Raw genomic sequence first — 56,937 nt, 5'->3', positions numbered from 1 at the left:
CCAGGCAAAGGCGTACTGGGTATTGGACAGCGGATCCTGACGATTCTCGTTGAGATCGTAGAGACGCGGCTGCGGCTGGCCGTCGTTGAGCTGGAAGAGGAAAAAGCCAACCTCATCCAGATCCTGCTGATGCTTGGGCTGACTATGCTGTTCGCGGCGTTTGGCCTGATGAGCCTGATGGTACTTATCATCTGGGCCATTGACCCTCAATACCGACTGAACGCCATGATTGCCACCACCGTAGTGCTGTTGCTGTTAGCGCTGATTGGCGGGATATGGACGCTGCGTAAAGCGCGTAAAACAACGCTGCTACGCCATACGCGCAATGAACTCGCGAACGACAGGCGGGCTCTGGAGGATGACGCATAATGAGCAGTAAAGTCGAACGTCAACAACGTAAGGCGCAACTGCTTGGACAGATCCAGCAGCAACGGCTGGATCTGTCTGCTACTCGCCGCGACTGGCTGGAAGCCACCGAGGTCTACGATCGTGGCTGGAAGACGCTGTTGAACCTGCGCGGCTGGGTGTTAGTCGGGAGCAGTATTATGGCGGTTCGCACCATCCGTAACCCAAATCTGCTGGTCCGCTGGGCCAAACGCGGCTTTAGCGTCTGGAGCATCTGGCGTCTGGTGAAATCAACCATCAGACAGCAGCAACTGCGCGGCTAATCCCTTCCCTACCCCCAACCTCAAAATTTTTGAAAAATACTGACAGTTTTCCTTGCTAACAATTCTCATTAGCCACGTTTATTATTCTCTTCATCGACAGCAACGACGCGCTCAGCAGCGTCGTTGCACAAAAAAACACAATAAGCCGCCTGAGTGGTTTCCTGGAGAGTATGATGAAGAAATTAGAAGATGTTGGTGTACTGGTAGCGCGCATTCTGATGCCAATCCTGTTTATTACCGCAGGTTGGGGAAAAATCACCGGATATGCAGGTACCCAACAGTACATGGAAGCCATGGGCGTCCCTGGATTTATGCTGCCGCTGGTGATTCTGCTTGAGTTTGGCGGCGGTCTGGCAATTTTGTTCGGTTTCCTGACCCGTACTACCGCGCTGTTCACCGCAGGCTTCACGCTGCTGACGGCATTCCTCTTCCACAGTAACTTTGCGGAAGGTGTGAACTCTCTGATGTTTATGAAAAACCTGACCATCGCAGGCGGCTTCCTGCTGCTGGCTATCACCGGTCCGGGCGCATTCAGTATTGACCGCGTACTGAATAAAAAGTGGTAAGCAAACTATACTGAACACATCAAAAAGCGAGGAGATATCTCCTCGCTTTTGCTATCTGAGGAGACGAAAATCATGGGACAACTGATTGACGGCATCTGGCATGACACCTGGTACGATACCAAATCAACCGGTGGGAAATTTCAACGTTCTGCATCGGCTTTCCGTAACTGGCTCACCGAAGATGGCACGCCTGGCCAGACCGGTGAAGGTGGCTTTGCTGCCGAAAAAGACCGTTATCATCTGTACGTTTCTCTGGCCTGTCCGTGGGCGCATCGCACACTGATTTTGCGTAAACTTAAAGGGCTGGAACCGTTTATTTCCGTTTCCGTTGTGCATCCGCTAATGCTGGAAAACGGCTGGACCTTTGACGACAACTTCCCAGCGGCAACCGGCGATACCCTGTATCAGCACGAATTTCTTTATCAGCTCTATTTACACGCCGATCCGCACTACAGCGGCCGGGTGACCGTTCCGGTACTGTGGGACAAAAAAAACCACACTATTGTCAGCAACGAATCTGCAGAAATCATCCGCATGTTTAACACTGCGTTTGATGCGCTGGGTGCGAAAGCCGGGGATTACTATCCACCTGCCCTGCAAAGCAAAATCGACGAGCTGAACGGCTGGATTTATGACAACGTCAATAACGGCGTGTATAAAGCGGGATTTGCCACCAGCCAGGAAGCCTACGACGATGCCGTGGAAAAAGTCTTTCAATCTCTGGCACGACTGGAGCAGATCCTGGGTCAGCATCGCTTCCTGACCGGTGACCAGCTAACTGAGGCCGATATTCGCCTGTGGACCACGCTGGTGCGCTTTGATCCGGTTTATGTCACCCACTTCAAGTGCGACAAACACCGCATCAGTGACTACCTGAATCTGTACGGTTTTCTGCGCGATATCTACCAGATGCCGGGCATTGCGGAGACCGTCAACTTTGACCATATCCGTCATCACTACTTCCGTAGCCACAAAACAATCAACCCGACCGGTATTATTTCAATCGGCCCGTGGCAGGATCTCAGCGAACCTCATGGGCGTGACGAGCGTTTCGCCTGATTTACACTGGCCTCCGTTTGGGTAATGCTGTTCAGTTAACGCCTCAGTTTCGAAAGGCATCAACATGTGCTGGCGGAGGTAATGAATATGCTATTTCAGGGAAAGGGTTCCGTTCACCTCATGTTCATCGTTTCTCTGAAGCACCGATTCCTGTGAACGTGTAAAGGGCGTTCTCCGCCACGCCCTTTACAATCCCGGCTCCCGGCAGGAAAATTGTTGCTATGCAATACCCTCCGCTTATTCCTCCAGGCTACCGGGTCGGGCACGAGGAAACGTCCCTGTAAAACGCGCCCTGAACCCGCATCCATGCGGGTTCTCCCGGCCTTACGGAAACACGTCGGCGATTTTCAGCCGGACCAGCCCACACCAGACCATCTGCGTTTTTTTGAATATATCTGAACAGCAAATCAGATTTAACTGGAAGTCAGAGCATTACAGCGATGACCCCGGTCCGGCTGAAAATCGATGAGGCGTTGACGGCTGACCGGGGCTGCCCGCAGGGATGCGGGCAGAGGGGACGGCCTGCATGGACGCAGGCTCGGCCCCGACCCGACAGGCAGACGGAATAAGACGAATACATCGCGCAGCGACGATTTTCCCGCCGGGAGCCTGGGTTGCAAGGGAGGCGGCGGTGAGCCTCCCTTGCCCGTTCACGGGTATAAAGATATCAGAGAAGCAACGCACATGAGGTGAACGGAACCCTGAGCAAGAATCACATGTTCACCATACATGCTTAACTGATCGGCATTGCCCGTTTGGAGGCCAAATAATTAACAACACAAATATTTACCAGCATTCCATTCGCAGCTATTCTTAATTTGATTGCTTTAAAAACAAGTAATTGAACGCAGAACGAGGCAAAAATGGATTGGTATTTAAACGTATTAAAGAATTACTTTGGTTTTGGTGGCCGCGCGCGTCGTAAAGAATACTGGATGTTTGTGCTGGTCAACATCATCTTCACGTTCGTGCTGGGCATTCTGGACAGAATGTTTGGCTGGGAGCGCGCCGGAGGAGAAGGCATATTAACGACGATTTACGGGGTTCTGGTCTTTATCCCGTGGTGGGCGGTACAGTTCCGGCGTTTACATGACACCGACCGTTCAGCCTGGTGGCTGCTGGTGCTATTGATCCCGATCGTCGGCTGGTTGGTCATCATCATTTTCAACTGTCAGGATGGCACGCCGGGTGAAAACCGATTTGGCGAAAACCCGAAGCAACTTTCGTAGATATTCAAAAAGGCAGAAAACTATTCTGCCTTTTTATTCATAACAAGAAAAATATTTATTAGACTACTACCAACAATAATTAATTTATATATTTTATCCATAAATATAAACATAAAAAATACTACTAGTAAAATATCCTATTTTTAATAATAATCATGATCTTTACAGGTTCATGTGCTACATTTTTTTGTTTTCTTAAGATAAATAGGGATATTTTATGCAGTGGTATTTACAGGTTTTAAAAAATTATGTGGAATTCTCTGGTCGCGCGCGTCGTAAAGAATACTGGATGTTTATTCTGATTAGCGTGATTATCAGCGCCATTCTGAACGTCATTCAATCCGTAATCGGTATGGAAATTCCGGCACTCTCACTGATCTATAGCCTGGCCGTACTTCTACCAAGCATTGCCGTTGGCGTTCGCCGTCTGCATGATACAGAGCGTTCTGGTCACTGGATGTGGCTCATGTTAATTCCAGTCATCGGCTCCATTATTCTGCTGGTATTTTTCTGCCAAAACGGGACTTCCGGCAGCAACCGCTACGGCAACGATCCGAAGCAAAACGAAATTAATTAATTTATTTCGCGGGGCAATTATTTTATTGCCCCGATTTGCACTGAAATCTGCCCCCGAAATAATCCGAACTGCAATCATTCACAGACGTAGATTATTTACCCGCAAACAGCTTGGGAATTTCTCGCAGACACCAGGATTTCGCCTCGCCCATGCTGTCACGACGCCAGGCCATAATAATATCTATCTCGCTTGTCGATTCCGGACTAACGACCCGCAGTCGACCAGCTGCAATATCCTCTTCCACCAGCGGGTACGGCATTGTCGCTACGCCCAATCCGGCCAACAGCGCCTGACGTTTATCTTCTATCGTACTCACCGTCAGACGCGGCTGTTTATCCAGCAGTTGAACGGTCAGCACCGGACGTTCACGTGCGGTATCCGCCACAGCGATCCCACGGTATTTCACACGGGTGACTTCCGATAACGGTTCCGGCTCCTGGTGGATAGGATGATCCGGTGCCGCCACATACACGTTCATCAGTGAGTACAGCTTGCGCGAGTTGATTTCGGAAGATGAGCGAAAATGCATATCCGGCGCAATCACGATATCCGCCCGCCCCTGCTCAAGACGCTCCCACGCCCCGGCCAGAACTTCGGTAATGACGGAAAGCTGGGTATTGGCCTTCCCAGCCAGTCTGTCGATCAGCGGGAAAAACGCCGCCGTTGGCACCAGTGCTTCGGTAACGATAGTCAAATGCGTTTCCCATCCGCGAGCCAACGCTTCGGCATCGGTAGTCAGCTTATCCGCAGCTTCCAGCAGTACGCGCCCACGCTCCAGCAGCATACGCCCGACGTTAGTGAATTTTGTACGGTGGCCTGAACGGTCAAACAGCACTACGTCCAGCTCTTCCTCCAGCTTCTGCATGGTATAGCTAAGTGCGGAAGGCACGCGCCCCAGTTCGTCCGCTGCGGCGGCAAAGCTGCCGCGCCTGTCTATTGCGTCCATGACGCGTAACGCCTCAAGCGTTAAAGCCCTTTCTTTAGCCATCTCGTTCTCATTCAGGAAATTTGAACATACCAGGCAGAATATCTGGCTAACAATGCAGCGTCTAGCCATTTAACATAAAAGGAAGTAAAGAGAGGTCAAGAACTATGATTACTACCCGTACAGCCAAACAATGCGGGCAAGCAGACTACGGCTGGCTGCAGGCCCGTTATACCTTCTCCTTTGGACACTATTTTGATCCTAAACTGCTGGGTTATGCCTCGCTGCGTGTTCTGAACCAGGAAGTTCTGGCACCGGGGGCCTCTTTCCAGCCACGGACCTATCCGAAGGTGGATATCGTCAATCTGATCCTCGAAGGGGAAGCGGAGTACCGAGACAGCGAAGGCAACCATATCAAGGCCAAAGCAGGAGAAGTTTTACTGCTCGCGACACAGCCCGGGATTAGCTATAGCGAACACAATATCAGCAAAGACAAACCGTTAACGCGGATGCAGCTCTGGCTGGACGCCTGCCCGCAGCGTGAAAACGCCTGCGTACAGAAAGCCACGCTGGGTACCGGTAAGCATCAGCTGCTGGCCTCGCCGGACGGTGAACAAGGCAGCCTGCATCTGCGCCAACAGGTATGGGTGCACCACGTTGAACTGCAGCAAGGTGAATCGCTGAGTTTTCAGTTACATGGGCCACGCGCTTATTTACAGTCGATTCACGGCAGATTCCATGCGGTGACGTCTGGTGCCGAAAAAGAAGCGCTCACCTGTGGCGATGGGGCATTTATTCGTGACGAAACTAACATAACGTTAGTCGCCGATACCCCGCTGCGCGCTTTGCTGATAGATTTGCCCGTATAGTCAGGGAAAACAATGGAGTACGACTATTGAGTAAGAAATCATCAAAAAAACGCCAGCCGCAGGTTGAGCTGAAAAAACAGGAAACAGTTGCCTTCGGCTATGAAGAAATGCTGACAGAGCTGGAAGCGATTGTGGCCGATGCCGAACTACGGCTGGAAGACGAAGAAGCCGCCTGAAAAGGCGGCTTAGACTTATGCCGGGTGGCGGCAACGCCTTACCCGACCTGAAGATTAATGCGCCTTACTGGCCATGATCTCAATGATCTGCTTGTCGGTTTCCTGCATCGAACGACACGCCAGCGCACACAGGTTAGCGATAGATTGTTCCACGTTATGCGCCACAATCCCTTCGTTTCCGGTTACGGCAGTATCATCCAGTGCCATCAGTACCGCTTTCCACGCCGCAGATGCGCTGGTTGAGACTTTCATCGCGCAGCTGTTTGAAGCGCCATCGCAAATCATTCCGCTCACGTCGCCAATCATGCTGCTGATCGCCATCGCGATGGTGTTGTAGCGGCCATCCACGATCCATGCCATCCCCGCTGCTGCACCCATCGCCGCCGTGGTTGCTGCGCACAGCGCAGACAAACGAGGAAGCTGATGATGGATGTAGATAGCGCTCAGGTGAGACAACATTAGCGCACGTGCCAGTTTCTCCTCATCCGCGCCAAAGTGCTCGGCCACCACCATGACCGGAACAGTCGCGGTAATACCCTGATTGCCGGATCCGGAGTTGCTCATGGCCGGCAGCGTCGCCCCGCCCATTCGCGCATCCGATGCCGCACTGGTGCGGATCAGAATAGAGGTGGAGAGATCGTTCGCCAGCAGACCACGCGCGCACTGCTTCTCAAGTGTGGTTCCGATGTGCAAGCCCCAGTTACCACGCAGCCCTTCCTGAGACAGCGCACCGTTCAGCTTTGCCGCATCAAGAATAAAGCGGATCGACTCAAACGGTACCGCGTTCACGAACGCCAGAATCTCTTCCAGCGAGGTGTGAGATAATACCGCCAGCGGCGACTCCAGCTCCTCTTCCTGAGCATTCTGTTCTGTGGTGAACACTACACCCTTATTGGTCTCGATGTGGACTATGTTGGTATGACCGCCCACAATCGTCACGCACGCCCATCCTTCAGCGCTGTAAACCTTCGCGCGGGAAAAGAGGATATCCTCGCAAGGTTCCTGCAGCATCACCGCAACCTTGCCAGCGCTCAACATCGCTTTCGCATCAGCGATTGCTTGGGGCGACGCATCTTTCAGTACCTCTAAACCAGCACGGGCATTTCCCCCCAGCGCACCCAGCGCCGCCGCGACAGGTAACCCGACCATTCCGGTACCCGGCACGGTAACGCCCATGCCGTTTTTCATCAGGTTCGGTGAGACCCACGCATCAATACGTTCAACCGCGCCGTCCAGCTCAGAGGATGCGACCGCTGCCGCCAGCGCCAGAGAGATAGGTTCCGTACAACCCAGCGCAGGCTTAACCTCTTCCTGTACCGCGCGGATAAAACTATCCCATAATGGATTCAATGTAGTCTCAAACATAACAACAACCTTTGCTCAGATAACTCAGGAAAATGCCAGGAACGGAGAAACGCACAGCAGCAGGCCCGTGATAATAATCAGATACAGGGAAGCGCCTTTGTATTTGTGCAGTGAAGGAACTTTGTAGACCAGCCAGGCCGGGATCAGACAACCCACCATGCCGAAGATAGGACTACAAATAGAGGTGAAGCTCAGCACCGGCGCATTGAGCACAATTGCGCTCCAGGCCAGCAGGATGGCGAAAACCATAATGCCGCGCTGAACCAGGGTTTCGTTGATTTTCTCGGCTGGCATTTTGCGGCGCAGCACGTTCATTACGATCCCCTGAGTCGCTTCACGGAAACCTAAGTAGACGCCGAAGAAAGCGGTCATAACGGCAAAGATGTTCAGAACAACGCTGACGATTTTCACCCAACCAGCACCCGCACCGCTGATAAACTGCGCGGCAATCGCCAGAGCGGAAATATTCTGCTCATAAGCTTTAACCGCTTCGTCATGGCCCATCGCCAACGTGAAGGAAACGGCGTAGAAAAAGACGGTCACGAACAGAATGCCGAACGCGATATTCATCGCTCGCAGGGCTTTATGGCGCGCCACTTCAATGGATTTGTTGCGAGAACGATACGAGATAACCATCGGGCTTAATGTCTGAATAAACAGAATTGAGGTCAGCGTAAATGGCAACGTTATGATCGCGTTTTTGATCAGCAGCGCCATCGGCGGCAGTAAACCTACGTTATACAAATGCCACATCCCAACCATCGATACGCCAAGCGCTGCCACTACCAGCAGTTTGGTCAGCACCATGCCGGTGGAGATTTTAAACAGCAGTTTTTCCCCGCGTGACGAGATGGCCACCAGGATGCAAATCAGCACCAGGCCATAGAACGGGCTGTCGGACAGTAAACCTTCAGTAACGCCAAAAGTATGCAGGTAAGAGGCGCTATCGTTGGTGATGGCGGTGGAGTAGACGAACATCCAGATTACCAGCATCACAAAGTACAACGCACCTAACAGGATGCCCCAGTTTTTACCCAGGTAACCGCTGATCACGCTTGGGTAATCTTTACATTCCGGGGACTCAGCCAGCGTATTGATAAACAGACGCTGGAACAGATACATGGCTGGGTAGCCAATGATAGAGGACAGCAAGAACACCCACAGCCCCATTAACCCGACCTGGACAGGAAGAAAAACAATCCCCGCACCAATCGCCATACCGATACTCATAATGACCCAGCCGGTGTCCATGCTGTCGAATTTAATGGCTTCACGCCATTCACTTTCGGTCATCCCCGCCCGACGCGCCGGAGCAGATGCGTCGAGTATTACGCTGTTATTCGTTGCCGTTTCCATAAAAATCTCGCTCAAAATGTAGGGTAAGGTTTTATTATTTTTCCGTTCCGCATCAATGCGATACGCGGTACGAGTCGTGCAGGCGAGTTCGTTAGAATGGAGAAATCATACGCCGAGGGTCAGAGAAAAACTTCACATAAATACCCCCTCATTTCATAATGTTTAATAAAGTTTTTCTATTTTATATTTACAAAATGGGATTAATTTCTCTTTTTGAAGCGGATCACAACAAAAAAAAGGGCGCACTCAAGTGCGCCCAAAGGAGAAATAAACACAAATTTAGTTAAGTGCAAATCACTTTGATAGCCAGACCACCACGTGACGTTTCACGGTATTTGTCGTTCATATCTTTGCCCGTTTCATACATGGTCTCGATCACTTTATCGAGCGAAACGCGTGGCTCAGATGTTCGACGTAGCGCCATACGCGCGGCGTTGACGGCTTTTACCGCGTTGATCGCATTGCGCTCAATACATGGTATTTGCACTTGTCCGGCGACCGGATCGCAGGTCAGTCCCAGGTTATGCTCCATGGCGATTTCCGCCGCAATACACACCTGAGACGGGCTACCGCCGAGCAACTCGGTCAGCCCGGCTGCTGCCATTGAACAAGCGACGCCAATTTCCCCCTGGCAACCCACTTCGGCACCCGAAATCGAGGCATTCATCTTATACAGCGCGCCTATCGCCCCCGCGGCCAGTAAGTAGCGGGCAATGGAGTTTGCATTCACCGGGCGGCGGAACTTGTCGTAATAGGCCAGGACAGCAGGGATAATCCCACATGCTCCGTTGGTCGGTGCCGTCACAACCCGGCATCCGGCGGCGTTTTCTTCGCTCACGGCCAGCGCGAACATGTTGATCCAGTCGATCACGTTCATCGGGTCGCTGGACAGGTTATCGCTGGAAACCAGCAACCGACGTAATGCCACGGCGCGGCGCGGGACGTTCAGTGGACCCGGCAGAACGCCTTCGGTGTTCATGCCGCGCTCAATTCCAGCGTGCATAACGTCCCAAATGGCAGCAAAGCCAGCATCGATTTCTTCTTTGCTGCGCATCGCCAGTTCGTTTTGCATCATCAGGCCGGAAACAGACAGCCCGTTGCGCTCGCACAGTTTCAGCAGTTCGCTGGCGGAATGAAAATTGTAGGGCACGTGTGCTTCAACATCATGCGCCTGACCAAATTGCTCCTCTTCAACGATAAAACCACCGCCGATGGAGTAATAGGTTTTGCTTAATAGCGTCTCGGTGCCGTTCCATGCGGTGATACGCATGCCATTTTCATGGCGTGGCAGCGTTTCGGCATGAAAGAGAATATTTTCGTCTGGAATGAAATTGACAACATGCGTGCCCCCTGCAACCGGTAAACGTCCGGTACGGGCCACTTCCTGAGTAAAACCAGCGATTGAATCTATATTAACATTTTGCGGACTGTTACCTGCCAGTCCCATCATGATGGCGACATCTGTTGCATGACCTTTTCCGGTCAGGGAAAGCGATCCATAAAGATCGACCACAATATGTGTAGCCTTGGAAAGTTCCCCGCAGCTGACCAACAGATCGATAAAGCTTTTACCAGCGTTCATTGGCCCCACGGTATGGGAGCTGGAAGGTCCAATGCCAATCTTGAAAATATCGAATGCGCTAATCATATCCACACCCTCGGATTGCCGTTCAGTGAAGACCAGGTTTCACACTCATTAAGGATCGGGGCGATCCTGAGATCGCCCCGCAAGGGATTACAGCGTGTCGCCACGTACGGCGATGGCTTCAATCTCCAGCTTCACATCCTTTGGTAAGCGGGCGACCTGCACGCAGCTGCGTGTAGGGTAGATTGCCTTATGCTCATCAAAGAACTGCTGGTAAACCTGATTGATGGTGGCGAAGTCGTTCAGGTCGGAAACGAAAACGGTGGTCTTGACGATATCGCTCACTTTCAAACCTGCAGACTCGACAATCGCTTTCACGTTTTCCAGGCTTTGACGCGCCTGATCGGATACGTTTTCAGCCACTTCACCGGTCTGTGGACACACCGGGATTTGACCTGACGTCAACACCATGCTGCCCAGATCCACACCCTGTACGTAAGGCCCGATAGCCCCTGGCGCACATTCGGTTGCAATAACTTTTCTCATAGTCCCTCCGGCGTCAGAGCGCCTGGGTGAAAGTACGTGAAATAACATCCTGCTGCTGTTCGCGGGTCAGCGCGTTGAAGCGCACCGCATAGCCAGACACGCGGATCGTCAGGTTCGGATAGTTTTCCGGGTGCTCAATGGCATCCATCAACATTTCACGATTCATAACGTTAACGTTCAGATGCTGACCACCTTCCACATGCGCTTCATGGTGGAAGTAACCGTCCAGCAGACCGACCAGGTTGGTTTTACGCACTCCATCCTCTTTGCCCAGCGCTGCCGGTACAATGGAGAAGGTGTACGAGATACCGTCTTTGGCATAGGTGAACGGCAGTTTGGCGACCGAGGTTAACGACGCCACCGCACCTTTACGATCGCGGCCGTGCATCGGGTTTGCCCCTGGCGCAAACGGCGTACCTGCGCGACGTCCGTCCGGCGTGTTACCAGTTTTCTGTCCGTACACCACGTTGGAGGTGATGGTCAGAATGGACTGCGTCGGCACCGCGTTACGGTAGGTTGGCAACACTTTAATTTTCTTCATAAAGCGCTCGACCAGATCACAGGCAATACTGTCTACGCGCTCGTCGTTGTTGCCGTATTGCGGATAGTCTCCTTCGATTTCAAAATCAATCGCCAGACCGTTTTCATCGCGAATCGGTTTCACGCGAGCATATTTGATAGCCGACAGAGAATCCGCCGCCACGGACAGACCCGCCATACCACAGGCCATCGTGCGATAGACATCACGATCGTGCAGCGCCATCAGCGATGCTTCGTAGCTGTACTTGTCGTGCATGTAGTGGATGATGTTCAGCGCGCTGATGTACTGCACGGCCAGCCAGTCCATAAAGTGGTCCAGGCTCTCCATCACCGTGTCGTAGTCCAGCACGTCATCCATCAGCGGTGCCGTTTTCGGCCCGACCTGGATTTTCAGCTTCTCATCCACACCGCCGTTGATTGCGTACAGCAACGTTTTGGCGAGGTTGGCACGCGCCCCGAAGAACTGCATTTGTTTGCCGATAACCATCGGGCTGACGCAGCAGGCAATGGCATAGTCATCGCTGTCAAAGTCGGCACGCATCAAATCGTCGTTTTCATACTGCAAAGACGAGGTGATGATAGACACCTGGGCAGCGTACTTTTTAAAGGCGATTGGTAGCTGTTCAGACCACAGCACCGTCAGGTTCGGCTCTGGTGCCGGGCCCATGGTGTGCAGCGTATGCAGATAGCGGAACGAGTTCTTCGTCACCAGCGTGCGGCCATCAAGCCCCATACCACCGATAACTTCGGTCGCCCAGATAGGGTCGCCTGAGAACAAGGTGTCGAATTCCGGCGTACGCAGGAAGCGCACCATTCGGATCTTCATAATGAAGTGGTCGATCAGCTCCTGCGCCTGCTGCTCGTTTAAAATCCCCGCTTTGAAATCGCGCTCAATGTAGATGTCTAGGAACGATGCGGTACGGCCCAGCGACATCGCGCCGCCGTTCTGCGATTTCACCGCAGCCAGGTAAGCAAAGTACACCCACTGCACCGCTTCTTGCGCATTACGCGCCGGGCGGGAGATATCGCAGCCATACTTCGCAGCCATTTCCTGCATTTGCAGCAGAGCGCGACGGTGCTCAGACAGCTCTTCACGCAGACGAATCGTGGCTTCAAGATTCTGGCCCCACTCCAGGTTCGACTGGAGATCGGCAAACTGCAGTTCACGCTCGCGCACCAGGTAGCGAATACCGTACAGCGCCACGCGGCGATAGTCACCGATGATACGGCCACGACCATAGCCGTCCGGCAGACCGGTCAGCACGCCGGATTTACGGCAGCGCAGCATATCCGGAGAGTAGGCGTCGAATACGCCCTGGTTATGGGTTTTACGCAGTTCAGTAAACTGGTATTCAAAATCAGCATCCATCTCACGACCATAAGCATCAAAAGAGCTTTTGATCATGTTGATGCCACCAAACGGATGCAGAGCGCGCTTGAGCGGCTTATCCGTTTGCAGACCAACGATTTTTTCCAGTTCTTGTTCAATATAACCCGCATCATGCGCGGTTATCGTGGTAGCAATATTAGTATCGAAATCAACCGGCGCGTGCGTCGAGTTTTCAATACGGATGCCCGCCATCACTTTTTCCCACAATGCAGTGGTCGCAGGCGTTGCTTCGGCGAGGAAAGATTCATCCCCTTCATAAGGCGTATAGTTGTGCTGAATAAAATCACGGACATTAATTTCTTCTTTCCAGTCCGTACCTTTAAAGCCATTCCAGGCTTCGGCATACAGCATATCGCTGGTATCGATATTTACCTTCATGAAAAATAATCTCTCTGCTGAAAATTAATTATGCAAATGCTACTGGAGTATTAATTTTGCCTAACGCAATGGCATCACGTGCAATCATTTTCTCTTCATTTGTGGGAATAACCGCACAAATAACACGAGCATCTTTATTTGAGATAATTCTTTCACCATGGGAATTTGGCAGACTATTCATTTCGTTGTCGATATTCACGCCTAAAACGGCAAGGTGCTCAATAACCAGACGACGAATTAATACCGAGTTCTCACCTATTCCACCAGTGAAAATAATCCCATCAAGACGATGCAACGATGCGGCATGGCCGGCGATATGACGCGCGATACGATGCACAAACGTTTTAATCGCCAGCTGCGCACGCTCATGTCCCTCGTGCCAGGCTTTTTCTAACGTACGTAAGTCAGAAGACAAACCGGAAATACCCAGTAAACCGGACTCTTTATTCACTACGCGCTCAAGGTCGCTCAGCGTCTGGTTGGTTTCGCTGGCAATCCACGCCATCGCGCCGAAATCGACGTCGCCGCTGCGTGTCCCCATCATCAACCCTTCCAGCGGCGTCATGCCCATTGAGGTATCAACGCTCTGCCCGTTACGCACCGCACAGATTGACGCACCGTTCCCCAGGTGAGCCACAACCAGACCCGAGTCATCACTCTGCAGGTCAAGAAGGTTATGCGCTTGCTGAGAAACATAGCGATGCGACGTACCATGGAAGCCGTAACGACGAACGCCCAACTCTTCGAAATATTTCCACGGTAAACCGTACAAATAGGCTTCAGGGGCCATCGTCTGGTGGAAGCTGGTATCAAATACCGCAACCTGCTGTCGGCCAGGGAAAAGGTGCTGAGCAGATTCGATCCCACTCAGGTTCGCATAATTATGTAACGGTGCTAGCGGCGATACCCGGCGGATATTATCGATAACTTCGTCAGTAATAATTGCTGATTCGGTAAAGATATTTCCGCCGTGGGCAATGCGGTGGCCAATTAAGGCCACGCTGTCCATTAAATTACGTTTCTCTAGTTCAACGGCAATTGCTTTTAATGCGTCTTCGTAGCTGTGGTGAGCCAGCTTAGCTGGCTCTCCTCCATTAATTGCTATGAACGCATTTTCAGAGTTAATACCGTCCGCGATTCCCGCCATTAAAACTTCACAGTTAGCTGCATCCAGCACTGAGAATTTAATGGAAGACGAACCACAGTTAATAACCAGTACTACCGGAAACTCATTCATTTCACTACTCCGCTCATCCTGAGCTTAAGGATTAAAACAGTTTGTAGACAATGTTCAGGATAGTCAGCAGACCAATCACGGTAACAAACACGTTATCCAGACGGCCACGGTATTTCGCCAGTGATGGCGCTTTACGGATGGCATACATCGGCAGCAGGCAGAGCAGAGAGGCAATAATCGGCGCGCCCATTGCTTCAATAAGGTCCAGGATGTTCGGGTTGGCGTAAGCCACAACCCAGGTGGAGCCCATGATGAAGATCATGCTGATGGTGTTCAGTTTGCCGGCGGAAACTTTGGTTTTATCGCCTTTGTAACCAAACTTCAGCACCAGACCGTTCAGACCTTCCAGCGTACCCAGGTAGTGGCCGAAGAACGATTTGAAGATAGCAACCAGGGCGATAATAGAAGCACCGTATTCCAGAACGGTCGCGAAGGTGGACTTCGTCCCGGACAGTGAAGCGAAGTGGTTCGCCAGATAAGACAGTACTGGAATGTTCTGCGCTTTCGCATCCGCCATGTTTGCCGGAGACAGCGTGAACAGGCAGCTAAAGGCGAAGAACATTACCACCGCAACCATCAGCATACTGGCGCGGGAGATGATTTTAGAACATTTCTGCTCGGTAAATTCGCGACCGAAATCTTTCTCATACTCTTCGCGTTTAGAGACCACGAAGGAAGAAACGATTGGCGAAAAGTTGAAAGAGAACACCATGATGGAAATACCCAGCCATACGGTAACCAGGATGCCGTCATGGCCAGTCAGAGCGATATTGCTGATATCAACCTGATCGATAACCGCTGAGTTCCAGTAAGGAATCAGTGACAGAGAGATAAGCACCAGGCTGGCAATGAACGGCCATACCAGGTAGCTCATCACTTTAACCATCAGATCTTTACCAAACCAGATGACGAATGCCATCAGCAGCAACAGGAACAGTGCCACGAAGCCACGGTTCAATGCTGGCATTTGCAGCTGGTTTTCCCAGAAGGTCATAAAGGTGTTGGTGATGGTGACGCCATAAATCCACAGCAGCGGACAAATCGCAAAGAAGTAGAGGAACGTGATAACCACGCCGCCCGTTTTACCAAAGTGCTCTTCAACCGTTTCTGTGATGTTACCGGAAGGATTAGAACCGGAAAGACACAGGCGTGCCAGCGCACGGTGGCAATAGAACGCGATGGGGTATGCTAACACCAGCATGATCAGAATGGGGATCAGTCCGCCAAAACCTGCGCGGATGGGGAAGAACAGCACCCCAGCGCCGATGGCTGTACCAAATAAACCCAGTGTCCAGGTGGTGTCCGATTTGCGCCAGGACGACTGTTTTGTCTGGCTGGATACAATGCTATCAGTAGTACTCATATCCTATCCTCAACGAAGTATATTAAGCGTCAACTAAACCAGTAATTTGAGATACACGAGAAAGGTCGATATTACCGCCAGAAATAATGCTGACTGTTTTTCTGTTCTGGATATAGCTATCTAATTTCCCGCTTAATAATGCTGCGCATGCCAGCGCACCGGCACCTTCAGTTACAACTTTATTTCGCTGAATTAATGCCACCATGCTGTTGCGAATTTCATCTTCGCTGACCAGGACAATGTCATCCACCAACTCACGAACGATTTCATACGTTAAAGTACCCGGGCGAGAGACGTCACAACCATCCGCCAGGGTGCCGGTCGTTCGGTGCGTGGTTATTTCTCCAGCGTGGAAAGAAGCCGCCATGCCGTGAACGTTTTCAGACTGCACGCCAATAATTTTAATGGTCGGGTTAATAGATTTAATTGCCACCGCAATACCCGCAATCAGACCACCACCGCCAATTGGCACAATCACGTTATCGACATCGTACAGGTCTTCCAGAATTTCCAGACCAATAGTGCCCTGGCCAGCAATAACTTTCGGGTCATCATATGGTGGAATAAAGATACGGCCTTCCGTTTCCACAATCTCGCTAACCTTAGCGATGGTGTCGTTGAAGTTGTCGCCATGCAGCACAACTTCCGCGGAATAATCGCAGGTTGCCGCTACTTTAGACTTCGGTGCGCCTTTCGGCATCACCACTTTGCCGTCGATACCGAGCATAGCGCAGGAGAGAGAAACCCCTTGCGCATGGTTACCTGCAGAGCAAGCCACCACGCCCTTCATTCTTTCGGCTTCTGTTAAGGAACTGAGCTTGTTAAAAGCGCCACGGATTTTAAATGAACCGGTACGCTGCATGTTTTCAAACTTGAGGAAAATTTCCCCTTTGCAACGTTCACTAAAATAGTTAGAGCGAGGCATTCCCGTTTTATAAATTTTCCCCGCCAGTCTTTTTTTCGCTTCGAGGATATCTTCAATTGCAACTGGGAGATCGTATGTAATGTGCATTAGAACCTCTTACTAGGGTATTAAAGTAAATAGATAGCCGTGACCATTGTCAGATATAGACAGATGGCGTTTATTTTTTGTTAAAACAATTTCAATCTTTAATTAATTTCAATTAATTGCCTTCGTCTCCGACAATTATATGATGAATACTCTTTGGCTAATTCCACCAAAATAGATGCTGCTTTTTTAATTCGATAATTTTTCGACCACACGGCGGCATAACGCGCGACGGGTAAAGTTTCTTGTACCGGGATAGTAATAAACTGGTTTGAGCCAAACGGTGTGGTCATATCGCAGGGAATTACTGTTAAGAAATCAGCATTGAGAACAAGATTATAAATGGTGACGACGGAGTCAGTATTAACGATGTTTTCACTGCTGATGCCATTATTCTGTAACGTGGTAAGAAGTTCGCTGTAGTACCCCATATTCGTTTGTGGCAACACCCACTGTTCGTTTTTCAACGCGCTCAGCGAGGTGATGCCGGTGCATGTTCGGGACTTGCTGGCAACCAGGATAAAGTCTGACTCAAAGAGCGGCTCCACATGCAGATCGTGCAGTTTCATCTCATCGCTCAGCGTACCGATGGCAAAATCCAGACGCCCGTCACGGATTGCCGGTAAGAACGAGGAGAGCTGAGCTTCATACATAGAAACCTGTGCTTTCGGGAATACCTCTTTGAATTTTTTAATCATGCCGGACATGATGGTGAAGGCAATCAGTGAAGGAAAACCAAACGACACATCAACGACCGCATTGCTCGTCATGCTGTTCATCTCATCAACCATGTTTTTCATTTCACGGGTAATTGATTCAGACCATGAGAGCATCACCTGACCTGCCTGAGTCAATGTCACACCAGTATTTTTACGTACAACTAACTCAATACCAAAATAAGCCTCAACATCGTTGATGATTTTACTGACAGCGGGTTGAGTTAAACCTAATTCTTTTGCAGCTGAGCCGATAGAACCGCTTCTAATGACTTCCTGAAAGACCACTAAGTGCTGTGTTTTAGGGAGTGTAATAGTATTCATATCGACCTGCGTTAATTACTTTGTTGACGGCAGGAAGTGTACCAAATTAAGCAAACAAGGATATGTGCTACCCCTCACAAATCCCCTTGACTTACATTTTGTAAGACTATTATAAAAAATGAAACCACTTATAAATCATATGGATATGAAATACATATCTCACTTTACCCTGACTTTAATCAAAAAAAGATGGGGGGATAACGATTTTTTATGGCTATAACATCGCCATTTTATCTGTTATTTCTAAAAACCAGGAAAGGCTATATTTCAATCAATTACAGCGCAATTATCGGGCAGAATGACACTTAAATTTAATGAGTAATTTATCAAATATAATTATATTTTACCGTTTGTGGTGATTAAATAACGCCATGCATCACATTTTTTCGCCATATTTGTTTGTAAAGAAACATTGCGTTTATTAAAATTCAATCTAGACAATACAAATAATTATCATATGCAACATTGCATTAACACTAATTTTGTACACTTTATTAGCGCGTAATTTTGTGATGGCGATCGATTGCGTTCGATTATTCTCGATAAAAACGTATCGCTCAGCGTTTTGTGCTAGCCATCACAAAAACGAAAATACCCTACAACGCATTCCCTCAAATAAAAGACATTCAGCGCATAAATAAAGGTCAAATAAAGAGTAGATGAAGAGAAAATAAACGCCAGAGTCGTGTTAAACCAAGCGTAACGCGACAGATATAACGTCTGCCGGATGGCGGTGTAAACACCTTATCCGGCCTACAAAACCCGTTCCAGCCATCCCTGTAGGCCTGATAAGCGCAGCGCCATCAGGCATAACAACCTGCCCAGAAAGCAAAAACCCCGCCGAAGCGGGGTTTCATAAAGAGTGGAGCTGACCGATAAGCCGCGTTCTTTTAAGTATAGCGTCGTGGACAGTCATTCATCTGGCCTATCCGGAAAGCAAAAACCCCGCCGAAGCGGGGTTTCATAAAGAGTGGAGCTGACCGATAAGCCGCGTTCTTTTGAGCATAGCGTCGTGGACAGTCATTCATCTGGCCTATCCGGAAAGCAAAAACCCCGCCGAAGCGGGGTTTTATAAAGAGTGAAGCTGACCGATAAGCCGGGTTCTGTCGTGGACAGTCATTCATCTAGGCCAGCAATCGCTCACTGGCTCAAGCAGCCTACCCGGGTTCAGTACGGGCCGTACCTTGTGAACCCCTATTTGGCCTTGCTCCGGGTGGAGTTTACCGTGCCACGGACTGTTACCAGCCGCGCGGTGCGCTCTTACCGCACCCTTTCACCCTTACCTGATCCCACTTACGTGGGCCATCGGCGGTTTGCTCTCTGTTGCACTGGTCGTGGGTTTCCCCCCCAGGCGTTACCTGGCACCCTGCCCTATGGAGCCCGGACTTTCCTCCCCTCCGCCCGTCTCCCCCGAAGAGGACGACGACGAAGCGGCGACTGTCTGGTCAGCTTCGGCGCGCAGTATAGAGGGTTTGCAGGGTAATGTCACCCCGCACTGCGCATTCCTATCGCTAACGTGGCGGCGATGTTTCTTGAGGCGCGATAAATATTGTCAAATGCCCCACGGAAGGCCTCTTCCAGCGTACTGATGCTGGTCAATACGCTAAACACCGCATCGATACCATATTGATGCACCACCTCCACATCGCGCGTCAGGCTGCCGCCAATACCAATTACCGGTTTGTGGTATTTCTTCGCGACGATCGCCACGCCCACCGGCACTTTGCCGTGAATGCTCTGGCTGTCGATGCGTCCTTCCCCGGTCACCACCAGCGTACAGTCGTGAATATGCTCTTCCAGGTTGAGCGCCTGGGTCACAATCTCAATACCACTGCGCAAGTCCGCGCCTAAAAAAGCCATTAACGCAGCGCCCATACCACCGGCAGCCCCCGCCCCGGGAACATCCTTCACGTCTACCCGTAACGATTTTTTAATGATGTCGGCATAGTGAGACAAATTTCGGTCCAGTTCGAGAATGCGTTCTTCCGTCGCACCTTTCTGTGGGCCGAAGATGCGCGAAGCGCCAGTATCACCTGTGAGCGGATTGGTCACATCGCAGGCCACACGAATGGAGCAGGTTTTTAATCGCGGATCCAAACCGGAAATGTCGATGCTATTGAGGCTCATCAGACTGCCGCCCCCGTAGCCAATCTCTGTCCCGTTAGCGTCGCAAAGTTTCGCGCCCAGAGCCTGCACCATACCGGCGCCGCCGTCGTTAGTTGCACTACCGCCAATGCCGATAATAATGCTCTGCGCCCCGCTATCCAGCGCCTGCAAAATCAATTCCCCGGTACCACGTGATGTGGTGACTAACGGGTTACGCTTATCAGGAGGGACTAACGCCAGACCACTGGCTGCCGCCATTTCGATAAACGCAGTTTTACCATCTCCGGACATGCCCCAGCAGGCATTCACTTTTTCGCCCAGCGGGCCCGTTACCCACGCGGAATATTCACTCCCTTGCGTGGCGGCAATCATGGCTTCGACCGTTCCTTCGCCGCCGTCGGCCACCGGAACTGAAACATATTGCGCATCGGGAAATATTTCCCGAAATCCTTTTTCTATTGCCTGAGCGACCTCAGTGGCAGATAGACTTTCTTTATAAGAGTCTGGGGCAATTACGATTTTCATAGTTATGTAGCCTGACTGTGCCGCGCAAGGCAAGAAATACAGGGCGCACATCCGCGCCCTTCTTGTTAGCGTGTGACTTCCACTTTCGCCAGTTTTTCGTAGTAGCATGCGAGCGCGCTGTGATCGGCGGTGCCCAGCCCATCTGCGCGAAGCGCCTGCATCATCTCCATGACTGCAGCAGTCAGCGGCAACTGCGCGCCGACCCCATGAGAAGTGTCCAGCGCATTCGCCAAATCTTTGATATGCAGGTCAATACGGAAACCTGGCTTAAAGTTGCGGTCCATGACCATCGGCGCTTTCGCGTCCAGCACGGTGCTTCCGGCCAGTCCGCCACGGATCGCCTGATACACCAGATCCGGGTTCACACCCGCCTTGGTCGCCAGCGTCAGCGCTTCAGACATCGCCGCAATGTTCAGCGCCACGATCACCTGGTTTGCCAGTTTGGTAACATTGCCCGCGCCAATGTCGCCGGTATGTACCACTGAACCAGCCATCGCTTTCAGCAGCTCGTAATACTTGTCGAAAATCGCTTTATCACCGCCAACCATCACCGACAACGTACCATCAATCGCTTTTGGCTCGCCGCCGCTGACCGGCGCATCCAGCATATCCACGCCTTTCGCTTTCAGCGCCTCGCTAATTTCACGGCTGGCCAACGGTGCAATGGAGCTCATGTCGATAAGCACTGTGCCCGGTTTCGCCCCTTCAATAATACCGCCTTCACCCAGCGCCACTTCCTTAACATGCGGCGAGTTCGGCAACATGGTGATGATCACGTCGCACTGCTCAGCAATATCTTTCGCCGTGGCGGCGGTTTCTGCACCAGCGGCAATGACTTCCGCAATGGATTCCGGGTTACGGTCAGCAACCACCAACGAGTAACCTGCCTTGAGGAGGTTTTTACTCATTGGTTTACCCATAATACCGAGGCCAATAAAACCAACTTTCATTGTCATGTCTTTATCTCTCTCTACTGTCGATGGTGGTTATTTCTTAAAAGAATCAGCCAGTTTCTGCGTGGCTGAACGGAACACGCCAAGGTCGCTGCCAACAGCAACAAAGGTCGCGCCCCACTCCAGATAACGACGCGCATCCGCCTCTACCGGCGCCAGAATTCCGCTTGGTTTGCCATGTGCTTTCGCGCGGGCAAAAATGTGCTGGATAGCTTTCTGCACATCAGGATGTGACGCATTGCCGAGATGGCCTAGCGCCGCAGCCAGATCGCTTGGGCCGACGAAGACACCGTCTACACCTTCGGTCGCCGCGATGGCGTCAACGTTATCAACGCCCTGCTGACTTTCGATCTGCACGATGATGGTGATGTTCTTATTCGATTGCGCAAAGTAGTCCGGTACGGTGCCAAACATATTGGCGCGATGGGAGACGGACACGCCGCGAATACCTTCCGGCGGATAGCGGGTCGACGCCACGGCGTTCACCGCCTCTTCTTGTGTCTCAACGAACGGGATCAGGAAGTTGTAAAACCCAATATCCAGCAGGCGCTTGATAATCACCGGCTCGTTGGTCGGCACGCGTACGACCGGCGCGCTGGCGCTGCCTTTCAGCGCCATCAATTGCGGGATAAACGTCGAGATATCGTTTGGCGCGTGTTCGCCGTCCAGTACCAGCCAGTCAAAACCCGCCAGGCCTAAAACTTCGGTACTGATTGGGCTGGCCAATGCAGACCAGCAGCCAATCTGAATCTGTTGCGCCGCGAGGGCCGCTTTAAACTTATTCGGGAAAATCGTGTTATTCATCGCCTATACCTTTGTTTATTTATGCAATTCCATACGTTTAATGTCACCGACAATAAACAGGTAGCAAACCATTGCCATCAGCGCCGAACACCCTACAAACATCAGCGCAGCATTAAATGAGTGCAGCTCGCTCACCAGATAACCAATCACCAGCGGGGTGACGATAGAGGCTACGTTGCCAAATACGTTAAATACCCCACCGCACAGACCAACGATTTCTTTCGGCGCGGTATCGGAAATCACCGGCCAACCCAGCGCGCCGAAGCCTTTGCCGAAGAACGCCAGCGCCATCAGCGCAACCACCAGAGTGGTGTTATCGGTGTAGTTACACAGAATAATGGTCGACGCGAGCAACATTCCGAGCACAATCGGCAGCTTACGTGCCAGGGTGATGCTGAAGCCACGTTTAATCAGATAATCAGAGAACACACCGCCGAGCACGCCACCGGCAAATCCGCACAGCGCAGGAATCGACGCCACCAGACCGACTTTCAGGATCGACATGCCTTTTTCCTGTACCAGGTAAATCGGGAACCAGGTAAGGAAAAACCAGGTGATAGTGTTGATAAAATACTGTCCGAAGAACACGCCAAGCATCATGCGGTTTGTCAGCAACTGCTTGATATAATGCAGTTTAGGACCACCTGATTTCACATCGCCGGGCTTTTTATGGTCCATATCCACGACCGCGCCGTTTTCAGAGATAAACTTCAGCTCTTCCTGCGACATACGCGGGTGATCGGTTGGGTTATGAATAAACTTTACCCACAGGCCGGTGAGCACAAAACCGATAACGCCCATCACGGTAAAGACGTGCTCCCAGCCCCAGGCAAAGGTCAGCCAGCCCAGCAGCGGCGAAAACAGCGCCAGAGAGAAATATTGTGCGGAGTTAAAAATCGCAGATGCCGTACCGCGCTCTTTCGTCGGGAACCAGGCCGCCACAATACGGGCGTTCGCCGGGAAGGACGGCGCTTCCGAGAAGCCCAGCATAAAGCGCATGATGAACATTGAAATACCCGCCCAGGCCAGCGGGAACATGTCGACAAAACCCTGCAGAAAAGTAAACAGCGACCAGAAGAACAGACTGTAAGTGTAGACTTTCTTCGAACCGAACTTATCCAGCAGCCAGCCGCCAGGGATTTGCATCAACAGGTAAGCCCAACCGAAGGCGGAGAAAATGTAACCCATTGAGATGGCACTGAGCTGCAACTCTTTCGCCACTTCCGTGCCGGCAATAGATAGCGTGGCACGGTCCGCATAGTTAACGGCGGTAACAATAAATATTATTAGCAATATTAAGTAACGGGTGTGCGTACCTTTCTTTTTCTCGACAACTGTATCCAGTATCATTCTAATTACCTCGGGTACATAAAAGTTTTTATTATTATTTGGCAGATATCCCTGGTGATAAATTACCGATAATAAAAACGTATAATAATTTATCAGACGCAATGAAACCGTGATTTAGTATAATCAGCAGCGCAACGTTAATCATTGTGCAAGCGCTCATTAAATATGCGTTATTAAATTAATGTTTTGGGCATATGCACACATGCATGGGCGCTAATCCACACATTTACGTATTGCTCCCCCTGCTGGCGCGGTCTTGCTGAGTTTAAGTGATCATTGTCACATTCTTCACGATAAACTCCTGACATTCTTATTTCACGATACCGAATCTTTATTACTGACAATGAGATTCAAAATATAAATATCCACACTATTATCACCACTTGTTGGAGAATACTGGACAATGGCCGACATCGAAATTAGACAAGAATCGCCAACGGCGTTTTATATTAAAGTTCACGAAACAGATAATGTGGCGATAATTGTCAATGACAATGGTCTGAAAGCCGGAACGCGTTTTCCGGACGGACTGGAACTTGTTGAACATATTCCCCAGGGTCATAAAGTGGCGCTCGTGGATATTCCTGTTCATGGCGAAATCGTGCGTTATGGCGAAGTGATAGGCTATGCCGTTCGCGATATCCCACGCGGCAGCTGGATTGATGAATCAATGGTTGAGCTGCCCAAGGCTCCGCCGCTGGAGACGCTGCCGCTGGCAACTAAAGTGCCTGAGCCGCTGCCGCCTCTCGAGGGTTATACCTTCGAAGGTTACCGCAATGCTGACGGTAGCGTTGGCACCAAGAACCTGCTCGGCATCTCCACCAGCGTGCACTGCGTGGCGGGCGTGGTGGACTATGTGGTGAAAATCATTGAACGCGATCTGCTGCCCAAATACCCGAATGTTGACGGTGTGGTGGGGCTCAATCATCTGTACGGTTGCGGCGTGGCGATTAACGCTCCAGCCGCCATCGTGCCCATTCGAACTATTCATAATATTGCGCTGAACCCTAACTTTGGCGGTGAGGTAATGGTCATTGGCCTCGGCTGTGAAAAACTGCAGCCAGAGCGCCTGCTGGAAGGTACGCACGATGTAAAAAGCATTCCGGTCGACAGCGCCAGCATCGTCAGCCTGCAGGATGAAAAACACGTCGGCTTTCAATCAATGGTTGCCGATATTTTGCAAGTGGCCGAACGCCATCTGGCAAAGCTCAATCAGCGCCAGCGTGAAACCTGCCCGGCATCAGAACTGGTGGTCGGCATGCAGTGCGGCGGCAGCGATGCGTTTTCCGGCGTGACGGCCAATCCAGCGGTAGGTTATGCTTCCGACCTGTTAGTGCGCTGCGGCGCCACCGTGATGTTCTCCGAAGTCACCGAAGTGCGCGATGCCATCCACCTTCTGACCCCGCGCGCGATTAACGAAGAGGTGGGTAAACGCCTGCTCGAAGAGATGGCCTGGTACGATAACTACCTGGATATGGGCAAGACTGACCGGAGCGCCAACCCATCACCTGGCAACAAGAAAGGCGGTCTGGCAAACGTGGTAGAAAAAGCGCTGGGTTCTATTGCGAAGTCGGGCAAGAGCGCGATTGTCGAAGTCTTGTCGCCGGGACAGCGTCCAACCAAACGTGGTCTGATTTACGCTGCCACCCCCGCCAGCGATTTTGTCTGCGGTACGCAACAGGTTGCTTCCGGGATCACAGTACAAGTCTTTACCACCGGTCGCGGTACGCCGTATGGCATGATGGCCGTGCCGGTGATTAAAATGGCGACACGCACCGAGCTGGCCAATCGTTGGTTTGACCTGATGGACATCAACGCCGGTACCATCGCTACCGGAGAAGAAACCATTGAAGACGTGGGTCTGAAACTGTTCGAGTTTATTCTCGACGTCGCCAGCGGACGTAAGAAAACCTTCTCAGATCAGTGGGGACTGCATAACCAGCTGGCGGTGTTTAACCCGGCGCCAGTGACCTGATTATCGAAACGAAAGCCAACGAAAAAACGGGGATTTGTCCCCGTTTTTGATGTCGATGCTTCAACAAATAAAGTGATAACGTTCGCATTTTAAGAGGTTTTTTTAAACATCTATTTTTTTCGATTCAAACCTACCAAATGAACCTAACGACATGAAATTAAAAGAAATAATACCACCATTGTTTTACGTTATATTTTCGTTTTGATAAAAGAGAAACCTACCGAAAGACGACCTTGTTTTAATGCGATAATCCCCTCTTTTTTACTGCTTTGACTTTCTCCGGTGTAAAACAGATTATTCATAGGCTGCTGTAATTTACCTCATAAGCATTCTGACCTGAATAAAGAGGGAAGTTATGTATACCCTGAATAAAAATAATGTCGCATTGGCTTGTCTTATTTCCTGTTTACTGGCAACTCCTGTCTTCGCGAGTGCTGAAGGCCAGTCGGACGCAAAGCCTGTTAAATTACGCTACACGTTATGGGACCGCAATCAACTCCCTGGCGAACAACAGCTCGTTAATGAATTTGAAAAAGACAACCCCGGAATTAAGGTCGAAATTGAACTAACTCCTTATGACCAGTATTTTATCAAACTCAGTTCAGCAGTCGGTGGAAATGTAGCACCGGATGTATTCTGGATGAACATGCCTAATTTCCAGCAATATGTGAAAAATGGCATGCTGGAACCACTGAGTAATTATCTGAAAGATAAATCAGCGCCGAAACTGGATGATTTTGTTAAAAGCTCAGTCGATGCCTACCAATACCAGTCGCAACAATATGCCATCCCAAGGGATATTGATGCAATTGCCGTCTGGTACAATAAAAAAATGTTCGATCAGGCTGGTGTGAGCTATCCCGATAAAAACTGGACATGGGACGATTTAAAACAAAAATCAGAGCAGTTGCGTAAAGGGCTGGATAAACAGTCTTATCCACTGGCAATGGAATTCAGCAGCGGACAGGATAGTTACTTTAACCTGCTATTACAGGCCGGGGATAAGATTGTACTACCTGAGGGCAAAACGGATGTTGCCAATGACAAAGCTATCGCCGTCTATCGCGATGTTCAAGGCATGCTGAACGCGGGACTAATCCAACCGCCAGGCGAGATGGAAGCCTCAGACGTCTTCCAGTCAAACCGGGTAGCCATGGTCTACGCAGGCTCATGGTGGGCATTACCCTTCTCTCAAAATGAGCTGATTAAGGATCACATCGGCGTAGTGCCAATGCCAAAAATGGCAGAGCAGGCAGGTGTATCCCATAGTCTGGCATTTGCTATGTCAGCCAAAAGTCAGCATAAAGATGCGGCGTGGAAGTTCATTGAGTTCATGAGTTCTGAGCATGCGCAGCAGACTCTGGCGACGGGAAAAGTCGTGATCCCCGCTAACCAAAAAGTGGCCAAAGAGTGGGCTGAAGGCTTTAAGGATATTGATGTTTCAGCCTATATCGATTCGTTGGCTTTCTCACATAAATATCCAACCGCGGGCTCCAATACCGCTAAGTGGAATAGCATTCTGAATGATGGCTTGAAAAAAGTGTGGACGGGTACTGACCCAGAGAAAGTCATGCCTGGTGTTGCTAAACGCGTTGAACGAGAAATGCAGAAATAATCCTGAGGGAGCCATGCTCCCTCTCGCTTTCGCCCGCGCAAAATATTTTGGTTGCACAGTGAGCATCCCGGAGTCTGTATGAGCTATTCAGATGAAGCTGCATCCCCACAATTACCGGCCAGAGAGGTGCAAAAAAAATCCCTGACCAAGCTGGAAAAAGAAGAACGCTTCTGGGGATGGATAATGATTATGCCGTTACTGGCGGGGTTAATTGTTTTTTACTTTACTCCATTCTTCCAGAACGTTTTTTATAGTTTCACTGACCTGGGTGAGTTTCAGATCTGGACGACGATCAGCTTAGATAACTATATTAATTTATTCAGCGATGATGAGTTTCGTTCAGCAATATATAACACCTTGGCCTATGTTTTTATTTGCGTACCAATAATCACCGTTTTGTCATTACTGCTCGCAATTGGCCTGAATCAGGCGATTCGCGGTCAGTGGTTGTTTCGCACGCTGTTATTTCTGCCCGCTGTCACTATGCCTGCGGCCATTGCTATGGTCTGGCAGTGGTTGATGAACCGAAACTTCGGCTTAATTAATCAGATCCTGGCCTTTTTCGATCTTCCGGCCATCGGTTGGTTATCCGATCCCGATGTCGTCCGCCTGAGCGCCTCGTTGGTTATCATCTGGTCGGCTATTGCGCTGAAGATGATCATTCTGCTCGCTGGATTGCAGGGGATCCCCAAACAAATTTATGAAGCGATGTCGCTGGATGGCATCAGCAAATTGCGTGGATTCTGGTCTATTACCTTACCGCTAATGATCCCCACGCTGTTTTTCGTACTGGTGATATCTTTTATCGAAACGCTGCAAATTTTCGATGTGGTTTATCTGCTGTTTGGCAGTTCATCCATGGTGGACGATCAGACGATGACTATCGCCTATCTCTTCTATAAATACGCCTTTATCTACCATGAAAAAGGGTATGCCTCAGCGATCGCCGTGGTGATTTTCGTTATCACGATGGTCCTGACGCTGCTGCAAATATGGATTGGTAAACGACTTAAAGCACAGTGAGGCAACCACGATGTTCATGACTAAACGTGAAAAATGGCTAATTTACGCCTTGATGATCCTCGCGACGCTGGTAACTGTGGTTCCCTTCATCTGGATGATCATCACCTCTTTTAAAACCCAGGCAGAAAGCATCGCCTTTCCGCCGATCCTGCTACCTGCCAACCCAGGGTTTCAGGCTTACGGTAAAATCTTGCATGAAATGCCTTTTGGTAGCTTTTACTTTAACTCGATCGTCTCCACGCTGGTCATCGTCATTTTGCAGACGCTGATTGCGGCAATGGCAGCGTACGGTTTCTCCCGGCTGCGTTTTAAAGGGCGAGATGTCCTTTTTATGCTGTGTATTTCAATTCTGATGGTGCCCGGTCAGATCTTTTTAATCCCACAGTTTTTAACCGTTGAAAAAATCGGTTTGCTGAACTCAATTCCTGGACTGGTGCTACCGGGTTTATTCAGCATATATAGCGCCTTTTTATTGCGTCAGTTTTTTCTGTCAGTACCTAAAGAACTGGAAGAGGCAGCCATTATGGATGGGTATAACCATCTGACTATTTTCTTCAAAATTATGCTGCCATTAATTAAACCAGGGCTGATTGCCTGCGTCATTATTAACGGATTGTGGAGCTGGAATAACTTAATGTGGCCGCTGATCGTCAACACCTCCATGGATAAAATGACATTACCGGTGGGGTTAGCCTCACTTTCCGGACGCTCAGGCGTGGAATATCCGATGTTAATGGCGGGCGCATTGCTGGCGATTATCCCGATGTTGTTACTTTATATCTTCTTCCAGCGCTATTTTATTCGCGGCATCGCTGGTGCCGGAATTAAAGGATAAGGGGCAGTGTTATGTCAGGTATTCAATTACAGGCAGTAAGCAAAGTCTATCCCAATGGATTTCAGGCGATCCATGGCGTTGATCTTGAAATCCACGATGGCGAATTCATGGTGTTTGTCGGGCCATCAGGCTGCGCCAAATCAACGCTGCTGCGCATGATTGCAGGTCTGGAAGATATCACTCATGGTCATATCGCAATCGGAGAGAAGTGCGTCAACGACCTGCTACCAAAGGAGCGAGGCGTTGCCATGGTCTTCCAGAATTATGCCCTCTATCCCCACATGACGATTTATAAAAATATGGCATTCAGTCTGTTAGGGAAAATGAGCAAAGAAGAGATTGATATCCGCGTACGGGAAGCTGCACACAAGCTGGAAATAGAGACATTACTCGATAAAAAGCCCGGCCAACTTTCGGGCGGTCAATGTCAGCGCGTTGCCGTTGGCAGGGCCATCGTGCGTAAGCCAGACGTTTTTTTGTTTGATGAGCCGCTTTCCAACCTGGATGCAAAGCTGCGTGTTTCAATGCGCGTGCGGCTGACAGAACTGCATCGACAACTGCGTCACGAAGGCGTGAGCGCAACCATGGTGTACGTCACGCACGATCAGATTGAAGCGATGACGATGGGAGACAGGATTTGCGTTCTTAATGGCGGTCGTATTATGCAGGTGGATACCCCAGGAAATATCTATCATCACCCCAGGAATAAATTTGTTGCTGGTTTTATTGGTAATCCGGCAATGAATATTATGCTGCTTGATATTGAACCCGGCACTCGTGGTCTGCGCCTGGCTGATAATTTAATCCTGCCATTAAATACACGCTTGAGTAACCTACTGGAGCAATATCCGCACTCCAGCGTCTGGTTCGGCATCCGGTCAGAGGCCATTCAGTTAGCCTCGCAGCATGACGTCTCTGCGTTCGATGCGCACATTACCAACGTAGAAAGGATGGGCAACGAAGACCTTCTGCATTTTGATATTGGTGAGCAACATATGATCTTACGTATTAACTCCTCACCCGACTGGGCCCCTCTTCCCGGCGAATCTATCAAAGTGAAATTTAATCTGGAAGCCGCCTTTTTGTTTGATAAAAAACATGAAGAAAATTTGGCCTGATCGTTATTCAGGCTAAGTGAAAAATGAGAGGTTTATATGTGTGCGAATAAAGTGACCGTATTAGTGGTAGGGGCTGGTGCGCGCGGAGAAATATATGCTCGCTATGCGCTTGAACATCCAGACAGAATGCAGGTAGTAGGCGTTGCTGAGCCCAGAGAGGCGTATCGCCAGCAGTTTGTCGCACAGCATAATATTGCCCCAAATAACGTATTTTGCGACTGGCAAGAGGCTGCGGCCCAACCCAAAATGGCCGACGTAGTACTTATTTGCACGCAGGATAATATGCACAAAGATCCTGCCGTGGCGTTTGCCAATCTCGGCTATCACATTCTGCTGGAAAAACCGCTCGCCCCTACGCCAGAAGATTGCCGGATCATTATTGATGCGGTTAAACGCAACAACGTATTACTGGCCGTCGCGCACGTCCTGCGGTACACCCGCTATACGCAAAAGCTGAAATCACTGCTTGATGATGGCGTAATTGGCGATATTGTCAGCATGCAGCATCTCGAACCCGTAGGTTACTGGCATCAGGCGCACTCGTTTGTACGTGGTAACTGGCGCAATGAAGCAGAATCGTCATTTATGTTATTGCAGAAATCCTGTCATGATTTGGACTGGATCCGCTACATCATGGGCGACAACTGCAAGGACGTAGGATCATTTGGCAGCCTGAGCCACTTTGTGAAAGAGAATCAGCCTGCTGGCGCCGCCGACCGCTGCCTTGATTGTCAGGTTGAAGCAACCTGCCCCTGGTCTGCCTGCAAAATTTATCTGGGTGAAAACCACAAATGCACTCCTCACTTCCGTCGGGTGCTGACTGCAGATCCCAGCGAAGAAAATGTCCGCCAGGCGCTGCGCGATGGGCCTTATGGTCGCTGCGTTTATCGTTGTGATAATGATGTGGTGGATCATCAGGTTGTTAACTTACGTTTTGCCCACCAGCAGACGGTGACCTTTACCATGACCGCATTTACCAAAATGGAAGATCGAAAAACGCGCCTGTTTGGCACCAGAGGTTATCTGGAAGGTGATGGCGAGCAGATCCGGGTGTTTGATTTCCTGACAGACAAAGAAACAGTGCATCAAATCGAGGAGATCGCCGCTGGAACACAAACCCAGATGGGGGGACATGGTGGTGGCGATTACTACCTGATGGATCGCTTTATCCATGCAGTGATGGCCAACGATCAAAATATGATCCTTTCTGGCCCGGATGAGTCACTGGAAAGTCACTTAATGGTCTTTGCCGCAGAACGCGCTCGCAAGGAAAACAGTCTGGTTACGCTGTGAAGCCGGAGGAGATGAGGCATGTTTTACGGTGTTGATATTGGTGGAACCAAAACTGAAATTGTCGCTTTTGATAAGGAAATGCAGGTTTGCTGGCGCAAGCGCGTCGCCACGCCAGTCCAGGATTATGAACTCTTTCTTTCGACCTTTACTTCACTTATTGATACCGCCGACTGGGCGACTGGAACGCAAGGAAAAATTGGCATCGGCATGCCCGGTCTTATGGACAGACATACCGGAAAATTACTGTCATCTAACGTGCCTTGCCTTACTGGACGCCAGGTGATGAACGATCTGGCCCACCGCCTCAATCGTTCGGTTGAACTGGACAATGACTGCTGCTGTTTTGCACTCTCGGAAGCCCATACCCAGCAGGCTCGCCAGTTCTCCAGAATTTTTGGTGCCATTATTGGCACCGGCATGGGTGGAGGGTTAGTCATTGACGGTCAGCTGTATCGGGGTCGCAACCGAATGGCCAGTGAGTTTGGCCATTTACCGCTTCCGGCAACGTTTATGCGTCGTTATCATTTACCGGAACTGAAGTGCGGCTGTGGCTTACAAGGTTGTCTGGAACGCTATCAATCTGGCCCCGGTTTACTGTGGCTCCACAAACACTTCAGTGGAGAACAACTCAAAATGGAGACCCTGCTGGAGCATTATCGTCATGGCAATACCAGCGCCGTTACTACCATAGAAGCATGGATTGATATGTTGGGTTGTACGCTGGCGCAATTGCAGTTGATTCTGGATGTCGATGCTTTTGTTCTCGGCGGTGGGGTTTCCAACATCGAAGAAATTTATACGTTGCTGCCGCAGGCCATGTCACGTTATTTGTTCCCAGGATTAGAACCTGCCCGCGTATTCCCGGCCATCCATGGCGCATCCAGCGGGGTTCGCGGTGCCGCATTGCTGCTGGTTGAACAGGGTACGCAGACCCACTAAAAAATTGCTGGCGGGAGAATCTCGCCAGCAATTTCAGTTATTCATCCGCAATCACCACATCCACCCCAAGCTGGATTAACGTCCGGTGATAATTTTCTGGGATCCCGCTGTCGGTAATCACCCGGTCAATCCCGCTGATTTCGCTAATCATACAGAAACTTTTGCGGCCAAACTTGCTGGAGTCAGCGACTACCGTGACCTCCTGCGCAACTTCACACATTACCTGATTCAGATGTGCTTCTCCCGGATGTGGCGTGGTAATTCCCGCTTCCAGGCAGAATCCGTCAACGCCTAAGAAAAGCTTATCAAACCGGTATTGCCTAAGCTGGTGTTCTGCTGAAGGGCCATACAATGAATAGACGCTTTGCCTGACGTTCCCTCCCAGAATCATGACGTCTACGCGCTCAAAATTCGCCAGTTCCCATGCAATGTTGAGCGCATTGGTCATCACCACCAGATCGCGGCGATTTTTTAACATAGGAGGAATGAGCGTGGTGGTCGAACCGGAATCGAGGATTAGCGTGTCACCATCTTTCACAAAGCTGGCCGCTTTTTCGGCAATACGCGTTTTCACATCTCGATTCAGCCGGTCCTTATCCTGCAAAGGCCGGTCAAGGGCAAAGTGCTGATTGAGAACCGCCCCGCCGTAGGAGCGCATGACACATCCCTTCTGTTCCAGATAACGTAAGTCGTTGCGGATCGTAACCGATGACACACCAAAATGGACGCTCAGTGGCTCGACACGAACGCTACCCTGATCGCATAGCAGATCAATTATTTGCTCGCGACGTCTTAAGTTATCCAGCATTTCTATTGCTCCATCAAATATTCATGTTGTTTTGTTTTAGCGCTTTAGCACTTTCGTTTTCTTTTGAATATATTACATCAGAAGCAATAAGGTGAATTTGTGCGCACTGGCCCAGCGTTGAATTTAACAAAAATTGACTATTTTCTTTCGTTTTAGCAAATCGAAACGAAGAAAACCGAAAAAATGAAAAGGTCAAAAGCGAGTAAGATGCGAGAAAGAGACGGGAAGCATGCAAAAAAACGAAAGCGAGCTACTAAAAAAGCTCGCTTATGGTTTGTTTTTGTTTAATTGAATGGGATCACATTTTTGAATTTTAGAGCGGGACTACTCAACAATGATCACTTCAACACCGCTGCGGCGTAGTTCCTGCAAGCTCTCCTCTGGGATGCCTTCATCAACAATGATGGTGTGGATCCTCTGGGTATCAATAATCTTATGCAGGCTGGAGCGGTTAAACTTCGTCGAGTCGGTAACGACAATGATACGTTCAGCCACTTCACACATCCGGCGGTTGAGACGCGCCTCATCTTCGTTGTGCGTGCTAACACCACGCTCTAAATCGATAGCATCAACGCCAAGAAACAGCATGTCGAAGTGATAATTTTGTAGCGACTGCTCAGCCTGATCGCCATAAAACGATTGTGACTGACGACGCAAATGACCGCCGGTCATCAGCAGCTCAACCCCTTCGGCTTCCAGTAGCGCATTGGCGACATTCATACCGTTAGTCATAGCAATGACATTGGTATGCTGGCGCATCAGGCGGGCAATTTCATAGGTCGTGGTGCCGGAGTCAAGGATCACGCGGTGTCCGGGTTGAATTAACTCTGCGGCGGCTCTGGCAATACTGCGTTTTACTGCCGTATTAAGTGAACTCTTATCTTCAACAGAAGGCTCCACAACAGGCGCATTGCTCTCGCATATTAGCGCTCCGCCATAGGCACGTACCGCAATCCCCTGCTTTTCCAGAAAGGCGAGGTCGTTGCGAATAGTGACCGTGGAGACGCCAAAAAATAAGGAAAGATCGTTAACCTGAACGCTTCCCTGTTGCCGTAACCGCTGGATGATCTGCTCACGTCTTTCGCTGGTGCCAATAACGCGCTTGTCTGCAGAGGACTCGGTGTTACTCATAAGAAATCCTTTAGTTGAACCTTTCGTTTTATTTCGTTTTGTCTATTAACGCCTTTCTTTTGCGCGAATGCAAGCCCCGCAAGCAGGGAAGAGCCGGACGAACTTACGCTGAAACCTTTCATTGTGTTTCTTTTGTGAAACAGATCGGAAAACTATTATCTTTCGTTTTATTTTTATAACACCATGATGCAGTATTAAATGAAACAAAACGAAAGATTGATGTCGCAGTAATCTGACCTGGAGAGGAAAGTGAAACATCTAACTAAAATGGTCGAGCAGCATAAACGGGGGAAGGCAAACGGGATTTATGCCGTTTGTTCCGCGCATCCAATCGTATTGGAAGCCGCAATACGCTACGCCCATGCAAACCATACACCGCTGTTGATCGAAGCAACCTCTAATCAGGTTGACCAGTTTGGCGGCTATACGGGTATGACACCAGCCGATTTTCGCAGTTTTGTCTGCCGCTTAGCCGACTCGCTTGATTTTTCTCAGGATATGCTGATTCTCGGCGGAGACCATCTCGGGCCAAACCGTTGGCAAAATCTGCCTGCGGAACAGGCAATGGCAAATGCAGACGATCTGATCAAGAGCTATGTCGCCGCAGGCTTTAAAAAAATCCACCTCGATTGCAGCATGTCTTGTGCTAACGACCCGGTTCCACTGACGGATGAAATTGTCGCTGAGCGCGCCGCACGTCTGGCAAAAGTCGCCGAAGAAACCTGTATGGCACATTTTGGCGAGTCTGACCTGGTCTATGTGATTGGCACAGAAGTGCCGGTTCCAGGTGGCGCTCACGAAACGTTAACCGACCTGGCGGTAACAACGCCCGATGCCGCACGCGCAACGCTTCAGGCTCACTATCACGCCTTTGAAAAGCACGGTCTGGAAGGTATCTGGCCGCGTATTATCGCCCTGGTGGTGCAACCTGGCGTTGAATTCGACCACACACACATCATTGATTATCAACCACAGAAAGCTGTGGCACTCAGCAAAATGGTGGAAGACTACGACACACTCGTGTTTGAAGCGCATTCTACCGATTACCAAACGCCACAGTCCTTGCGCCAACTGGTGATAGATCACTTCGCTATCCTGAAAGTGGGACCTGCGTTGACCTTCGCTCTGCGTGAAGCACTGTTTTCACTGGCCGCGATTGAAGAAGAATTACTGCCTGCAAAAGCTTGTTCAGGCCTACGACATGTGCTGGAAAGCGTGATGCTTGATCGCCCAGAGTACTGGCAGAGCCACTATCAAGGTGATGGCAACGCACGCCGTCTGGCTCGCGGATACAGCTACTCCGATCGTGTTCGTTACTACTGGCCGGACAGCCAGATTGATGAGGCATTCGAACGTCTGGTACGTAACCTGGCGGATGACCCCATTCCACTGCCGCTGATTAGCCAGTATTTACCCTTGCAGTACGTAAAAGTGCGCGAGGGAGATCTCAGCGCCACGCCGCGAGAACTCATCATTAACCATATTCAGGACATACTGCAGCAATATCACTGCGCCTGCCTGGGTGCTCCAGCTCGTAACGCATAACAAAAAAGAGAAAAATACCATGCCAAACATTGTATTAAGTCGCATTGATGAACGTCTGATTCACGGTCAGGTTGGTGTGCAATGGGTCGGGTTTGCGGGGGCAAACCTGGTGCTGGTCGCTAATGATGAGGTGGCTGAAGATCCAGTGCAGCAAAACCTGATGGAAATGGTACTTGCAGAAGGGATCGCCGTACGTTTCTGGTCACTACAAAAGGTGATCGACAATATTCACCGTGCCGCCGATCGCCAGAAAATTCTGCTGGTCTGCAAATCGCCTGCGGATTTCTTCCGTCTGGTCGAAGGCGGTGTTCCTGTTAACCGTATCAACGTTGGCAATATGCACTACGCCAACGGCAAACAACAAATCGCCAAAACGGTTTCTGTAGACGCTGCCGATATTACGGCGTTCAACGGGCTCAAAGCCGCTGGAGTGGAATGCTTCGTTCAGGGCGTTCCAACAGAACCCGCCCAGGACCTCTATAAACTTCTCTGAGGGATTCACAATGGAAATCAGTCTGTTGCAGGCTTTTGCGTTGGGTATTCTCGCCTTTATTGCAGGCCTGGATATGTTCAACGGGTTAACGCACATGCACCGCCCGGTTGTTCTCGGGCCGCTGGTCGGCCTGATTCTGGGCGATCTGCATACCGGTATTTTAACAGGTGGTACGCTGGAACTGGTGTGGATGGGTCTGGCCCCGCTGGCTGGAGCTCAGCCGCCAAACGTGATTATCGGCACTATCGTGGGAACCACGTTTGCCATAACGACCGGAGTGAAACCCGAAGTTGCCGTAGGTGTGGCGGTACCGTTCGCCGTAGCAGTACAAATGGGGATTACCTTCCTGTTCTCTGTGATGTCCGGGGTGATGGCTCGCTGCGATCGCATGGCAGCGAATGCCGATACAGCCGGGATTGAGCGGGTCAACTATCTGGCGTTGCTCGCGCTGGGGACCTTCTACTTTTTATGCGCGTTCCTGCCAATTTACTTTGGCGCGGAACATGCCAAAACCGCGATAGATGTTCTGCCGACGCGTCTGATTGACGGCCTCGGCGTGGCAGGCGGCATCATGCCAGCTATCGGCTTCGCCGTACTGCTGAAAATCATGATGAAAAACGTCTATATCCCCTACTTCATCCTGGGTTTTGTCGCCGCAGCCTGGCTCAAACTCCCTGTGCTGGCAATCGCCGCCGCAGCACTGGCAATGGCGCTGATCGATTTCCTGCGTAAATCACCCGAACCTACAGCTCCCGCAGCACAAAAAGAGGAATTCGAAGATGGCATCTAATCAAACGGCTCTGCCGAACGTTTCCGAAACCGAAGAAACGCTGCTGTCCGGCACCAATGAAAACGTCTACGAAGACCAGAATATCGGTGCCGAGCTGACGAAAAAAGATATCAACCGTGTTGCCTGGCGTTCAATGCTGTTGCAGGCCTCTTTTAACTACGAACGTATGCAGGCATCAGGATGGCTGTACGGCCTGTTACCTGCTCTGAAAAAGATCCACACCAATAAGCGCGATCTGGCGCGTTCGATGAAAGGCCATATGGGCTTCTTCAACACGCACCCATTCCTGGTCACGTTTGTTATCGGGATTATCCTGGCGATGGAACGCTCCAAGCAGGATGTGAACAGTATTCAAAGCACCAAGATTGCCGTGGGTGCGCCACTTGGCGGTATCGGTGATGCCATGTTCTGGTTAACGTTACTGCCTATTTGCGGCGGTATCGGAGCCAGTCTGGCGCTGCAAGGCTCTATTCTTGGCGCTGTTGTCTTTATTGTTATGTTCAACGTGGTTCATCTTGGTCTGCGCTTTGGGCTGGCACACTATGCTTATCGAATGGGCGTTGCTGCCATCCCGCTGATTAAAGCTAACACCAAAAAGGTTGGACATGCGGCATCCATCGTTGGGATGACGGTGATCGGCGCGCTGGTAGCGACCTATGTTCGCCTGAGCACTACGCTGGAAATCACTGCTGGCGATGCAGTGGTGAAACTGCAAACAGATGTGATAGACAAGCTGATGCCTGCTTTTTTACCGCTGGTCTACACATTAACCATGTTCTGGCTGGTCCGCCGTGGCTGGAGTCCTCTGCGCCTTATCGCCATTACCGTGGTGCTCGGCGTCGTAGGTAAGTTCTGTCACTTCCTGTAAACATAAGGGGTTGTAGATGTTAGGTATTATTTTGACGGGTCATGGCGGGTTTGCCAGCGGAATGGAAAAAGCGATGAAACAGATTCTGGGTGAACAATCACAGTTCATCGCCATCGACTTTCCGGAAACCTCAACCACCGCCTTACTCACATCGCAGCTTGAACAGGCGGTGAGTGAACTGGATGCGCAGCAAGACATCGTGTTTCTGACAGACCTGTTAGGCGGGACACCATTTCGCGTCGCTTCCACCCTGGCCATGCAAAGGCAAGGCACCGAGGTGATCACTGGCACTAATCTGCAACTACTGCTGGAAATGGTGCTGGAGCGCGATGGCCTGACCAGCGAAGCATTTCGCTTGCAGGCGCTGGAGTGCGGGCATCGTGGTTTAACTAGCCTGGTGGACGAACTGGGACGCTGTCGTGAGGAAAAGCCCGTTGAGGAAGGGATATGAGACAGCTACTTCGCGCCAGACGTCTACTGACCGAACGGGGCTGGCTGGACGATCATCAAATACACATTGAAGACGGCATCATTGCAGAAATAGAGCCAATCCCCTCTGGCGTTATGGTCCACGATGCAGACCTGCTTTGTCCGGCTTACATTGATATCCACGTGCACGGCGGTGCGGGCGTCGATGTGATGGATGAAGCACCAGATACACTCGACAAACTGGCGATGCACAAAGCACGTGAAGGGGTAGCCAACTGGCTACCCACTACCGTCACCGCTCCACTACCAGATATTCGCAAGGCGCTTGAGCGTATCGCCCATCGTTACCATTCCGGAGGACCCGGCGCACAGGTGCTGGGCAGTTATCTTGAAGGCCCGTACTTTACGCCGCAGAACAAAGGGGCGCACCCGCCTGAGCTTTTCAGGGAACTGGAACTCAGTGAACTGGATGAACTGATTGCGATTTCCCAGCAAACATTGCGCGTCGTTGCGCTGGCACCAGAAAAACCCGGTGCATTACAGGCCATCGAACATCTGAAGCAGCGCAACGTACGGGTGATGCTGGGACACAGCGCTGCTACCTGGGAACAAACCCGCGCGGCCTTTGACGCCGGTGCTGACGGACTGGTGCACTGCTATAACGGTATGACCGGCTTACATCATCGGGAGCCAGGAATGGTTGGCGCAGGGTTAACCGACCCTCGCGCCTGGCTGGAACTTATCGCTGACGGACACCATGTCCACCCAGCGGCCATGAAGCTCTGCTGCTGTTGCGCCAAAGACAGGCTGGTGCTGATCACCGATGCCATGCAGGCTGCAGGAATGCCAGACGGGCGCTATACGCTCTGCGGTGAGGAAGTGGAAATGCACAGTGGTATTGTGCGTACCGCTTCCGGTGGTCTGGCTGGTAGCACGCTCTCGGTTGATGCCGCCGTACGTAATATGGTCGAGCTCACCGGGATAACGGTAGAAGAGGCAATTCATATGGCCTCTCTCCACCCCGCACGTCTGTTGGGTATCGATCGCCACCTGGGATCGTTAGCAGTGGGAAAACGTGCCGACGCGATCGCGCTTAATAGCGGGCTGCATTTACAACAGATCTGGATTCAGGGTCAGGCTCTCCCCCTTTGACCTTTCATTTTGTCTCGTGTTGGCCTGCGATCTTCGATCGTAAGGCCTTTCTTTTCCTTTCGCTTGAGTAAATACCTAACCATCATACAACAAGCGTACTTCTTATAGATCAATAAGATAATCATTCCTTTCGTTCTCACGATCACAAATTTCGTTTTATTTCATTTTGTATCATTGCTCTTTCGATTTCTTTCCTATAGATTTTAATCAATCGACAAGATGAACAAGTGAAACGAAACGAAAGATAGCGACATTCTCGCCAGCGTCTTATGTGGAATTTACAAGACTAAGGACTTAAGTTATGCCAGAAACCTATACCCCTGTTACCGCGGTAACGGGCACCTGGACCGAAGAAGAGATCCGTCAACAACCTGCCAGTTGGATCCGTTCCCTTACGAATATCGACAACATTCGCTCTGCCATTGACAGCTTTCTCGCACCATTACTGCGCAAAAACGATCTGCGGATCATACTGACCGGGGCCGGAACATCCGCATTCATTGGCGACATCATCGCCCCCTGGCTGGCAAGCTATACCGGTAAAAACATCAGCGCTGTGCCAACCACCGATCTGGTCACTAATCCGATGGATTACCTGAATCCCGCACATCCGCTGCTGCTCATTTCTTTCGCTCGCTCAGGAAACAGCCCTGAAAGCGTTGCGGCAGTGGAACTGGCTAATCAGTTTGTACCTGAGTGCTATCACCTGCCAATTACCTGCAACGAAGCAGGTAGCCTCTATCAAAACGCAGTCGCAAGCGACAATGCCTTTGCTCTGTTGATGCCCGCAGAGACACATGACCGTGGTTTCGCCATGACCAGCAGCATTACCACCATGATGGCCAGCTGCCTGGCAGTATTCGCCCCGGAAAAAATCAACAGTCAGACCTTCCGCGACGTGGCCGATCGGTGCCAGGCGATTCTGACTTCACTGGGTGATTTCAGCGACGGCGTATTTGGCAATGAACCCTGGAAACGGATCGTTTACCTCGGTAGCGGTGGATTACAGGGAGCTGCGCGGGAATCGGCACTGAAAGTCCTGGAACTGACAGCAGGCAAACTGGCCGCATTCTATGACTCCCCTACAGGCTTTCGTCACGGTCCAAAGTCGCTGGTTGATAACGAAACTCTGGTAGTGGTCTTTGTTTCCAGCCATCCCTATACACGTCAATACGATCTCGATCTGCTGGCAGAGTTACGCCGCGATCGGCAGGCATTGCGGGTTGTCGCGATTGCCGCACAAACCCATGAGGCGATTGAAGCTGGCCCACATATTCTGCTGCCACCAGCACGCTCTTTCATCGATATGGAATTGGCATTCTGCTTCCTGATCTACGCCCAGGTCTTTGCTTTGACGCAATCCATCAATATCGGCAATACACCGGATACGCCTTCTGCCAGCGGCACTGTGAACCGCGTTGTACAGGGCGTTGTTATTCATCCCTGGAACGCCTAAAAGGATCGTTTTATGAGCATTATTTCCACGAAATACCTCCTGCTGGATGCCCAAAAAAAGGGTTATGCCGTACCCGCCTTTAACATTCATAACGCCGAGACGATCCAGGCGATCCTTGAGGTGTGCTATGAAATGCAATCGCCGGTGATCCTTGCCGGAACACCGGGCACCTTTAAGCATATCGCGCTGGAAGAGATCTACGCGCTGTGCAGCGCTTATTCCACCAGCTACGGTATACCGCTGGCGCTGCACCTTGATCACCATGAGTCGCTGGACGATATCCGTCGTAAAGTGAATGCAGGAGTGCGCAGCGCAATGATCGACGGCAGCCACTTTCCATTTGAAGAAAACGTGAAGCTGGTGAAATCCGTTGTGGATTTTTGCCATGCCAAAGATTGCAGCGTGGAAGCTGAGCTGGGTCGCCTCGGTGGCGTAGAAGATGATATGAGCGTGGATGCAGAAAGCGCCTTCCTCACCGATCCACAAGAAGCTAAACGGTTTGTTGAGCGTACTGGCGTAGATAGCCTTGCAGTTGCCATCGGCACAGCACACGGTTTATATACCAAAACGCCCAAGATCGATTTCCAGCGGCTGGGTGAAATTCGTGAGGTCGTCGACGTTCCCCTGGTTTTACATGGCGCAAGCGATGTTCCTGACGAATACGTCCGCCGCACGATCGAGCTTGGCGTTTGCAAAGTTAACGTCGCTACTGAACTGAAAATCGCTTTTGCCGATGCGGTCAAGGCGTGGTTTGCGGAGAATCCGCAGGGCAACGATCCTCGCTATTACATGCGGGTCGGTATGGATGCGATGAAAGAAGTGGTGCGTAGCAAAATCACTGTATGCGGGTCAGCAAACAAATTGGTGGCTACCTGCGAATTATCGTGACCGTCGTTAGATTTCAATTTTTATTCACGAGTGCTATCTGCGTAATATCAGGTAGTGCTCATTGTTCAAATAAAATAGATGTATGATTTTTAAATCACGCTGAATAAATTTATGAATTTGATGGTGCAACAATAATATATTTCAATAATCTATGTCATTCAATCTTTTTATGGTGAGGATTTAAATATGAGCAGTCCAAATATTCTATTAACCCGCATTGATAACAGATTAGTCCATGGGCAGGTTGGCGTGACATGGACATCAACAATTGGTGCTAACTTGTTAGTCGTTGTTGATGATGACGTTGCTCAGGATGAGATTCAGCAAAAATTAATGGGTATCACTGCCGAAACCTACGGTTTTGGCATCCGCTTTTTTTCCATAGAAAAAACCATCAACGTTATCGGTAAGGCCGCACCACATCAGAAAATCTTCCTGATTTGCCGGACGCCACAAACGGTAAGAAGATTGCTTGAAGGCGGTATTAAACTGAACGACATCAACGTAGGCAATATGCATTTTTCTGAAGGCAAAAAACAAATCAGTAGCAAAGTTTATGTTAACGATCAGGATCTTGAAAATCTTCAGTTTATTAAGAAACAAGGCGTTAATATTTTTATTCAGGATGTCCCTGGTGATCAAAAAGAACAGATTCCTGAGTAAGGAATAAATCAGATTTTTCATAATAAAAGGATTTATTTGAGGTATCCGACATGCATGAAATAACACTACTTCAGGGTATATCCCTGGCTGCATTAGTCTTCTTCCTTGGAATAGATTTTTGGCTGGAAGCCTTGTTTTTATTCCGGCCAATCATTGTATGTACGCTAACCGGCGCTATTCTCGGCGATATTCATATTGGCCTGATAACAGGTGGTCTGACAGAACTGGCTTTTGCCGGTTTGACACCTGCAGGTGGTGTACAGCCACCTAATCCAATCATGGCTGGTTTAATGACCACGGTAATCGCATGGTCTACCGATGTGGATGCTAAAACAGCTATCGGTCTTGGCTTACCTTTCAGCCTCTTGATGCAGTACGTCATATTGTTCTTTTACTCAGCCTTCTCATTGTTCATGGCAAAAGCCGATAATTGTGCGAAAGAAGCAAACACAGGCGCATTTACGCGTCTGAACTGGCTGACAACGCTGATTGTTGCTTCTTCTTACGCCATCATCGCCTTCCTGTGTACGTATCTGGCACAAGGTGCTATGCAGTCACTGGTAAAAGCCATGCCCGCCTGGTTAACACATGGATTTGAAGTGGCCGGGGGAATTTTGCCCGCAGTCGGTTTTGGTTTGTTGCTCCGCGTGATGTTCAAAGCACAGTACATTCCATACCTGATTGCTGGCTTCCTTTTCGTTTGCTACATCCAGGTTAATAACCTTCTGCCCGTCGCCGTATTAGGCGCAGGCTTCGCCGTATATGAGTTTTTCAATGCGAAAGCCAAACAGCAGGCTCAACCTCAGCCTGTCACCAATAAGAACAATGAAGAAGAGGACTACAGCAATGGGATCTGAAATCAGTAAAAAAGACATTACTCGCCTGGGGTTTCGATCATCCCTTCTTCAGGCTAGCTTTAACTATGAGAGGATGCAGGCGGGAGGTTTTACCTGGGCGATGCTCCCGATCCTGAGAAAAATCTATAAAGATGATAAAGCCGGTCTGAGCGCGGCGATGAAAGATCATTTGGAATTTATCAATACCCACCCAAACCTGGTTGGCTTCCTGATGGGACTACTAATCTCAATGGAAGAGAAGGGAGAAAATCGCGACACGATTAAGGGCTTGAAAGTGGCGTTGTTCGGACCCATCGCCGGGATCGGCGATGCCATTTTCTGGTTCACCTTGCTGCCCATTATGGCGGGGATCTGCTCCTCTTTCGCCAGTCAGGGGAACATCCTGGGGCCAATTCTGTTTTTCGCCGTTTATTTGATGATCTTTTTTCTGCGTGTCGGCTGGACGCACGTTGGTTATTCGGTCGGGGTTAAGGCTATCGATAAAGTGCGGGAAAACTCGCAGATGATCGCCCGCTCAGCAACGATCCTCGGGATAACCGTTATCGGTGGGCTCATCGCCTCCTATGTGCATATCAATGTTGTAACTTCCTTCGCGATCGACAGTACCCACAGCGTGGCGTTACAACAGGATTTTTTCGATAAAGTATTTCCGAATATTTTACCGATGGGCTACACGCTGCTGATGTACTACCTTTTGCGGGTGAAAAAAGCACATCCAGTATTGTTAATCGGCGTAACGTTTGTACTGTCAATTATCTCGTCAGCACTTGGCATTCTTTAAACGAAAAGAGGATGAAGCGGCCTGCAACATCCTCCTTCAAAAGGACTCGAAAAATGCAATATACCCAGTACTGCGACAATTATGACGTATTGAGCGATCGCGCCAGCGAGCAGTTAATTACGCTGATTCAAAAGAAGCCTGATGCCACCATCTGTCTGGCAACAGGAGGCACGCCGCTTCTCACCTATCGCTACTTTGTCGAGAAAATTAACCAGCGTCAGATCAATATTGAGCAGGTAGTTTTCGTAAAACTGGATGAGTGGGTTGGCATTCCCCTGAACTCTCCAGCAACGTGCGAATATTTCCTGCAACAACACATCGTTCAACCATTGGGTTTACGAGCAGAACAGCTGGTCGGTTTTCAATCTGAAAATGTTAACGAGCAGGAATGCGAACGCATCACAGAGATTATTGCCAGCCGGGGCGGCCTCGATTTATGTCTGCTCGGAATCGGCAAAAATGGCCATTTGGGGTTGAATGAACCCGCGGAGTTACTGGAACCGTTTTGCCATATCAGCGTACTTGATGAGAAAACGCGCCATCATGACATGTTAAAAACGGCCGCTAATCCTGTAACTCGCGGCATTACGCTCGGGCTGAAGGACATTCTGAATGCAAAAGAGATCTTGTTGCTGATAGCAGGTGAAGGGAAGCATGATGCGGTAGAAAAATACCTGGCGGCCACCGTTACAACAGCCATTCCTGCTTCATTTTTATGGCTACACTGCAATGTGAGTTGCCTGATTGACGGCTCACAATACTCTGATAAATAAAATTTACAGCACCCGCCACATCCCTCCTTTCGTCGAGCCAACACGTTGCAGTTTACCTTTTAGCTGCAACGCTTTCAGATAGCGTTCAACTGTTCGGGGTGAGATTTCACACTCATCAGCGATACTTTTGGCGGTTCTGCCAGGCTGATTCGACAAGATTCGTAGAATGCGCTTTTCCATATCCAGTAAATCAGACGGCATTTCTTCCGACATTTCTTCCGACATTTCTTCCGACAGGGTCGATGATTGTCCTAATCCCTCTTGCAAAGCAGAGATAATGTTTTCCAGAATAAATTCTATAAATAGCGTGCAGCTGCTTTGCCGATCGCACACTCCTAGCACCTGGTAATAGCGATCCTGCTGGTAGTGGATCAGCGTTTCCACCGGCAACCAGGCTAATTCTGAACGCCACTCACTCAGGATTAATGTCTGCCACAATCGCCCCATCCGTCCATTGCCGTCGGCAAAAGGATGAATAAATTCGAACTCATAATGGAATACAGCACCAGCGATAAGCGGGTGAAGTTCTGTCGTTTTTAACCAGTCCAGTAAGTCATTCATCAAGCGAAGAACTTGTGAGACCGTCGGGGCCATATGAATCAGCTGTTTTTCCCTGTAAACACCGACATTGCCAGATCGCAATTGGTCCGGGTTATCGACAAGCCCCATCATCAGGACTTGATGTGCCTGTAAAAGATCGGAGAGTTTTTCACTTTTCCACTCCGACATTTTTTCGTATGCCAGAATCGCATTTCTGACTTCCTGTATATCTTTAGCCGGAGCCAAAATACGCTTACCGTCCATCAGGGCTGTAACCTGATCCGTCGTCAACGAATTATGCTCAATCGCTAAAGAAGCCTGGATAGTACGAATACGGTTCTCTTTGCGCAAAAGAGGAGATATTCTGCCCGCCATCGCCGCCCAATGCCCCATCAGCTCACCAATCTCAATGACTTGATTGAGGATCAATGGCGTAACGGTAAAAGGCGGTTGGTAGGTGCTCACGTCTATTCTCCCTGCTGTTCCAGTGCGTGCTTATACAGTGCATTCTTTTTCACGCCGTGGATTTCAGCGGCCAGCGCGGCGGCCTTTTTCAGCGGCAGTTCTGCCTGTAATAAAGCCAACGTACGCAGCGCATCGGCAGGGAGATCGTCTTCCTGCGCTTTATGCCCTTCGACAATCAGCACCATTTCACCTTTACGACGGTTTTCATCTTCCTTGACCCACGCAAGCAGTTCGCCGACCGGTGCGCCGTGAATGGTTTCCCAGGTTTTGGTCAGCTCGCGCGCCAGCACCACGTAACGGGATTCGCCCCAGACGGCAACCATGTCTTCCAGGCTATCCAGCAAGCGGTGGGTAGATTCATAAAAAATAAGCGTACGCGGCTCTGCCTCAATGGCTTTCATCGCATCACGACGCCCTTTCGATTTGGCAGGCAGAAAACCTTCATAGCAAAAGCGGTCTGAAGGCAAACCAGCAGCGCTTAGGGCAGCAATCGCCGCGCAAGGGCCCGGCAGAGGAACAACGCGGATCCCCGCTTCGCGACAGGTGCGCACCAGATGGTAGCCAGGATCGTTAATCAACGGCGTTCCGGCATCGGAAACCAGCGCAATGTTTTGCCCTTCTTTGAGCTTCGCCACCAGCGTTTCCGCTTTTTGTTGCTCATTGTGATCGTGTAACGCGAACAAACGGGCGTTAATCGCGAAATGTTGTAACAATAATCCTGTATGACGAGTGTCTTCAGCGGCAATCAAATCAACGGCTTGTAAAACTTCGAGCGCTCGTTGGGTAATATCAGCCAAATTTCCTATAGGAGTAGGTACAATAAAGAGTTGGCCTTGAGAATTATCCGCCGATTCGTGTTGTTTCATTGTGTCGTCCGTATTGCCGATTTAATATTGAGCATTGAGTAAAAAAATATCACTGGATACAGTATGGTACCCTCAACATTTTCTCCTTTGAAAGCCGCGCGCGCGCTACCAGTCATTCTGGCAGCACTGATTTTCGCAGGCTGTGGCACCCAGGCGCCAGACCAGAGTGCAGCCCATATGCAGGGCACTGCGCAGGCTGATTCCGGCTTTTATCTGCAACAAATGCAGCAAAGCTCAGATGATAGCAAGACCAACTGGCAATTACTCGCCATTCGTGCACTGCTGAAAGAAGGCAAGAGCCAGCAGGCTAGCGAGCTGTTCAACCAGCTGCCGCAGAAACTAAACGACACTCAGCGTCGTGAGCAGTCTCTGCTGGCCGTCGAGATCAAGCTCGCACAGAAAGATATCGCTGGCGCTCAGGCCCTGCTGGATAAACTCACTCCTGCCGATTTCGATCAAAACCAGCAGGCCAGATACTGGCAGGCGCAAATCGACGTCAACCAGGGTCGCCCATCGTTGACACTACTGCGCGCGCTGATCGCCCAGGAACCGCTGCTGGCCGCGAATGCTAAGCAGAAAAACATCGATGCCACCTGGCAGGCGCTGTCATCCATGACCCAGGAGCAAGCACAGGCACTGGTCATCAATGCGGATGAAAACGTGCTGCAAGGCTGGTTAGATCTCCAGCGCGTCTGGTTCGATAACCGTAACGATCCAGACATGATGAAAGCGGGTATTGCTGACTGGCAGAAACGTTATCCGCAAAACCCGGGCGCAAAAATACTGCCAACGCAGTTGGTTAACGTCCAGAGCTTTAAGCCCGCCTCCACCAGCAAAATTGCGCTGCTGCTGCCGCTGAACGGTCAGGCCGCTGTATTTGGCCGGACTATTCAGCAAGGCTTTGAAGCGGCAAAAAATATGGGTACTCAACCCGTAGCGGCCCCTGCTGTAGCTGCGCCTGCTGTGGATACAACAGCTGCGACGACCACGGAACAGCCGCAAACGACTGACGGCGTTGCCAGCCCTTCTCAGGCGTCAGTAAGCGATCTGACCAACGAGACGCCAGCTCAGCCAGAAACACCTGCTGCGCAGCCCGCAGCACCCGCTCAGCCAACAACCGCCAGCGCACCGGCGAATCCATCAGCAGAGCTGAAAATCTACGACACTTCATCACAGCCTCTGAACCAAATCCTGACTCAGGTTCAGCAGGATGGTGCCAGCATCGTGGTTGGCCCACTGCTGAAGAATAATGTTGAAGAGCTGATGAAAAGCAATACGCCATTAAACGTGCTGGCACTTAATCAGCCGGAATCGGTGAAAAACCTGCCGAACGTCTGCTACTTCGCTTTGTCGCCAGAAGATGAAGCGCGCGACGCCGCGCGTCACATCCGCGATCAAGGAAAACAGACGCCGCTGTTGTTGATCCCTCGGAGTTCATTAGGCGATCGCGTTGCCAACGCCTTTGCACAGGAATGGCAAAAGCTGGGCGGCGGCGTAGTGTTGCAGCAGAAGTTTGGCTCCACCGCCGAGCTGAAAATGGGCGTAAATGGCGGCTCGGGAATTTCCCTGACGGGCAGCCCGGTAGCCTCCTCTGTACCTGCGCAACCTGGCGTGACGATTGGCGGCCTGACGATTCCGGCTGCGCCCACCGATGCGCAGATCACCGGCGGCAGCGGCCGTGTTGATGCAGTGTATATTTTGGCGACGCCGGAAGAAATTGCCTTTATTAAGCCGATGATCGCTATGCGCAACGGCAGCCAGAGCGGAGCGACGCTGTACGCCAGCTCCCGTAGCGCGCAGGGAACTGCTGGCCCGGATTTCCGTCTGGAGATGGAAGGCTTGCAGTACAGCGAAATACCGATGCTGGCAGGTGCTAACGCTCCTCTCATGCAGCAGGCGCTTGGCGCGGTTCGTAACGACTACTCACTGGCACGTATGTATGCGATGGGCGTCGATGCCTGGTCACTTGCCAACCACTTCTCGCAAATGCGTCAGGTACAGGGTTTCGAAATTAACGGCAACACCGGGGCCTTAACCGCAACGCCGGATTGTGTGATTAACAGGAAGTTATCATGGCTCAAATACCAGCAAGGACAAGTCGTCCCCGCCAGTTAACGAGTAAACAGACCGGTGACGCGTGGGAATCCACCGCGCGTGACTGGCTGCAAAGCAAGGGACTGCATTTTATCGCCGCCAACGTGCGTGAACGTGGCGGCGAAATCGACCTGATAATGCGTGAAGGCAGCACCACCGTCTTTGTTGAAGTCCGCTATCGGCGCTCGGCCCAGTTTGGCGGCGCAGCGGCGAGTGTGACCCGGAGCAAACAACACAAATTATTACAGACCGCCCGCTTGTGGCTTGCGCGCCACAATGGGAGTTTTGATACTGTGGATTGCCGGTTCGATGTGTTAGCCTTCACCGGAAATGATGTTGAGTGGTTTAAGGACGCGTTCAACGACCGCTCATAGTTGAAGATTCAGAGCCTGGTTCTTAAGGATTAGCGTGTTAGATAGAATTAAAGTCTGCTTTACTGAAAGCATTCAAACTCAGATAGCTGCGGCTGAAGCACTTCCGGATGCGATCTCCCGTGCCGCCATGACGCTGGTTCAGTCCCTGCTCAATGGCAACAAAATTCTCTGTTGTGGTAATGGGACGTCCGCTGCCAACGCACAGCATTTTGCTGCCAGCATGATCAATCGTTTTGAAACAGAACGCCCAAGTTTACCTGCGATTGCACTAAATACTGATAATGTGGTCTTAACTGCGATTGCCAACGATCGCCTGCACGATGAAGTTTATGCAAAACAAGTCCGTGCGCTGGGACATGCAGGAGATGTTCTGCTGGCAATCTCTACGCGTGGTAATAGCCGCGATATCGTAAAAGCCGTTGAAGCCGCCGTGACACGCGACATGACAATCGTCGCACTGACCGGGTATGACGGAGGGGAACTGGCCGGATTACTGGGGCCGCAGGATGTTGAAATCCGTATCCCCTCACACCACAGCGCCCGCGTTCAGGAAATGCACATGCTGACGGTCAACTGCCTTTGCGATCTCATCGATAACACGCTTTTCCCTCACCAGGATGATTAAGGAGTACACATGAAGGCATTTTCGCCGCTTGCTGTGATTATCGCTGCACTGCTGCTGCAAGGCTGTGTCGCTGCTGCCGTTGTCGGAACTGCTGCTGTCGGCACCAAAGCCGCGACGGATCCTCGCAGCGTCGGCACCCAGGTAGATGATGGAACCCTGGAATTACGCGTCAATACGGCGTTGTCGAAAGATGCCCAGATCAAGAAAGAGGCGCGAATCAACGTGAGCGCATATCAGGGTAAAGTGCTGCTGGTCGGTCAGTCGCCAAATAGCGAACTGTCTGCACGAGCAAAACAAATTGCGATGGGCGTAGAAGGTACGACTGAGGTCTTTAATGAGATCCGTCAGGGCCAGCCAATCGGTCTGGGCGATGCGTCCAACGATACCTGGATAACCACCAAAGTACGTTCCCAGTTACTGACCAGCGATCAGGTGAAATCCTCTAACGTGAAAGTCACGACCGAGAATGGAGAAGTGTTCCTGTTAGGTCTGGTGACCGAACGCGAAGCGAAGGCGGCGGCAGACATCGCCAGCCGGGTAAGCGGCGTGAAACGCGTCACGACGGCCTTTACGTTTATTAAGTAATACTGATGCCGGATAGCGACGCCTGAGCGTCTTATCCGGCCTACAGGACGTTATCGTTTGTAGGTCGGATAAGCGTCAGCGCCATCCGGCATTTTATTTAGCCCTTTCGCGTAACTCGGAAGAGGTCAGGATCGAAACCCCTTCATGCCCAGGCGCCAGCGCTTCTGCCAACATTGCCCGCGCAACATCGCGCGCTTCAATCGACTTCCAGTTACCCGGCAGCAGCCTGAACAACGGCGCTAAAAACATCTCATTCGCCCGCTGTTTGTCCCTATCACCCAGTAGCATTGAAGGCCGGGCAATGGTCAGCCGAGGCCAATTCTGCGCAATCAGCGCCTGCTCCATTTCACCTTTAACCCGGTTATAAAAAAACGGTGAATTGGCATTAGCGCCCATCGAACTCACCACCAGCATATGCTGTGCCCCCAGCCGACGCCCCGTCAGAGCTGTATCCACTACCAGCGTATAGTCAGCGTGGATAAATGCTTCTTTGCTGCCCGCTTCACGTCGGGTCGTTCCCAGACAACAAAAGACAATATCGACCGGATCGGTAACCTGCGCCAGAGCATCGGTTAGCTGCGGATCGTGGGGATTATAGATGCCAACCGTATCAGCCAGCGGTCGACGCGTCGGCGCCGTAATGGCATTGATCCGGGGTTCATTCAGTAGCATCCGCAATAAATGTCCACCCACCAGACCCGTTGCACCGGTTATTAACACCTGACTCATCGTTTATTTTCCCCTGACGCTTCAATCACTCTTTTAACTATAGATCACGTAGCCAGTGCATCTTTTTACCGAAGCCCAGCGTGTTGTCCGTGAATTTGACTTCATCCAGTCGAATCTCCCACACGGGCGCTGGCAACATTCTGGCGACAGGGAAACGGCGGTTGTAGGCGTTACGCGCGGCTTCACTCTCCAGCCCTTCAAGACGGCGAATCTCACCCTTAAACTGCACGCCACGAATCAGGGCGACCGTTTTGGGCTGCCCATTTACCGTGCCGGCAATCGGCGCGCGCGGCCCGGACATTTGCGCATGGCGCGTTTTATCTTCGGTCAGCACATAGAATGCCATCTTCTGCGCATCAAACAGGTAAAACGCATTGGCGCACCACAATTCACCTTCATGGTGTACGCACCAGGTCACGACGTGCTGTTTTGCCAGCCAGCGAGACACCGCAGTCAGTGTTTCCATTTCTGTTCTCTTTTATACTGTAGGCCTGAAAATTATCACGTCGATGGTGACAATGACACCCTGGTATCTGTACCTGATCCGTACCGCTGACAACGCCTTATACACCGGAATAACCACCGATGTGCAGCGCCGCTATAAGCAGCATCAAAGTGGGAAAGGCGCGAAGGCGCTACGTGGAAAGGGGGAACTCACGTTGGCATTTGCGGCGCAAGTTGGCGACCGTTCGCTGGCCCTGCGCATAGAGTATCGCGTCAAACAGCTCACAAAGCGTCAGAAAGAGCGCCTTGTAGAAGGCGAAGGGCTTGAGGCTGTACTGAGCAGCCTGCAAGCCCCGGATGTTAAAAACGATTGAAGTGGTCGTGGTATTCCACCAGGCCCGTCACGCCCTCCAGCGCATCGTCCGCCAGGCGATGAACCTGGAACGCGCTTTCGGTGCCCGGCCAGCGGCAACGCAGGTCATGATGCGCTGCCAGCTCAAAGCCAAAGCGGCTGTACAGTGCCGGATCGCCCAGCGTAACCACCGCGGCGTAGCCAAACTCGTTCAGGGAATCGAGTCCTTCATAGACCAGTTGACGCGCCAGGCCCTGCCCCCGGTAGTTTTCATCCACCGCGAGCGGCGCCATGCCGACCCATTGCAGATCTTCACCCTGAACATCGACAGGACTGAACGCGACGTAACCCACTACCTGACCTTCATCATCGGTAGCAACCAAACCCAACGTTAAGAAACCATCTTCACGCAGGTCGTGGACTAATTTTGCTTCCGCATCGCTCTCAAATGAACGGCGCAGCAACGCATCAATACCAGGGGCATCAATGGGAATCTCAACTCGAATCAGCATGGCTCACCTACCGAGGTCTGTTTGGTTTCTGGCGACGTTTTCATCCCCGCCTCAACAAAATCCGCCAACTGCATCAGCATGACGCGCAACGCTTTAGGCATCTGCTCCAGTTCGATGGCATCCATCAGATTTTTTACGTATAGCCCTAATTCTGTATCACCTTCAATCACCAGGCGACGCTGGAAGAAAAGCGTATCCGGATCCTGCTTGCGGGCCACGATCATCAGGAGATCGCTGGCATCGGCGCTAAAACTCACATCCGCATCTGCATTCTGGCTGACGATAAGTTTATCGTTCTCAACAGAGGTATACCATTTGAGGTCAATGTCACGCACATGAATGCTCAGCCAGCGACCTTCGAGAAACTCCAGCTCCCCATCGGCCAGCGCCTGACTAAACTGCCAGCTCAGGACCTGCTCCAGAACCTGGCGCTTCAGCGCAAAGGGCGTCAGTTTAACCGGTACACTCATCAGAGAAGGACCTAAATGTACTAAGCGTGAACGCAGTTTATCCAACACGAGCTTTACTCCCTGTTTCAATAGTCCTGCTATTTTGCCATATCAAATAAACGACATAGCGGCATAAATCAACAATTCGCTACGAAATTGTTACCTCTTTATTGGTGTCACCAATACGACTTTAACTGCCTCAAATCAAAAATTGTCTCAGCAAGGTTAACTAAAATCCCTCTTCGTTAACATTTCTGCGCCCTACATGGCGCAACGTTCAGGATAAATTATGGAGCTGCTCTGCCCTGCCGGAAACCTCCCGGCGCTTAAGGCGGCCATCGAGAACGGCGCTGATGCTGTCTACATCGGGCTGAAAGATGATACCAACGCCCGTCATTTCGCCGGCCTTAATTTTACCGAGAAAAAATTGCAGGAAGCGGTGAGTTTCGTTCATCAACATCGCCGTAAGCTGCACATTGCGATTAACACCTTTGCGCACCCGGATGGTTACGCACGCTGGCAGCGTGCCGTTGATATGGCAGCGCAACTGGGTGCAGACGCGCTGATCCTCGCCGACCTCGCCATGCTTGAGTATGCCGCAGAGCGCTACCCGCATATTGAGCGCCATGTCTCTGTTCAGGCATCTGCAACCAATGAAGAGGCGATTAATTTCTACCATCGCAACTTTGACGTCGCCCGCGTGGTTCTGCCGCGCGTGCTGTCTATTCATCAGGTGAAGCAACTTGCTCGCGTCACACCAGTTCCCCTAGAAGTGTTCGCCTTTGGCAGCTTGTGCATTATGGCGGAAGGCCGTTGCTATCTTTCGTCTTACCTGACGGGCGAATCTCCTAATACCGTCGGTGCCTGCTCCCCTGCCCGTTTTGTGCGCTGGCAGCAGACCCCACAGGGTCTGGAATCTCGCCTGAACGAAGTGCTGATTGATCGCTACCAGGATGGCGAAAACGCCGGGTATCCAACGCTGTGTAAAGGGCGCTACCTGGTGGATGGCGAGCGCTACCATGCGCTGGAAGAACCCACCAGCCTCAACACGCTCGAACTGCTGCCGGAACTGCTGGCTGCCAATATTGCCTCGGTGAAAATCGAAGGTCGCCAGCGCAGCCCGGCTTACGTTAGCCAGGTGGCGAAAGTGTGGCGTCAGGCAATCGACCGCTGTATGGCCGACCCGCAAAACTACGTCCCGCAGGCCGCGTGGATGGAAACGCTCGGTTCAATGTCCGAAGGCACGCAGACCACGCTTGGCGCGTATCACCGTAAATGGCAGTGAGAAAAGCAATGAAATATTCATTAGGACCCGTGCTCTACTACTGGTCGAAAGAAACGCTGGAAGATTTTTACCAGCAGGCCGCCGCCAGTCATGCTGACGTTATCTATCTTGGCGAAGCAGTATGCAGCAAACGCCGTGCGACCAAAGTGGGCGACTGGTTGGATATGGCGAAGTCTCTCGCCGGTAGCGGTAAGCAGGTGGTGCTGTCGACGCTGGCGCTGGTGCAGGCTTCCTCTGAACTGGGAGAGCTGAAGCGCTATGTCGAAAACGGCGACTTCCTGTTGGAAGCCAGCGATCTCGGCGTGGTGAATATGTGCGCCGAGCGTAAGCTGCCGTTTGTCGCCGGGCACGCGCTCAACTGCTACAACGCCGTCACGCTGCGTATTCTGCTCAAGCAGGGCATGGTGCGCTGGTGTATGCCGGTTGAGCTGTCGCGCGACTGGCTGGTGAACCTGCTCAACCAGTGCGACGAACTGGGTATTCGCGACCAGTTTGAAACCGAAGTGCTGAGTTATGGGCATTTACCGCTGGCCTACTCTGCCCGCTGCTTTACCGCACGTTCCGAAGATAAGCCTAAAGACGAGTGCGAAACCTGCTGCATTAAATATCCCAACGGGCGTGATGTGCTGTCGCAGGAGAATCAGCAGGTCTTTGTGCTCAACGGGATCCAGACCATGAGCGGCTATGTCTACAACCTCGGTAACGAGCTGACATCCATGCAGGGGCTGGTTGATATTGTGCGCCTTTCCCCGCTGGGGACAGAGACATTCGCCATGCTTGACGCCTTCCGTGCCAATGAAAATGGCAGTGCTCCATTACCGCTTGCCGCCCACAGTGACTGCAACGGCTATTGGAAGCGACTGGCTGGTCTGGAGCTGCAGGCGTAAAAAAGCTCACTTTGTTAACAACGGTAATCAAATTTTAATGCAGTATTAAAAGATTAACCGGTAACAAAGTGAGCCGTTATGACTGACAAAACTATTCCGTTCTCGGTGCTGGATCTGGCACCGATCCCTGAAGGGTCTTCGGCAAAAGAGGCCTTCACGCACTCGCTTGATCTCGCCCGACTGGCCGAAAAGCGCGGCTACCACCGCTACTGGCTGGCAGAACATCACAACATGGTCGGTATCGCCAGCGCCGCAACTTCTGTGCTGATTGGCTATCTGGCTGCCAATACCACCACGCTGCATCTCGGGTCTGGCGGCGTGATGCTGCCCAACCATTCGCCGCTGGTGATCGCCGAGCAGTTCGGTACCCTGAATACGCTGTATCCGGGACGCATCGATCTTGGGCTTGGCCGCGCGCCGGGGAGCGATCAGCCAACGATGCGTGCGCTGCGCCGCCATATGAGCGGTGATATCGATAACTTCCCTCGCGACGTCGCTGAACTGGTGGACTGGTTCGACGCCCGCGATCCTAACCCCCATGTACGCCCGGTTCCCGGCTACGGCGAGCAGATCCCGGTCTGGTTATTAGGCTCCAGCCTGTACAGCGCACAGTTGGCGGCCCAGCTCGGCCTGCCGTTTGCCTTCGCCTCGCATTTTGCTCCGGATATGCTGCATCAGGCGCTGCATCTGTATCGCACCCAGTTCAAACCCTCTGCGCGGCTGGCAAAGCCGTATGCAATGGTGTGCATCAACATCATTGCCGCTGACAGCAATCGCGACGCCGAGTTTCTTTTCACCTCGATGCAGCAGGCGTTTATGAAACTGCGTCGTGGCGAAACGGGCCAGCTACCACCGCCGGTAGAGAATATGCATCAGCTGTGGTCCGCTTCAGAACAGTACGGCGTACAACAGGCGCTGAGCATGTCGCTGGTTGGTGATAAGGCAAAAGTGCGTCACGGTCTTGATGCCATTTTGCGTGAAACCCAGGCCAATGAAATTATGGTTAACGGCCAGATTTTTGATCATCAGGCACGTCTACATTCGTTTGATTTGGCGATGGATGTGAAGCAGGAATTGTTGGGGTAGCGCGGTTTGTGCCTGATGGCGGCTACGCCTTATCCGGCCTACACGGTACTGTAGGCCCGGTAAGCGTAGCGCTACCGGGCAACGGTTTTACTGATAGACCGGTAACAGATCCACGCTCGACAGAATATGGATAACCGCGTTGCCGATACCGAACACCAGGATCAGCGCAATCATCGGCTTACCGCCCCAGACACGGAATTTCGGGCTACCGAAACGCTCGCGGGATTTACGGGCCAGCAGCGCCGGAACAATGGCAGCCCAGATGGTTGCCGCGAGTCCTGCATAACCAATGGCATACAGGAAACCGTTCGGCCATAGCAGGCCACCGATAATTGGCGGGACAAACGTCAGCAATGCCGTTTTGAAACGTCCCACTGCTGAGTCATCAAAGCCAAACAGATCCGCCAGATAGTCAAACAGACCGAGCGTAACGCCGAGGAATGAACTCGCCACCGCAAAGTTGGAGAACACCACCAGCAGCAGATCCAGACTGCGGCTGTTTAGTACGCCGCTCAGCGCCTGTACCAGCACATCAATGTTACCGCCCTGTTGCGCGATACCGATAAACTCTGGACGCGGAATGTTGCCCATCGTTC

58 protein-coding genes and 1 other RNA gene (2 of these 59 only partly in view) are annotated in these 56,937 nt (G+C 51.1%); 35 read left to right on the top strand and 24 right to left on the bottom strand.

The window, feature by feature from the left end:
- The 6 genes from OGX66_RS13935 to OGX66_RS13910 form a co-directional block, all read left to right on the top strand.
- Positions 1 to 369: the 3' portion of a phage holin family protein gene (locus tag OGX66_RS13935; protein WP_003024834.1), read on the top strand. Its footprint begins 27 nt before the window's first position; only the last 369 of its 396 coding nucleotides appear in the window; its start codon lies off the left edge, out of view; the stop codon is at positions 367 to 369.
- Positions 369 to 668, top strand: a complete 300-nt coding sequence (locus OGX66_RS13930; RefSeq protein ID WP_003024845.1) for a YqjK-like family protein — start codon at positions 369 to 371, stop codon at positions 666 to 668. Before OGX66_RS13935 ends, OGX66_RS13930 begins: the two co-directional genes overlap by 1 nt.
- Before the next feature lie 173 nt (positions 669 to 841).
- Entirely contained in the window at positions 842 to 1,234 is a 393-nt protein-coding gene (locus OGX66_RS13925; RefSeq protein WP_003024847.1) for a DoxX family protein, read from the top strand.
- A 72-nt stretch (positions 1,235 to 1,306) separates the two neighbouring features.
- Positions 1,307 to 2,293 carry a glutathione S-transferase family protein gene (locus tag OGX66_RS13920; RefSeq protein WP_088903031.1) on the top strand — a complete coding sequence of 329 codons (987 nt, stop codon included), beginning with the start codon at positions 1,307 to 1,309 and terminating at the stop codon, positions 2,291 to 2,293.
- Positions 2,294 to 3,156: 863 nt separating this feature from the next.
- A complete protein-coding gene (locus OGX66_RS13915) occupies positions 3,157 to 3,522 on the top strand; it encodes a DUF805 domain-containing protein (protein WP_003841502.1) in 366 nt (121 codons plus the stop codon).
- 217 nt (positions 3,523 to 3,739) lie between these two features.
- Positions 3,740 to 4,099 (top strand): DUF805 domain-containing protein, encoded by a 360-nt coding sequence (locus tag OGX66_RS13910; protein WP_003841504.1) that lies wholly within the window; start codon positions 3,740 to 3,742, stop codon positions 4,097 to 4,099.
- Between the two features lie 91 nt (positions 4,100 to 4,190).
- On the opposite strand, the gene yhaJ is transcribed toward OGX66_RS13910, so the two are convergent.
- Entirely contained in the window at positions 4,191 to 5,087 is an 897-nt protein-coding gene (yhaJ, locus tag OGX66_RS13905) for a DNA-binding transcriptional regulator YhaJ (protein WP_003024855.1), read from the bottom strand.
- A 104-nt stretch (positions 5,088 to 5,191) separates the two neighbouring features.
- Here yhaJ and OGX66_RS13900 point away from each other — a divergent pair, with 104 nt between their 5' ends.
- Together OGX66_RS13900 and OGX66_RS13895 are read left to right on the top strand one after the other, a co-directional pair.
- On the top strand, positions 5,192 to 5,893 hold the full coding sequence (locus OGX66_RS13900; protein ID WP_003024860.1) for a pirin family protein: 702 nt from the start codon (positions 5,192 to 5,194) through the stop codon (positions 5,891 to 5,893).
- 26 nt (positions 5,894 to 5,919) lie between these two features.
- Positions 5,920 to 6,069, top strand: a complete 150-nt coding sequence (locus OGX66_RS13895) for a protein YhaL (protein WP_003841507.1) — start codon at positions 5,920 to 5,922, stop codon at positions 6,067 to 6,069.
- 54 nt (positions 6,070 to 6,123) lie between these two features.
- On the opposite strand, the gene OGX66_RS13890 is transcribed toward OGX66_RS13895, so the two are convergent.
- The 14 genes from OGX66_RS13890 to garP form a co-directional block, all read right to left on the bottom strand.
- Positions 6,124 to 7,434, bottom strand: coding sequence for an L-cysteine desulfidase family protein (locus tag OGX66_RS13890; protein WP_003841509.1), 1,311 nt, complete (start codon positions 7,432 to 7,434; stop codon positions 6,124 to 6,126).
- A 24-nt stretch (positions 7,435 to 7,458) separates the two neighbouring features.
- A complete protein-coding gene (locus tag OGX66_RS13885; protein WP_003841510.1) occupies positions 7,459 to 8,790 on the bottom strand; it encodes an SLC5/6 family protein in 1,332 nt (443 codons plus the stop codon).
- Positions 8,791 to 9,073: 283 nt separating this feature from the next.
- Entirely contained in the window at positions 9,074 to 10,438 is a 1,365-nt protein-coding gene (tdcG, locus tag OGX66_RS13880; protein ID WP_071687208.1) for an L-serine ammonia-lyase, read from the bottom strand.
- An 87-nt stretch (positions 10,439 to 10,525) separates the two neighbouring features.
- On the bottom strand, positions 10,526 to 10,921 hold the full coding sequence (locus OGX66_RS13875; RefSeq protein WP_003024870.1) for an enamine/imine deaminase: 396 nt from the start codon (positions 10,919 to 10,921) through the stop codon (positions 10,526 to 10,528).
- Positions 10,922 to 10,934: 13 nt separating this feature from the next.
- Positions 10,935 to 13,229 carry a formate C-acetyltransferase gene (gene pflB, locus OGX66_RS13870; RefSeq protein WP_003024871.1) on the bottom strand — a complete coding sequence of 765 codons (2,295 nt, stop codon included), beginning with the start codon at positions 13,227 to 13,229 and terminating at the stop codon, positions 10,935 to 10,937.
- Between the two features lie 28 nt (positions 13,230 to 13,257).
- On the bottom strand, positions 13,258 to 14,466 hold the full coding sequence (tdcD, locus tag OGX66_RS13865) for a propionate kinase (protein ID WP_057063540.1): 1,209 nt from the start codon (positions 14,464 to 14,466) through the stop codon (positions 13,258 to 13,260).
- A gap of 31 nt (positions 14,467 to 14,497) precedes the next feature.
- The gene (gene tdcC / locus OGX66_RS13860) at positions 14,498 to 15,829 is read right to left on the bottom strand and encodes a threonine/serine transporter TdcC (protein WP_003024875.1); all 1,332 of its coding nucleotides are present in this window, start codon (positions 15,827 to 15,829) and stop codon (positions 14,498 to 14,500) included.
- Between the two features lie 22 nt (positions 15,830 to 15,851).
- Positions 15,852 to 16,841: a bifunctional threonine ammonia-lyase/L-serine ammonia-lyase TdcB gene (gene tdcB / locus OGX66_RS13855; RefSeq protein WP_003024877.1), complete on the bottom strand. Its 990-nt coding sequence runs from the start codon at positions 16,839 to 16,841 to the stop codon at positions 15,852 to 15,854.
- A gap of 98 nt (positions 16,842 to 16,939) precedes the next feature.
- The gene (gene tdcA, locus OGX66_RS13850) at positions 16,940 to 17,878 is read right to left on the bottom strand and encodes a transcriptional regulator TdcA (protein ID WP_044714476.1); all 939 of its coding nucleotides are present in this window, start codon (positions 17,876 to 17,878) and stop codon (positions 16,940 to 16,942) included.
- Between the two features lie 1,076 nt (positions 17,879 to 18,954).
- Positions 18,955 to 19,331: RNase P RNA component class A (gene rnpB / locus OGX66_RS13845), an RNA gene on the bottom strand.
- Between the two features lie 32 nt (positions 19,332 to 19,363).
- Positions 19,364 to 20,509 carry a glycerate 2-kinase gene (garK, locus tag OGX66_RS13840; RefSeq protein WP_049001679.1) on the bottom strand — a complete coding sequence of 382 codons (1,146 nt, stop codon included), beginning with the start codon at positions 20,507 to 20,509 and terminating at the stop codon, positions 19,364 to 19,366.
- Positions 20,510 to 20,574: 65 nt separating this feature from the next.
- A complete protein-coding gene (garR, locus tag OGX66_RS13835; protein WP_003844867.1) occupies positions 20,575 to 21,465 on the bottom strand; it encodes a 2-hydroxy-3-oxopropionate reductase in 891 nt (296 codons plus the stop codon).
- 30 nt (positions 21,466 to 21,495) lie between these two features.
- Positions 21,496 to 22,266: a 2-dehydro-3-deoxyglucarate aldolase gene (garL, locus tag OGX66_RS13830; protein WP_003840018.1), complete on the bottom strand. Its 771-nt coding sequence runs from the start codon at positions 22,264 to 22,266 to the stop codon at positions 21,496 to 21,498.
- 15 nt (positions 22,267 to 22,281) lie between these two features.
- The gene (gene garP / locus OGX66_RS13825; RefSeq protein WP_088903028.1) at positions 22,282 to 23,616 is read right to left on the bottom strand and encodes a galactarate/glucarate/glycerate transporter GarP; all 1,335 of its coding nucleotides are present in this window, start codon (positions 23,614 to 23,616) and stop codon (positions 22,282 to 22,284) included.
- Positions 23,617 to 24,019: 403 nt separating this feature from the next.
- Between garP and garD the strand changes: the two genes are divergently transcribed.
- From garD to OGX66_RS13790, 7 genes are all read left to right on the top strand, one after another.
- Entirely contained in the window at positions 24,020 to 25,591 is a 1,572-nt protein-coding gene (gene garD, locus OGX66_RS13820; RefSeq protein WP_286511670.1) for a galactarate dehydratase, read from the top strand.
- A 355-nt stretch (positions 25,592 to 25,946) separates the two neighbouring features.
- Complete coding sequence (locus OGX66_RS13815; protein ID WP_044701300.1) at positions 25,947 to 27,206, top strand: ABC transporter substrate-binding protein; 1,260 nt, start codon at positions 25,947 to 25,949, stop codon at positions 27,204 to 27,206.
- Positions 27,207 to 27,284: 78 nt separating this feature from the next.
- Positions 27,285 to 28,229: a carbohydrate ABC transporter permease gene (locus OGX66_RS13810; RefSeq protein ID WP_003024905.1), complete on the top strand. Its 945-nt coding sequence runs from the start codon at positions 27,285 to 27,287 to the stop codon at positions 28,227 to 28,229.
- A 10-nt stretch (positions 28,230 to 28,239) separates the two neighbouring features.
- Complete coding sequence (locus OGX66_RS13805) at positions 28,240 to 29,064, top strand: carbohydrate ABC transporter permease (protein WP_106902212.1); 825 nt, start codon at positions 28,240 to 28,242, stop codon at positions 29,062 to 29,064.
- Between the two features lie 11 nt (positions 29,065 to 29,075).
- Positions 29,076 to 30,182 carry an ABC transporter ATP-binding protein gene (locus OGX66_RS13800; RefSeq protein ID WP_003024911.1) on the top strand — a complete coding sequence of 369 codons (1,107 nt, stop codon included), beginning with the start codon at positions 29,076 to 29,078 and terminating at the stop codon, positions 30,180 to 30,182.
- Between the two features lie 36 nt (positions 30,183 to 30,218).
- Positions 30,219 to 31,475, top strand: coding sequence for a Gfo/Idh/MocA family protein (locus tag OGX66_RS13795; protein ID WP_088903026.1), 1,257 nt, complete (start codon positions 30,219 to 30,221; stop codon positions 31,473 to 31,475).
- Positions 31,476 to 31,493: 18 nt separating this feature from the next.
- A complete protein-coding gene (locus OGX66_RS13790; RefSeq protein WP_049001689.1) occupies positions 31,494 to 32,414 on the top strand; it encodes an ROK family protein in 921 nt (306 codons plus the stop codon).
- A 37-nt stretch (positions 32,415 to 32,451) separates the two neighbouring features.
- Here OGX66_RS13790 and agaR read toward each other — a convergent pair whose 3' ends face one another.
- Entirely contained in the window at positions 32,452 to 33,222 is a 771-nt protein-coding gene (gene agaR, locus OGX66_RS13785; RefSeq protein ID WP_003024920.1) for a transcriptional repressor AgaR, read from the bottom strand.
- Between the two features lie 324 nt (positions 33,223 to 33,546).
- The gene (locus OGX66_RS13780; RefSeq protein WP_003024922.1) at positions 33,547 to 34,353 is read right to left on the bottom strand and encodes a DeoR family transcriptional regulator; all 807 of its coding nucleotides are present in this window, start codon (positions 34,351 to 34,353) and stop codon (positions 33,547 to 33,549) included.
- Positions 34,354 to 34,602: 249 nt separating this feature from the next.
- On the opposite strand from OGX66_RS13780, the gene kbaZ reads away from it, so the two are divergent.
- The 12 genes from kbaZ to OGX66_RS13720 all read left to right on the top strand — a co-directional run bounded on the left by kbaZ (position 34,603) and on the right by OGX66_RS13720 (position 45,048).
- Positions 34,603 to 35,898: a tagatose-bisphosphate aldolase subunit KbaZ gene (kbaZ, locus tag OGX66_RS13775; RefSeq protein WP_088903025.1), complete on the top strand. Its 1,296-nt coding sequence runs from the start codon at positions 34,603 to 34,605 to the stop codon at positions 35,896 to 35,898.
- 19 nt (positions 35,899 to 35,917) lie between these two features.
- Positions 35,918 to 36,391: a PTS N-acetylgalactosamine transporter subunit IIB gene (gene agaV, locus OGX66_RS13770; RefSeq protein ID WP_003024925.1), complete on the top strand. Its 474-nt coding sequence runs from the start codon at positions 35,918 to 35,920 to the stop codon at positions 36,389 to 36,391.
- Positions 36,392 to 36,401: 10 nt separating this feature from the next.
- The gene (agaW, locus tag OGX66_RS13765; RefSeq protein ID WP_003839998.1) at positions 36,402 to 37,181 is read left to right on the top strand and encodes a PTS N-acetylgalactosamine transporter subunit IIC; all 780 of its coding nucleotides are present in this window, start codon (positions 36,402 to 36,404) and stop codon (positions 37,179 to 37,181) included.
- On the top strand, positions 37,171 to 38,049 hold the full coding sequence (agaE, locus tag OGX66_RS13760) for a PTS N-acetylgalactosamine transporter subunit IID (RefSeq protein ID WP_003024929.1): 879 nt from the start codon (positions 37,171 to 37,173) through the stop codon (positions 38,047 to 38,049). Before agaW ends, agaE begins: the two co-directional genes overlap by 11 nt.
- Positions 38,050 to 38,065: 16 nt before the next feature.
- Entirely contained in the window at positions 38,066 to 38,500 is a 435-nt protein-coding gene (agaF, locus tag OGX66_RS13755) for a PTS galactosamine/N-acetylgalactosamine transporter subunit IIA (protein ID WP_003024930.1), read from the top strand.
- The gene (nagA, locus tag OGX66_RS13750) at positions 38,497 to 39,630 is read left to right on the top strand and encodes an N-acetylglucosamine-6-phosphate deacetylase (protein ID WP_088903024.1); all 1,134 of its coding nucleotides are present in this window, start codon (positions 38,497 to 38,499) and stop codon (positions 39,628 to 39,630) included. The genes agaF and nagA overlap by 4 nt, the downstream gene beginning before the upstream one ends.
- 301 nt (positions 39,631 to 39,931) lie before the next feature.
- Positions 39,932 to 41,086 (top strand): AgaS family sugar isomerase, encoded by a 1,155-nt coding sequence (locus tag OGX66_RS13745; RefSeq protein ID WP_003839993.1) that lies wholly within the window; start codon positions 39,932 to 39,934, stop codon positions 41,084 to 41,086.
- A gap of 12 nt (positions 41,087 to 41,098) precedes the next feature.
- Positions 41,099 to 41,974 carry a tagatose-bisphosphate aldolase subunit KbaY gene (gene kbaY / locus OGX66_RS13740; RefSeq protein WP_049015901.1) on the top strand — a complete coding sequence of 292 codons (876 nt, stop codon included), beginning with the start codon at positions 41,099 to 41,101 and terminating at the stop codon, positions 41,972 to 41,974.
- Between the two features lie 186 nt (positions 41,975 to 42,160).
- Complete coding sequence (gene agaB / locus OGX66_RS13735) at positions 42,161 to 42,637, top strand: PTS galactosamine transporter subunit IIB (protein WP_088903023.1); 477 nt, start codon at positions 42,161 to 42,163, stop codon at positions 42,635 to 42,637.
- A gap of 50 nt (positions 42,638 to 42,687) precedes the next feature.
- Complete coding sequence (gene agaC / locus OGX66_RS13730) at positions 42,688 to 43,494, top strand: PTS galactosamine transporter subunit IIC (protein WP_088903022.1); 807 nt, start codon at positions 42,688 to 42,690, stop codon at positions 43,492 to 43,494.
- The gene (agaD, locus tag OGX66_RS13725) at positions 43,484 to 44,275 is read left to right on the top strand and encodes a PTS galactosamine transporter subunit IID (RefSeq protein WP_005131762.1); all 792 of its coding nucleotides are present in this window, start codon (positions 43,484 to 43,486) and stop codon (positions 44,273 to 44,275) included. The genes agaC and agaD overlap by 11 nt, the downstream gene beginning before the upstream one ends.
- Positions 44,276 to 44,328: 53 nt before the next feature.
- Positions 44,329 to 45,048: a galactosamine-6-phosphate isomerase gene (locus OGX66_RS13720; RefSeq protein WP_071684995.1), complete on the top strand. Its 720-nt coding sequence runs from the start codon at positions 44,329 to 44,331 to the stop codon at positions 45,046 to 45,048.
- A 3-nt stretch (positions 45,049 to 45,051) separates the two neighbouring features.
- On the opposite strand, the gene OGX66_RS13715 is transcribed toward OGX66_RS13720, so the two are convergent.
- Together OGX66_RS13715 and rsmI are read right to left on the bottom strand one after the other, a co-directional pair.
- Complete coding sequence (locus OGX66_RS13715) at positions 45,052 to 46,053, bottom strand: Fic family protein (protein WP_270933095.1); 1,002 nt, start codon at positions 46,051 to 46,053, stop codon at positions 45,052 to 45,054.
- A 2-nt stretch (positions 46,054 to 46,055) separates the two neighbouring features.
- The gene (gene rsmI, locus OGX66_RS13710) at positions 46,056 to 46,919 is read right to left on the bottom strand and encodes a 16S rRNA (cytidine(1402)-2'-O)-methyltransferase (protein ID WP_003024942.1); all 864 of its coding nucleotides are present in this window, start codon (positions 46,917 to 46,919) and stop codon (positions 46,056 to 46,058) included.
- A 63-nt stretch (positions 46,920 to 46,982) separates the two neighbouring features.
- Here rsmI and OGX66_RS13705 point away from each other — a divergent pair, with 63 nt between their 5' ends.
- The 4 genes from OGX66_RS13705 to dolP are packed head-to-tail and all read left to right on the top strand — an operon-like array spanning position 46,983 to position 50,597.
- The gene (locus OGX66_RS13705; RefSeq protein WP_286511662.1) at positions 46,983 to 49,034 is read left to right on the top strand and encodes a penicillin-binding protein activator; all 2,052 of its coding nucleotides are present in this window, start codon (positions 46,983 to 46,985) and stop codon (positions 49,032 to 49,034) included.
- Positions 48,992 to 49,387 (top strand): YraN family protein, encoded by a 396-nt coding sequence (locus tag OGX66_RS13700; protein WP_003024946.1) that lies wholly within the window; start codon positions 48,992 to 48,994, stop codon positions 49,385 to 49,387. Before OGX66_RS13705 ends, OGX66_RS13700 begins: the two co-directional genes overlap by 43 nt.
- Positions 49,388 to 49,421: 34 nt before the next feature.
- Positions 49,422 to 50,012: a DnaA initiator-associating protein DiaA gene (diaA, locus tag OGX66_RS13695; protein WP_003024948.1), complete on the top strand. Its 591-nt coding sequence runs from the start codon at positions 49,422 to 49,424 to the stop codon at positions 50,010 to 50,012.
- A gap of 9 nt (positions 50,013 to 50,021) precedes the next feature.
- Positions 50,022 to 50,597 carry a division/outer membrane stress-associated lipid-binding lipoprotein gene (gene dolP, locus OGX66_RS13690; RefSeq protein WP_003024954.1) on the top strand — a complete coding sequence of 192 codons (576 nt, stop codon included), beginning with the start codon at positions 50,022 to 50,024 and terminating at the stop codon, positions 50,595 to 50,597.
- Between the two features lie 93 nt (positions 50,598 to 50,690).
- Here the strand turns inward: dolP and OGX66_RS13685 are convergent, their stop codons facing one another.
- A complete protein-coding gene (locus OGX66_RS13685) occupies positions 50,691 to 51,326 on the bottom strand; it encodes an NAD(P)H-binding protein (RefSeq protein ID WP_003024957.1) in 636 nt (211 codons plus the stop codon).
- A gap of 37 nt (positions 51,327 to 51,363) precedes the next feature.
- Positions 51,364 to 51,792, bottom strand: a complete 429-nt coding sequence (locus OGX66_RS13680; protein ID WP_044714511.1) for a YhbP family protein — start codon at positions 51,790 to 51,792, stop codon at positions 51,364 to 51,366.
- A 43-nt stretch (positions 51,793 to 51,835) separates the two neighbouring features.
- On the opposite strand from OGX66_RS13680, the gene OGX66_RS13675 reads away from it, so the two are divergent.
- Positions 51,836 to 52,144 (top strand): GIY-YIG nuclease family protein, encoded by a 309-nt coding sequence (locus OGX66_RS13675; protein ID WP_088903019.1) that lies wholly within the window; start codon positions 51,836 to 51,838, stop codon positions 52,142 to 52,144.
- Here the strand turns inward: OGX66_RS13675 and OGX66_RS13670 are convergent.
- Together OGX66_RS13670 and ubiT are read right to left on the bottom strand one after the other, a co-directional pair.
- A complete protein-coding gene (locus OGX66_RS13670; protein WP_003024966.1) occupies positions 52,131 to 52,634 on the bottom strand; it encodes a GNAT family N-acetyltransferase in 504 nt (167 codons plus the stop codon). The genes OGX66_RS13675 and OGX66_RS13670 overlap by 14 nt on opposite strands.
- Entirely contained in the window at positions 52,628 to 53,152 is a 525-nt protein-coding gene (ubiT, locus tag OGX66_RS13665) for a ubiquinone anaerobic biosynthesis accessory factor UbiT (protein WP_003024968.1), read from the bottom strand. The genes OGX66_RS13670 and ubiT overlap by 7 nt, the downstream gene beginning before the upstream one ends.
- 220 nt (positions 53,153 to 53,372) lie before the next feature.
- Here ubiT and ubiU point away from each other — a divergent pair, with 220 nt between their 5' ends.
- The 3 genes from ubiU to OGX66_RS13650 all read left to right on the top strand — a co-directional run bounded on the left by ubiU (position 53,373) and on the right by OGX66_RS13650 (position 56,341).
- The gene (ubiU, locus tag OGX66_RS13660) at positions 53,373 to 54,368 is read left to right on the top strand and encodes a ubiquinone anaerobic biosynthesis protein UbiU (protein ID WP_003839981.1); all 996 of its coding nucleotides are present in this window, start codon (positions 53,373 to 53,375) and stop codon (positions 54,366 to 54,368) included.
- Positions 54,369 to 54,376: 8 nt separating this feature from the next.
- Entirely contained in the window at positions 54,377 to 55,255 is an 879-nt protein-coding gene (locus OGX66_RS13655; RefSeq protein ID WP_003844853.1) for a U32 family peptidase, read from the top strand.
- A 78-nt stretch (positions 55,256 to 55,333) separates the two neighbouring features.
- The gene (locus tag OGX66_RS13650) at positions 55,334 to 56,341 is read left to right on the top strand and encodes a luciferase-like monooxygenase (protein ID WP_270933097.1); all 1,008 of its coding nucleotides are present in this window, start codon (positions 55,334 to 55,336) and stop codon (positions 56,339 to 56,341) included.
- A gap of 87 nt (positions 56,342 to 56,428) precedes the next feature.
- On the opposite strand, the gene mtr is transcribed toward OGX66_RS13650, so the two are convergent.
- Positions 56,429 to 56,937, bottom strand: the end of a protein-coding gene (mtr, locus tag OGX66_RS13645; protein WP_054528824.1) for a tryptophan permease. 736 nt of this gene lie beyond the right edge of the window; only the last 509 of its 1,245 coding nucleotides appear in the window; its start codon lies beyond the right edge, outside the window; the stop codon is at positions 56,429 to 56,431.

Source organism: Citrobacter sp. Cf072 (assembly GCF_030334485.1).
GTDB classification, from domain to species: Bacteria; Pseudomonadota; Gammaproteobacteria; order Enterobacterales; family Enterobacteriaceae; genus Citrobacter; species Citrobacter freundii.
The sequence above is the reverse complement of the archived record's forward strand: the minus strand, read 5'-3'. Positions and strand labels throughout refer to the sequence as shown.

Excerpts from the sequence above, each read along its gene's own strand:
- OGX66_RS13930 (WP_003024845.1), top strand. The coding sequence starts at position 369 with ATGAGCAGTAAAGTCGAACGTCAACAACGTAAGGCGCAACTGCTTGGA.
- OGX66_RS13925 (WP_003024847.1), top strand. The coding sequence starts at position 842 with ATGAAGAAATTAGAAGATGTTGGTGTACTGGTAGCGCGCATTCTGATG.
- OGX66_RS13920 (WP_088903031.1), top strand. The coding sequence starts at position 1,307 with ATGGGACAACTGATTGACGGCATCTGGCATGACACCTGGTACGATACC.
- OGX66_RS13915 (WP_003841502.1), top strand. The coding sequence starts at position 3,157 with ATGGATTGGTATTTAAACGTATTAAAGAATTACTTTGGTTTTGGTGGC.
- OGX66_RS13910 (WP_003841504.1), top strand. The coding sequence starts at position 3,740 with ATGCAGTGGTATTTACAGGTTTTAAAAAATTATGTGGAATTCTCTGGT.
- yhaJ (WP_003024855.1), bottom strand. The coding sequence starts at position 5,087 with ATGGCTAAAGAAAGGGCTTTAACGCTTGAGGCGTTACGCGTCATGGAC.
- OGX66_RS13900 (WP_003024860.1), top strand. The coding sequence starts at position 5,192 with ATGATTACTACCCGTACAGCCAAACAATGCGGGCAAGCAGACTACGGC.
- OGX66_RS13890 (WP_003841509.1), bottom strand. The coding sequence starts at position 7,434 with ATGTTTGAGACTACATTGAATCCATTATGGGATAGTTTTATCCGCGCG.
- OGX66_RS13885 (WP_003841510.1), bottom strand. The coding sequence starts at position 8,790 with ATGGAAACGGCAACGAATAACAGCGTAATACTCGACGCATCTGCTCCG.
- tdcG (WP_071687208.1), bottom strand. The coding sequence starts at position 10,438 with ATGATTAGCGCATTCGATATTTTCAAGATTGGCATTGGACCTTCCAGC.
- OGX66_RS13875 (WP_003024870.1), bottom strand. The coding sequence starts at position 10,921 with ATGAGAAAAGTTATTGCAACCGAATGTGCGCCAGGGGCTATCGGGCCT.
- pflB (WP_003024871.1), bottom strand. The coding sequence starts at position 13,229 with ATGAAGGTAAATATCGATACCAGCGATATGCTGTATGCCGAAGCCTGG.
- tdcD (WP_057063540.1), bottom strand. The coding sequence starts at position 14,466 with ATGAATGAGTTTCCGGTAGTACTGGTTATTAACTGTGGTTCGTCTTCC.
- tdcC (WP_003024875.1), bottom strand. The coding sequence starts at position 15,829 with ATGAGTACTACTGATAGCATTGTATCCAGCCAGACAAAACAGTCGTCC.
- tdcB (WP_003024877.1), bottom strand. The coding sequence starts at position 16,841 with ATGCACATTACATACGATCTCCCAGTTGCAATTGAAGATATCCTCGAA.
- tdcA (WP_044714476.1), bottom strand. The coding sequence starts at position 17,878 with ATGAATACTATTACACTCCCTAAAACACAGCACTTAGTGGTCTTTCAG.
- garK (WP_049001679.1), bottom strand. The coding sequence starts at position 20,509 with ATGAAAATCGTAATTGCCCCAGACTCTTATAAAGAAAGTCTATCTGCC.
- garR (WP_003844867.1), bottom strand. The coding sequence starts at position 21,465 with ATGACAATGAAAGTTGGTTTTATTGGCCTCGGTATTATGGGTAAACCA.
- garL (WP_003840018.1), bottom strand. The coding sequence starts at position 22,266 with ATGAATAACACGATTTTCCCGAATAAGTTTAAAGCGGCCCTCGCGGCG.
- garP (WP_088903028.1), bottom strand. The coding sequence starts at position 23,616 with ATGATACTGGATACAGTTGTCGAGAAAAAGAAAGGTACGCACACCCGT.
- garD (WP_286511670.1), top strand. The coding sequence starts at position 24,020 with ATGGCCGACATCGAAATTAGACAAGAATCGCCAACGGCGTTTTATATT.
- OGX66_RS13815 (WP_044701300.1), top strand. The coding sequence starts at position 25,947 with ATGTATACCCTGAATAAAAATAATGTCGCATTGGCTTGTCTTATTTCC.
- OGX66_RS13810 (WP_003024905.1), top strand. The coding sequence starts at position 27,285 with ATGAGCTATTCAGATGAAGCTGCATCCCCACAATTACCGGCCAGAGAG.
- OGX66_RS13805 (WP_106902212.1), top strand. The coding sequence starts at position 28,240 with ATGTTCATGACTAAACGTGAAAAATGGCTAATTTACGCCTTGATGATC.
- OGX66_RS13800 (WP_003024911.1), top strand. The coding sequence starts at position 29,076 with ATGTCAGGTATTCAATTACAGGCAGTAAGCAAAGTCTATCCCAATGGA.
- OGX66_RS13795 (WP_088903026.1), top strand. The coding sequence starts at position 30,219 with ATGTGTGCGAATAAAGTGACCGTATTAGTGGTAGGGGCTGGTGCGCGC.
- OGX66_RS13790 (WP_049001689.1), top strand. The coding sequence starts at position 31,494 with ATGTTTTACGGTGTTGATATTGGTGGAACCAAAACTGAAATTGTCGCT.
- agaR (WP_003024920.1), bottom strand. The coding sequence starts at position 33,222 with ATGCTGGATAACTTAAGACGTCGCGAGCAAATAATTGATCTGCTATGC.
- OGX66_RS13780 (WP_003024922.1), bottom strand. The coding sequence starts at position 34,353 with ATGAGTAACACCGAGTCCTCTGCAGACAAGCGCGTTATTGGCACCAGC.
- agaV (WP_003024925.1), top strand. The coding sequence starts at position 35,918 with ATGCCAAACATTGTATTAAGTCGCATTGATGAACGTCTGATTCACGGT.
- agaW (WP_003839998.1), top strand. The coding sequence starts at position 36,402 with ATGGAAATCAGTCTGTTGCAGGCTTTTGCGTTGGGTATTCTCGCCTTT.
- agaE (WP_003024929.1), top strand. The coding sequence starts at position 37,171 with ATGGCATCTAATCAAACGGCTCTGCCGAACGTTTCCGAAACCGAAGAA.
- agaF (WP_003024930.1), top strand. The coding sequence starts at position 38,066 with ATGTTAGGTATTATTTTGACGGGTCATGGCGGGTTTGCCAGCGGAATG.
- nagA (WP_088903024.1), top strand. The coding sequence starts at position 38,497 with ATGAGACAGCTACTTCGCGCCAGACGTCTACTGACCGAACGGGGCTGG.
- OGX66_RS13745 (WP_003839993.1), top strand. The coding sequence starts at position 39,932 with ATGCCAGAAACCTATACCCCTGTTACCGCGGTAACGGGCACCTGGACC.
- kbaY (WP_049015901.1), top strand. The coding sequence starts at position 41,099 with ATGAGCATTATTTCCACGAAATACCTCCTGCTGGATGCCCAAAAAAAG.
- agaB (WP_088903023.1), top strand. The coding sequence starts at position 42,161 with ATGAGCAGTCCAAATATTCTATTAACCCGCATTGATAACAGATTAGTC.
- agaC (WP_088903022.1), top strand. The coding sequence starts at position 42,688 with ATGCATGAAATAACACTACTTCAGGGTATATCCCTGGCTGCATTAGTC.
- agaD (WP_005131762.1), top strand. The coding sequence starts at position 43,484 with ATGGGATCTGAAATCAGTAAAAAAGACATTACTCGCCTGGGGTTTCGA.
- OGX66_RS13720 (WP_071684995.1), top strand. The coding sequence starts at position 44,329 with ATGCAATATACCCAGTACTGCGACAATTATGACGTATTGAGCGATCGC.
- rsmI (WP_003024942.1), bottom strand. The coding sequence starts at position 46,919 with ATGAAACAACACGAATCGGCGGATAATTCTCAAGGCCAACTCTTTATT.
- OGX66_RS13705 (WP_286511662.1), top strand. The coding sequence starts at position 46,983 with ATGGTACCCTCAACATTTTCTCCTTTGAAAGCCGCGCGCGCGCTACCA.
- OGX66_RS13700 (WP_003024946.1), top strand. The coding sequence starts at position 48,992 with ATGGCTCAAATACCAGCAAGGACAAGTCGTCCCCGCCAGTTAACGAGT.
- dolP (WP_003024954.1), top strand. The coding sequence starts at position 50,022 with ATGAAGGCATTTTCGCCGCTTGCTGTGATTATCGCTGCACTGCTGCTG.
- OGX66_RS13685 (WP_003024957.1), bottom strand. The coding sequence starts at position 51,326 with ATGAGTCAGGTGTTAATAACCGGTGCAACGGGTCTGGTGGGTGGACAT.
- OGX66_RS13680 (WP_044714511.1), bottom strand. The coding sequence starts at position 51,792 with ATGGAAACACTGACTGCGGTGTCTCGCTGGCTGGCAAAACAGCACGTC.
- OGX66_RS13675 (WP_088903019.1), top strand. The coding sequence starts at position 51,836 with ATGGTGACAATGACACCCTGGTATCTGTACCTGATCCGTACCGCTGAC.
- OGX66_RS13670 (WP_003024966.1), bottom strand. The coding sequence starts at position 52,634 with ATGCTGATTCGAGTTGAGATTCCCATTGATGCCCCTGGTATTGATGCG.
- ubiU (WP_003839981.1), top strand. The coding sequence starts at position 53,373 with ATGGAGCTGCTCTGCCCTGCCGGAAACCTCCCGGCGCTTAAGGCGGCC.
- OGX66_RS13655 (WP_003844853.1), top strand. The coding sequence starts at position 54,377 with ATGAAATATTCATTAGGACCCGTGCTCTACTACTGGTCGAAAGAAACG.
- OGX66_RS13650 (WP_270933097.1), top strand. The coding sequence starts at position 55,334 with ATGACTGACAAAACTATTCCGTTCTCGGTGCTGGATCTGGCACCGATC.